The sequence below is a fragment of the Buttiauxella sp. genome (assembly GCF_035271705.1).
GTDB lineage: Bacteria > Pseudomonadota > Gammaproteobacteria > Enterobacterales > Enterobacteriaceae > Buttiauxella.
This window is the reverse complement of record NZ_DATERI010000043.1, coordinates 1-50,947: the sequence shown is the minus strand read 5'-3', so window position 1 is coordinate 50,947 and position 50,947 is coordinate 1. Positions and strand designations below refer to the sequence as shown.

Genomic DNA, 50,947 nt, shown 5'->3' with positions numbered 1-50,947 from the left:
ATGAAGATGCGCTGTTATTTCTTAATGAAGGGATGATCGTTGCGCTCGTGCCTTGGGAAGAAGGGCGTACGCATTTGCGTAGCGAAAGCGATTATGTCGATTATCGTGGCAAATTAATTATTCCAGGTTTCGTCGATACCCATCTGCATTATCCGCAAACAGAAATGATTGGCGCGTATGGCGAGCAACTCCTCGAATGGCTACAGACTTATACATTCCCTGTTGAGAGCCAGTTTCAGGATAGTTCACACGCGGCGAAAATGTCGGCGTTCTTCCTCAGCCAGTTATTAAGCAACGGTACAACCACGGCACTGGTGTTTGGCACTGTGCATCCGCAGTCGGTTGAAGCACTTTTCAGCGCGGCAGAACATCTCGCCATGCGGATAATCGCCGGAAAAGTGATGATGGACCGTAATGCGCCGGACTACTTAACAGAAACGCCAGAGCAAAGTTACCTGCAAACCCGTGAACTGATTCAACGCTGGCATAAAAAAGGGCGTCTTAACTATGCGCTGACGCCGCGATTTGCCCCAACGTCTTCGCCTGAATTGCTCAAAGTGGTACAGACCCTGCACGAGGAGTTTCCGGATACCTGGCTGCATACCCATTTAAGTGAAAACAGTGCGGAAGTGGAATGGGTGAAAGACCTGTGGCCGGAATCAGAAAGCTATCTTTCTGTCTACCACCAGTACCAGCTAACCGGTAAACGCAGCGTATTTGCCCACGCCATTCATTTACAGGAATGCGAGTGGGATTGCCTGCACCGTACTGAATCGGCCATCGCTTTTTGCCCGACCTCCAACCTGTTTCTGGGAAGCGGCCTGTTTAACCTCAAACAGTGCCATGACCGGGGGATCCGCATGGGAATAGGCACTGACGTTGGCGCAGGCACCACCTTTAACATGCTACAAACCCTGGCCGAAGCTTACAAAGTCGGCCAGTTGCAAGGCTACCGACTGTCGGCCTGCGAAGCGTTTTATCACGCCACGCTGGGTGGGGCACATGCGCTGGATTTAGATGACAAAATCGGCAACTTCTTGCCAGGTAAAGAGGCGGATTTTGTGGTTCTGGACTTAGCCGTCACACCATTGCAGAAACTGCGGTACGCCAACAGTCGGGGTATTTATGAAAAATTGTTCGTGCTGATGACGCTCGGCGATGATCGCAACATCTGGCACACCTGGGTTAACGGCAAATGCGTGTGGGCTCGCGGCACGCTGGAGGCTGCGGCATGATTCAATTTTTGCTCAATCAAACATTAAAGACCCTGGATGATGTTGACCCAAATACTACCGTGTTGAACTGGTTGCGCGGCAGCGAACAGCGTAGCGGCAGCAAAGAAGGGTGCGCATCGGGTGATTGCGGTGCATGCACGGTGGTGCTCGGGCAAGTTGATGGCGAGAAAATGCGATATGACACCGCCAATAGCTGCATCACGCTTATCAGCCAGTTGGATGGCAAACAATTGCTGACAGTTGAAGACTTATCAGAAGGCGGCAAATTGCACCCGGTTCAGCAGGCGATGGCCGATTGCCATGCCTCACAATGTGGTTTCTGTACCCCAGGTTTTGTGATGTCAGGTTTTGCATTGCAAAAAAATAACGGCGACCCACAGCATCCAGATATCGAAAAGCATCTTGCAGGAAACCTTTGCCGTTGTACCGGCTATCGCCCGATTATTCAGGCGATGCAGCAAAGTTGCGGCGCGTATACCGATCAGTTTACACGAGCAGAGCCGCAAACCGTTGCACGCTTAAAGTCGCTGCAACACGCGCAGACCGCCGAGTTGAGTCAAGCTAACCGCTGCTTGTTACCCAAAACCGTTCAGCAACTGGCGTTGCTTTATCAGCAAAATCCGCAGGCTCGTTTGCTGGCGGGTGGCACCGATTTGGCGCTGACCATTACGCAGCAATTCCAGACGCTACCGCTGATTATCTCGCTTAATCAGGTGGATGAACTCAAAACGATTTCCGTCACCGATAACCTCATCCGCATTGGCGCGATGGCAACATTACAGGCGTGTCAGGACGTATTGCAGTCATTGATCCCTGCATTTGCGCAGGTGCTGGACCGTTTTGCATCAACACAAATTCGCAATCACGCCACACTGGCGGGTAACCTGGCGAATGCTTCGCCCATTGGTGATGGTGCGCCGATGCTACTAGCACTCGGAGCCAGTCTTGAACTGCGTAGCACGGACACCGTCCGCATTCTGCCACTTGATGAATTCTTCCTTAGTTATCGCAAAACCGCTTTGCAGGCGGGGGAGTTTATCAGTGCGGTTCTCATTGAACGGGAAGCGGTTTCCCCGACATTCAGCGCATGGAAAGTCTCCAAACGGTTAGATGATGATATTTCTACGGTGTTTGGTGCGTTTAATCTCCACGTTGATGAGGGGGTTGTGACGCGAGCTCGGCTGGCATTTGGTGGCATGGCGGCGGTTCCGGCGCGAGCGAAAGGCGCTGAAAATGCCCTGATCGGTTTGCCGCTCAACCCGCAAACGCTGGCTCAGGCATGCACGGCATTGGCCGATGATTTTCAACCGCTCAGCGATTTCCGGGGTACGGGAGCCTATCGACTGAAACTCGCACAAAACCTGCTGCGACGCCTGGTGCTACAACACACTGAGCCGACTCATGCGCTGGAGGTACAACACTATGTCAACTAATCCAGTGCGCCTGCAAGAACAGGCATTAATCGAGCAGTTTTCTCGCAAAATGCGCGGTGGCGCAGGCGAAAGTCGCAAGCATGAAAGTGCGGATAAACATGTCAGCGGCAAAGCGGAATATATCGACGACAAACTGACACTACCAGGAATGCTGTACTTGTGCCCGGTTCTCAGCCAGTACGCGCATGCACGGATCCTCAATATCGACATTTCTGCGTGTTACACCGTTGCTGGTGTGGTGCGTATTTTTGGCTGGCAGGATGTGCCGGGGGAGCTGGATATTGGCCCGTTAGAACCAGGCGACCCACTGTTTGCCCGCGACAAAGTTGAATATCACGGCCAGGTGGTCCTGACGGTGGCGGCCGACTCCCCAGAAGCGGCACGCGCTGGCGCGCAAAAGGCCATTATCGAATATGAAGTCCTCGAACCGGTGCTGGATGTAGAAGAGGCTTTACGGCGTGAACTCTATGTCCAGGAACCGCATGTTCATCAACGCGGCGATGCCGATGCTTCGCTTGCCACCGCACCGCACCGTATCCAGGGGCAATTTCATATTGGCGGCCAGGAACACTTTTATCTTGAAGGGCAGATTGCAGTCGTACAGCCTGGTGAAGATGGTTGTGTCACGGTCTGGTCGTCTACTCAACATCCGACTGAAGTGCAGAAGCTAGTGGCCTCGGTACTTGGCATCACGATGAACAAAGTGACGGTGGATATGCGCCGTATGGGGGGCGGGTTTGGTGGCAAAGAAACCCAGGCGGCGGGGATTGCCTGCCACGCAGCCTTGGTGGCGGCATTAACCGGGCGCCCAGCCAAAATGCGTCTATCACGGCGCGACGACATGCGTATTACCGGTAAGCGGCATCCATTTTTTGTGCGTTATGAGGTGGGGTTCACCGATGAAGGCATGCTAAATGGGGTGAAAATCGATCTGGCAGCAAACTGCGGGTATTCGCTGGATCTCTCCGGATCTATCTGCGATCGCGCGATGTTTCACGCTGATAATGCTTATTACCTCGGTGATGCGCGAATTACTGGCTATCGCTGCCGCACCAATCTGGCGTCCAATACTGCCTACCGCGGATTTGGCGGGCCGCAGGGCATGGTCGCCATTGAACAGATTATGGACCACATTGCCCGCGAGTTGAGCCTTGACCCGTTGGATGTTCGCAAGCGCAACTACTATGGCGACACCGAGCGCAATGTCACGCACTACCATCAAACCGTTGAACACAACATCATGCCGGAAATCACCCGCCAGCTTGAGACGAGTGCCGATTACCCTCAGCGCCGCGCGCAGATCAGAGCGTTTAACCGCACAAGCCCGGTGCTAAAACGTGGCCTGGCGCTCACGCCGGTAAAATTTGGCATCTCCTTTACCTCCAGTTTCCTCAACCAGGCTGGGGCGTTAATACTGATTTACACTGATGGCACTGTGCAGCTAAATCATGGCGGCACAGAAATGGGCCAGGGATTAAATACTAAAGTGGCACAGGTGGTCGCTGAGGTGTTGCAAATACCCGTTGAGCAGATTCAGGTCACGGCAACGAATACCGGCAAAGTGCCGAATACATCGCCGACGGCGGCTTCATCGGGTGCGGATCTTAACGGTAAAGCGGCGGAAATCGCTGCACTCACTATTAAAGAACGGCTGGTAGAAATGCTCTGCCGTTTGCACAGTTGCGAAGCGGAACAAGTGGTGTTTCGTAACGGCGTGGTGAAAGTCCCAGGGCGGCATTTTACTTTTAATGAGATAGCAAACCTCGCCTGGCTAAACCAGGTGCCGCTGTCTGCCACCGGGTTCTACAAAGTGCCGGGCATTCATTACGATCGCGCTGCCGGACGCGGGCAGCCGTTCTATTACTTCTCATACGGCGCGGCTTGTTCGGAAGTCATCATTGACACGCTGACCGGAGAGTATCGCCTGTTGCGTACGGATATTCTGCATGACGTTGGCAATTCGCTGAACCCTGCACTCGACATTGGGCAAATTGAAGGTGGATTTGTGCAAGGCGCAGGTTGGTTAACCTGTGAAGAGTTGGTTTGGGATGACAAAGGACGGTTGTTGACTGACAGTCCCATGAGTTACAAAATCCCGGCAATCAGCGATGTGCCAGCCGACCTGCGGGTGAGCCTGCTCGAAAATCATGCCAATCCTCAGCACACGGTTTACCGTTCCAAAGCTGTTGGTGAACCGCCATTTATGCTGGGAATTTCCGTGTGGTGCGCCTTACAAGACGCCGTAGCAAGCGTAAATGAATACCGTAAACACCCGATGCTGGATGCCCCCGCCACCCCGGAACGCGTATTCTGGGGTTGTCAGGAGGTGCTATGAACGACGATGAGTGGATAAGTATTCTGATGCAGTTGCGCGAGCGTCGCGAACCTTGTGTGTTGCTGACTCTGCTGGCGGATAAAGGCTCGGTGCCGAGAAACTGTGGCACTAAAATGATTGTTGGGCGCGAGCATACTTATCTGACTATTGGCGGTGGGCACCTGGAATATCAATCTGTCGCCATGGCACGTGCAATGCTAGAAAACCAAAGCACGGTGCCGCATACCGAGCATTTTAATCTGGGCGCAAGGCTTGGGCAGTGTTGCGGTGGGATGACGACGGTGTTATTTGAACCGCTGATTCAAGCACAACCTCAAATTATCGTTTTTGGCGCAGGCCACGTCGGGCAAGCGCTGGTGGCGCTGTTATCAACGTTACCCTGTCACATTACCTGGGTTGATGAACGCCCAGATTCGTTTGCCTGCGTACCCCAAGGGGTGCATATCGTGCAGACTGATGATCCACTGGATGCCGTACACGCAGCACCTGCGAACAGCTATTTTATTGTGATGACCCACAGCCATCCTCGGGATCTGGAATTGACCGAAGCGATACTTAAACGTGGCGACTACCGCTATCTTGGCCTGATTGGATCGCACACCAAGCGCCAGCGCTTCGAGTATCGGCTGGCGGGAAAAGGGGTGACGGCTGACCAACTGAGTACCTTGCGCTGCCCGGTGGGGCTGGCGCAAGTCAAAGGTAAACTCCCTACAGAAATTGCTGTGGCCATTGCCGCAGAGTTAATTGCTGTGTATCAGGCGGCGAGTTGAGCTTGGCGGATGACGCTTACGCTTAACCGCCCTACAATCATTTAACTTTCCTCGTAGGGTGGAAATGCGTGAGCCTCTTCCATCTTACTGCTGGCCTTACTTCAGGAGTTCAGGATGCTGTCAGTTAATCCGTTTTTTTCCCTCAGTTTATTGCCTTATCAAGCCCCTCATTTTGATGACATCAAAGACAGCCATTATCGTCCGGCTTTTGACGAGGCCAAACGCATTAAGCGTGAAGAGGTAGCGGCGATTGCTCATGACCCCGCTGAACCCAACTTTGAGAATACTTACCTGGCGCTGGAAAAAACCGGACAAATGTTGGGGCGCGTAACCCAAGTTTTCTTCGCCATGACCGCGGCAAATACCAATGATTACCTGCAACAACTGGATGAAGAGTTTGCCGCCGAATTAGCCGAACTCGCAGATGAAATGCGCCTGAACAGCGTGTTGTTTTCACGTTTAAATAGCGTGTACCAGCGTCGCCTTTCCCTCGGTCTTGATGACGAATCCCTGCGTTTGATTGAGGTCGTCTGGCAGAGTTTTACCCTTGCGGGTGCCACTCTTAGTGACGATAAAAAAGCGCGCCTGAAAGTGCTGAATAAAGAAGCCGCGCAGTTGAACAGCCAGTTCAATAACCACCTGCACGCAGCCAATAAAGCCGCGGGGCTGGTGGTTGACAACGTGGAGCAACTTGACGGGTTAACCCCTGCGGAAATTGCCGCTGCGGCGCAACATGCCACTTCAAAAGGTCTGGATGGGAAATACGTCATTCCGCTGCTGAATTTTACCCAACAACCGGCGCTGCAATCGTTACGTAACCGCCAAACGCGTGAACGGTTGTTTAAAGCAGGTTGGGAGCGGACTCAACACAACGACAGCCACGATACGCGCGCCATTGTGGCTCGCCTCGCGACGTTGCGTGCGGAACAAGCGCAACTGCTGGGGTTTGAGAACTACGCCGCCTGGAAAATTGCCGACCAAATGGCCCAAACCCCACAGGCTGCATTGCAGTTTATGCGTGATATCGTGCCCGCGGCGACCGCACGTGCACAGCGTGAATTAACCGATATTCAACAGGTTATTGACCAGCAGCAGGGCGATTTCAAAGCACAGGCCTGGGACTGGGCATTCTATGCCGAACAAGTCAGGCACGCGCAATACGACCTCGATGAGGCGCAAATTAAACCCTATTTTGAACTCAATAACGTGTTAACCAATGGCGTCTTTTGGGCGGCGAGTCAGCTTTTCGGCCTGAGCTTTGTTGAACGTTTTGATATTCCCGTTTATCACGACGATGTGCGGGTGTGGGAAATTTTCGATAAAGACGGGCGCGGTATGGCGCTGTTCTATGGCGATTTTTTTGCCCGCGACAGCAAAGGTGGCGGCGCATGGATGGGCAACTTTGTGGATCAATCCACGTTGCTTGAAACCGCACCGGTGATTTACAACGTCTGCAACTACAGCAAACCGGCAAACGGTGAAGCAGCACTGATCTCCTGGGATGACGTCGTAACGCTGTTCCATGAGTTTGGCCATACGCTACACGGGCTGTTTGCGACCCAACGTTATGCGATGCTTTCCGGCACCAACACGCCACGCGATTTTGTCGAATTCCCTTCGCAAATCAACGAGCATTGGGCGCGTGAACCGCAAGTATTTGCTCATTATGCGCGCCATTATCAAACCGGCGAACCCATGCCAGAGGCGCTAAAAGAGAAGTTATTCCGCGCCGCGCAATTCAATAAAGGCTACGACATGACGGAGTTGCTTTCAGCCGCATTGTTGGATATGACCTGGCACAGTCTGCCAGCTGAAAGCGTGGTGGATGATGTGGAACAGTTTGAAGCCGATGCGCTCGAGCGTGAGCAGATTAACCTGGCAGCCGTGCCGCCTCGTTACCGCAGCAGCTACTTCGCCCATATTTTTGGCGGCGGTTATGCCGCGGGGTATTACGCCTATATCTGGACGCAAATGCTGGCGGATGATGGCTACCAATGGTTTGTGGAGCAGGGCGGGTTAACCGCTAAAAACGGCCAGCGTTTCCGCGAGGCAATATTGTCGCGTGGGAATAGCCAGGATCTCAAAGCGTTATATGACGAGTGGCGCGGACATGCACCGTATAGCGAGCCGATGCTGGTGAACCGGGGATTAGCAGACTAAACAGAGACTAATATTTGGCGGGTAAATGATGCAATGCGATGAGAATGCCATCGTCGAGTTGGATATACCCGCCTTGTTTTAACTGTGCGAGCATTTTCATTATGGTGCTACGTGAGAGTCGTGTTCTTTCAAGCACGTATTTTGCAGCCGAAGTCGATTCCCGCACGCTGGCAGGTTCATTCATCAACGCCATCAACTGAAAACGCAGCACTTCATAGGTTGAAGGGGCAGTCATAATGATATTGGTGAGTAACAGGTTGGCCGTCACTTTAGCAATGTGGTTCACCAGTAATTGCCAGGAATTCGTCTCACCAATCAATTGTTGTGCATAGGTTGTAGTGAGGATGGCAATTTCAGATTCTTTCAGGGTTTCTAGATACAGCCCGGTGGTTTCAGGTAACAAATTGGTTATGCCTGCGATATTGGGCACTGGCATTGAAGACACGACAAAACCATCGATATCTCGACCCACTTTGATTGAGCCAGACAGAATGATGTAGCACATGTTCTCCCCGCCAACGGAATAGTAAAGCCGACGATGTGCTGGGATTTTTTCAAAACTGACATGCGGGCTCAGCAAATCGATAAGATCAAACGTCGCCTGGGACTGGATAAGGGTTGGCAAACCTTGCGCTGATGAATCTTTCATATCGACACTATTCACAATGAAAATAATTAATTTAAATCTAGCATAGAAATTCATGCAAGAAACATCATCTTTGTAACAATTACTTGTTAATTAACAATCGTCTATGCGAAGCGCATTCTTTCGTTCAGGTTTTCAATATTTCAAAGGAATGTTATTGATGCCGATCAGACATCCTCGTTCCGTCGTGATATAGCCACCTGTTTTCAACTGAGCAAGTATTTTCATAATGCTGCTGCGTGATAAGAACGTCCGGCTTTGTATGTAGTTTGCAATGCTGACGCTGCTTCTAATTTCTTGTGTCTCGCTCATTAATTCGTAGAGCTGATAACGAATAAGATCATATGAAGATAATGATGAGATCTTAGTACAGTGGTCGTAAACACGGGTGACAGTGTATATCAATAATGCGGACAAACTTTGCCAAAGATTCTCTTGTGCAATAATCTCATTTGCCACTTGCAAAGGCATCCAGCTTACTTCGGATTCATCATGAGTCTTGATGTAAATATAGTCAGGATCAGTGAGTTGAGTGCTCATACCAAACACATAAGGCGCGGATTCCGTATTTAAAACCATTCCATCAATACTACGATAAAGCGATACGCTACCTTTATGTAATAGATAACACTTCCTTTCATTACTATCCATGTAGTTAATAATTTGGCGTGGTTTTGTTTCAAATTTGTTAGATTCGATATTTAGGCTTGTGATTAACTGCTCAATTTCCGCAATAGGTTTTTTATTTAAGATGGTTAAATCATCTGTAAAAAATGGATTTTGTTGTTCAAATACAGACATTTATATTCTCTTGATAAAGACCAGGAACATTCCTGTGTGGGGCTATATACGGCTGCATTATGGTTAAGAAGATTTATTAAGTGAATAAATGTTACGGTGTAAAATTACACCGAAAAATGCCTTGAGTTTAATGCGGGGTTTGTTGAAAATTGATTCAAGCAGTGAATTGGTATGAAGTTCAAAAATCCATTTATTAATATAGATTCAGTTTGAGTGACTTATCACAATAAACGGATTGGTAGTTAATAAGGTAAATCAGTTTTGTACTCCATATCACCGTTCGCTGTACATACAACATGATGATGCATGGAAAACCTGACGATATATTTTCGTTATTTCTCAATAATGAATAGGGCTTGTTTTGCCTGAATATAAAGTCATATAAATATATAAAGGAAAATGTGATGAAAAAGAATTTACTCGCTGTTGTTATTGCTGCTATCTCCGCTGTATCTGCTTCTAATGCTATGGCAACTGCAGGCACCGTGAATTTCACAGGTGTCATTCTGGATACAGCTTGTACTGTTGATGTGGCTTCTCAGAACCAGACTGTTCCATTGGGCGAATACAATAAGTCTGAATTCACCGCAATGGGTGTTGTGACAGCGGCTAAGAAATTCTCTATCGTGCTGAAAGACTGCCCTGAAGCAATCAAAATTGCTCACGTGCGTTTTGACGGTGCACCAGTCATTGCTGATTCTACTCTGTTGGCTATCGACAGCACTGTTCCGGGTGCCGCAACGGGTGTTGCAATCAATCTGATGACTGCAGACAAAGTTCAACTGCCACTGCATGGCGAAAACAGCTATCGCTACTCCCTGACTGACACTGCTGACAACGTTCTGGATTTCTACGCTCAGTATAAATCAACAGCTGCAACAGTGACTGCTGGCCCGGCAAACTCTGTAGCCAGCTTCTCTGTTATTTATAACTAATATCCAGACAGACATGACAAGGGGGCCGGATTTCCCGGCCCTTTTTTACAGAGGTATCAAATGAATTTTGTAAGTAAAACTTTAATTGCCCTGGTTATAGCCGGTACGGCTATTTCTGCTGCCAATGCAGGAGTTGTAATTGGAGGAACCCGGGTGATTTATGACGGCGGAAAAAAGGAAGCTTCACTGAGCGTCAATAACCCGGATTCCGTGCCATATCTGATTCAGTCATGGATTGACACCCAATCAGGTGGCGCTGAGAAAGCTCCCTTTATTATCACGCCGCCTCTGTTTCGTTTAGACAATGGGCAACAAAATATATTGCGTATCGTGCGAGCCGGGAATTTGCCCGATGATAAAGAATCAATGTACTGGTTAAATATTAAATCTATTCCTTCTGCTCCTAAAAAGGAAAATACGCTCCAGGTGGCGGTAAAAACCCGCATTAAGTTAATTTATCGCCCGGAAGCATTAAAGAAAAATATACCGGAAAAAGTTGCGGGTCAACTGACCTGGCAGAAAGTTGGAAACCAGCTGCAGGTAACTAATCCAACCAGTTACTATATGAATTTCAACCAGATTACGGTTAGTGGTAAAACAGTCCCGGACGTGAGTTTTGTGGCGCCGGGCGGTACTGCACGCTTTAATTTACCTGCGGGTGTTTCATCTGGCCCACTGAGTTTTAAATTAATCAGTGATTATGGCAGCACCGGTGAAGCTCATAATGCGTCAATTTAATAAACCGAATTAATGCTTCCCGGGCGTACAGGGTAGTACGGGCCAGAATGATATAGCCTGATATATACAGGCAGGAAGTTAATGATGAAAGCAAACAATCGTCTTCAATTACGATCGACCCATCTTGCCTGGTGTGTCGCACTGGCGTGTTCAGGTATGAGTGAAACCGCACAGTCGCGTGATTATTTTAACCCGGCATTACTCGAGGTTAATAACCCCTCTTCACAAGGAGCCGATCTTGCGGCCTTTGAAGATGGCGAACAGGCTGCCGGTATTTATCGTGTGGATATTGTTATTAACAACCAACTGGTCGATACCCGGGATATTACTTTCAGGATGGTTAAAGAAGGTAACGGAGAGGCAAAACTTCAGCCTTGTTTGTCTGCCGGTGTTTTACAAAGCTACGGCGTAAAAACAGCACTGTTCCCGCAGCTTAATGCTGACGCAGAATGCGCCAATCTTGCGGCTATTCCGCAGGCGCTAGCTGAGTTTTTATTTTCATCTCAGAAGTTGTTGCTGAGTATTCCTCAGGCGGCACTTTCCGCGCAGGCGCGCGGCTATGTGGCGCCAGAACTGTGGGATGAAGGTATTAACGCGCTGTTACTGAACTATAGCGTAAGCGGTAATAACACTTTTGTGCGTAATGGCCAGAATACGAATAGCCAGTATGCCAACCTGCGCCCGGGCATCAACTACGGCGCATGGCGCTTGCGTAACTACACCACATGGAATCGTGATAGCGACGGCAAAGACAGATGGGATACGGTTTACACCTACGCCCAGCGTGATGTCGTTGCCCTGAAAAGCCAGATGACGCTCGGCGATAGCTCCACACCTGCTGATGTGTTCGACAGTATTCCGTTCCGCGGCGGTCAGCTTGCCTCTGATGACGATATGTTACCCGACAGCCTGAAAGGCTACGCACCTGTGGTACGCGGAATTGCGCGTACTAATGCGCAGGTGATTATTCGCCAGGGCGGTTATGTCATTTATCAAAGCTACGTCGCACCAGGCGCCTTTGAAATTACCGACATGTACCCGACTGGTGGCTCCGGTGATCTATTTGTCACCATAAAAGAAGCCGACGGCAGCGAACAATACCTGGTTGTGCCTTTCGCATCCGTGCCTGTACTGCAGCGTGAAGGGCGACTGAAATACAGCCTGACCGGCGGTGAATATCGCTCATACAGCAGCAGCGTTGAAAAGACACCGCTGGCGCAGGGCACGGCAATTTATGGTCTGCCACACGGCTTTACTATTTATGGTGGTTTGCAGGAATCGAGTAAATACCAGTCATTAGCTCTGGGTATGGGTAAAAACCTCGGCGATATTGGTGCGATTTCTACGGATGTGACACAAGGGTGGTCAACGCCCAAAGGCGGCTTAAAAACTGACGGGCAGTCATGGCGCGTTCGTTACAGCAAGAACTTTACTGACAGCGGCACCAACTTTGCCATTGCGGGTTATCGTTATTCCACCTCCGGCTTCTACAGCATGCAGGAAATACTCGATACCTACAGCGATTCAAGCTTTAGAGACGATCGCCGTCGCAATCGTGCGGAAATGACCCTGAGTCAGGCGCTGGGTAAATCCATGGGGGCTGTGTCGCTGTCGGCTATCCGTGAGGATTACTGGAATATTAACAAGACCATGGAGTCGTATGGCGCGAGCTATAACAATGCCTGGAATAGCGTCAGTTACAGCCTGAATTACACATGGAGTAAAAACTCGACGGCAAATGGCAGCAATAGCGGGAAAACTTACACCAACGATCAACTGGTCTCCCTGAATATCAGCGTGCCGTTGTCAAACTTCCTGCCAAACAGCTGGGCGAACTACAACATGAACACCAGCAAGCAGGGCAATACCACCCATAATATCGGTGTCAGTGGTATCGCGTTACCAGGCAACGCTCTGAGCTGGAACGTGCAGCAGGGCTACGGAACGAACGGTGTCGGTTATACCGGAAATATGAATGCTGATTACCGGGGAACTTACGGCGAAGCGCTGGCAGGGTATAGCTATGATCAGCATTCGCAGCGTTTGAACTATGGCCTGTCCGGTGGAGTACTTGCTCACAGTGACGGCGTTACGCTGGCGCAGCCTTTTGGCGAAACCATTGCGTTGGTGAAAGCACCGGGTGCTGCCAGTGTTGGGGTGTTGAACCAGAATGGGGTGAAAACGGATTATCGCGGCTACACCGTGGTGAGCAATATGACGCCATTCCGTAAAAATGACATCAGTTTCGATACTTCCAGTATGCCGGATAACGTTGAGCTGGAATTAACCACAAAAACCGTGGTACCGACGCGTGGTGCGGTGGTGCGTGCGGTTTATCAGGCGAACGTTGGGCAAAGAGCACTTATTAATCTGAGACGTAGCAATGGTGAACCTGTTCCATTCGGCGCCATTGTGTCGATGAATAATAAAGACACCGATAACCACGGCTTTATTGTGGGTGATGGCGGGCAGGTTTATTTAACCGGTCAGAGTAATAAACTCGATTTCACAGTGAAATGGGGTGAGGACGCAACACAAATTTGCCAGGTTAATACAACATTACCTGAAGCGAAAATGGATGCATCTGTTATGCAGCTTGATGCAGTGTGTCGTTGAGGATTTATAAATGAAATACTTATTTGTTTTTATCGCATTGCTAATTTCAGGCTATGTAAGTGCTGCTTGCGTAACGGCGACAAATGATATATCCACCATTTCTCCGGGCAATATGATTGTTCAGCGCGATGCACCCGTAGGAACCATTATAGGGTCATTCAGAACGGTACAAGTACAGGCGATAATAGCTCTTTGTTATCCATCTGGAACCCGGCATGCATATTTTGATTATATGGGGGCGGTGGCTATTTCTCCGGGCCTGTATCAAACAAATATCCCGGGAGTGGGTATTTACCAAGAGAATGCAGATACTCACGTGAGAACTTTCACAAGCACATCGACTACAATTACGATGGGAACCCCAGGCTTCAATGGTGTTATAAACATCTGGCCTGGAGCGGATAGTAATATAGTTTTTGTTAAAACAGGAAATATTACCTCGGGTTTTTTACAGCCAGGAATGATATCGCATCAAGTCGTTGCTGATGATGGTGGAACAATGCGGGAAATTGATTTGACTGGAGGAAGCGTGACGCAAGTGGCCTGCTCAATAAAAACGCCTAATTTAGTCTTCCCGTTGGGGGATGTACCGGTTTCAACTTTTGGAAATACCATCGGTTTTATACCTGACGTGAGTACCACCCAAAACCTGGGGTTAGACTGTGATGCGGGTGCGAATATTAATGTCTCGCTAAATGGGACACAAAATCCGGATAGTTCAGATGCCAGCGTATTAGCACTGAATAACCAGGGTGGGAGTGATGTCGCCAGTGGTGTTGGGATTCAGCTTCTGTATAACGATGCCCCTTTAGCGCTGAACAACACAATTGTGCTGAAAAACTCACCGGGTGGTGTCGAAACATTCCCTCTGAAGGCGCGTTTTATTCAGACTCAAACAACGGTCACGGCTGGCGATGCCAGTACTAATGCCACGCTACAATTAACCTATCAATAAGGGCGGTAATTATCATGAATAAGACCATTACTGCTTTGATACTCTCGGGAGCAGCACTGTGCTATGCCGGTATGGCCAGCGCTGCCGACATGGTTAATATCAGTGTGACCGGGCGTGTGGTGGCAACACCGTGTGTCGTCGATACCGATACTGTTTCGAAACAGGTTGATTTAGGGCAGGCGTTTGCAAATAACCTTAATCAGCCCGGCGGGAATCCAGTCTGGAAGGACTTCCAGCTTTTATTAACCCAATGCCCGGCTGCAACGCATTCCGCAACGGCAACGTTTAGCGGTGATGTTGACAGTACCGACCCGACAGCATTTAAGAATCTCGGCACGGGGGTTAATAGCGCCTTGCAGATGACAAATACTGACCATTCGGTTATTTACGGTAATGCCAGCCAAATGACAGTTAACGTTGATAATTCAACGCGCCAGGCAATATTCCCGCTTTCTGCGAGAATATTCAGTCCTGCTGAAAATGCGACAGGTGGAACGTTTAATGCTGCGGTAAGCGTTGTATTTACTTACCAGTAAGATCATATTTTAGGTTAAGTAGCATTCTGAGAAATGAAAAGATGTTAAATATTGCCATTGATGATTCTGATTCACTGTATCGTAACGGAATGGAAATCTTTCTTGAAGAATTATTTCTTGAAGAACAAAATGAACCTGTACAGTTTAACGCACTGACCAGGTCAAATGCGACCCAGGTTGATATCATTGTAAAAAGCTTTGTGGCAGGTGCTGAATATATCTGTCAACCCATGTTAAAATATCGCAATAAGCCTGGGGTTATTATCGGTATCTATGATGGGGACAAATCTCCCCATCATAATGAATTACCGCTGTGTATTAAAAATATCGTGTTTATCAACCGATCAGAGCCATTAAGCAAGGCGCGTGAACAGGTTGTTCAGGCGTGGGAAGATAGTGTTAAAAACGCCAAAACGTTAAATGGAAAGAAATGTTTGAAATGCAAATATCGCACGTTAACACCGCAGCAACTGACGATTGCTAAACATCTGCTACGGGGTCATGACCTTATAGGCATAGCAAAATTACTAGAAATCAATGTCAAAACTGTCAGCGCCCATAAACGGTTAATGATGAATAAATTTAACCTCACTTCTGATTGTGAGTTACTGCAGTTTCTTAATAATCTGAAAATGCATAATCCACCCATACATTTGTTTATGGATAAATATTTATAACAAAGAAATGTGCCATCAGGCGCATTTCTTTGTTACGGAGTGATTTAGTTCGGAATCGGGCGCGGTTTACCTGCGGTATCCACAGCCACATAAATGAAAATGGCCTCTGTCGCTTTGTAACGCTGCCCAATAGGCTCAGAAGAGACCTTTTTCACCCAAACTTCCACGTTAATCGTGATGGAACTGGTGCCTTGTTTTATGCATTTTGCATAGCAACACACCACATCCCCCACGGCGACTGGCTTAAGGAATGTCATCCCGTCGACACGCACAGTGACTACTCGTCCTTTTGCGATTTCTTTAGCCTGAATGGCGCCACCCATGTCCATTTGTGACATCAACCAGCCACCAAAAATATCACCGTTGGCGTTAGTATCAGCAGGCATTGCCATCGTGCGTAATACTAATTCCCCTGAAGGAGTGTCTTGCTGGATCATTTGTCTTCCTGAAAAGGTCAGTTTTGCGGTTTATAGCAATAGTTTAATAGCATCAGGCATTTCAGTCACGAAGTAGCATTATTCACTTAAAGGCTTTGATTTAAGAATGGCAAAATTGCACTTTAATCGATACTACACAGTGGACAACATGAAGAAATTTGCACTTATTGCCATCAGTCTTCTCACGCTATCCAGCCAGCCTAGTTTTGCGGGAAGTAAAACGTTGGTGGAGTACGGCGTTGTTCAAAATAGCCAAATTATCGCAACCCAGAATCATTCCCGACCGTTACGTACCATTGCAGCGGGTGCCGCAGGTGCAGCTATTGGCAACCAATTTGGCGGCGGTTCGGGGAAAACCATCATGACTGCCACGGGAGCGGTTGCTGGGGCAGAAGTATCACGCCGCCGTCAGAGCCAACAGCAGGGCGCTCAACAGGTGAATTTGCAGATCAAGACCAACGGTGGGCAACTCATCCAGGTGGTACAGGATTATAATGGCAGCATCACATTTAGACCTGGGGATAAGGTTCGCATACTGACGTCGGGTTCGAATACGACGGTGGATAAATCCGCTTAATTGTCATTGCTTGAAATAAAAAAGCACACATTTGATGTATCAATCAATGTGTGCTTTTTTTAACCGTGAAGCTTGAGAATTACTTCTCTTCTTGAGGCATATGCTTGTAGATGTACACACCGCTGAGCAGGGTAAACACCAGTGTGGCAGCCGTCAGGCCGAACACTTTAAAGTTGACCCAAACGCTTTGTGGCAGCCAAAACGCGACGTAAATATTCAGCGCACCGCAGGCAATAAAGAACAGCGCCCAGGCGATATTCAGACGAGACCACACGGTTTCAGGCAGAGAGATTTCCTTACCTAGCATCCGTTGAATCAATGGCTTGCCCATCACAAACTGGCTAATCAGCAACGCAACAGCAAACAGCCCGTAGATCACCGTCACTTTCCATTTAATAAATTCATCATTATGGAAGAACAACGTCAGGCCGCCGAATACAGCAACCATCAAGAAAGTAATCAACGCCATCTTTTCCAGCTTGCGGAATTTGTACCAGCTGTACACCAGTGCAAAACCGGTTGCGACGATCAATGCGCCGGAAGCCACGTAGATGTCGTACATCTTGTAGAATGCGAAGAAAACAATGAGGGGCAGGAAATCGAGAAACTGCTTCATAATCTGTTCCGTAAAAAATGACTCCTGAGCACTGGAAACCAGGCTCAGGACCAGGTGAAAGTTATTGGCGAACCAGCATATACAAACGGAATAAATAGATGAGCAATACGGCAGAAATAAGATTGCTTATCGTATTCGCTACCACCGCGCCAACAGAGGGGGATAGCGCTGCAAACGAAGATGCGAGCATCAGCAGTGCGGTCTTTGCCAGCAACCAGCTAATAACAGCGGGTGCCACAAGGCGCATATTTGACCAGGCAAGACGCATACTGCTGCGCAGTGACTGGAAGACTCCCGCTTTATCCTGAACAACCATGATCGGTGCGAATGACAGCAAAATTGCTAACAACACGCCCGGCACCACAATCAACATGATGCCAATCTGCACCAGGAAAGTCGTCAGGAACATCAGAATAAAGATTTTAGGCAACACGGGAGCCGACGTACCAATGGCACGAAGCGCACTCACACGTTGCCCGGCACTGACCATCTGAATAAGCACGAGCACGCTACCTGCAAGGATAGCATTGCCGATCAGACCAGCAAATGTCGAAGCCGCAGAGGCCTTGAGTAACATTTGCTGTTGCTCAGGAGTCATGTTCTGCACAAGGTCAAACAGCCCAACACTATTCGATAAATTGTCTCCTTCACTAAGGATAGACAATTGCTCGTCACTGGGTGAAAAAGCGTGCCCGATCACAACCGAAATAAAAGCACAAAGCAACGCGATCAGTAAAACAGTAACAAACTGATTGCGTAGAAAATTCCCCGTGTCACGGTACACAGAACCTGCCGTGATAGACATGCACTCTCCTTGATGTTGCGCGGTTAAAAATCAGCGGCCAATTGTACCCTGGATGAAGGACGGTGGCACCGACAAGATGTAAGCCTTGAGTAAGTTACTGTCAGCGAGAAAAATTGATCTGGAGTGGGGATGTCGTTTTACCCATAAGTTGACATAGTAGACCCATAGGCTGACATAAAATTGCAGCATAGGCCGCCACAACCTGAATGTGTACTAAAGCAACAACATGTTGGGGGTTTTATGTACCGTCGACATCTAAAACACTCCCGGGTTAAAAATCTCTTCAAATTTGCCAGCGCCAGATTTTCCCTGCGATTCACTGAGTTAATCATATTTCACCGCAAAAACTATAATTCCTCTGAATGCAGGCTCTATGCGAGGAGCTGCTTTCAACTATCTGATTTATTTAATTATATCCAACATATGTAATTCATTTTTTTAATATGGAAATTGTTGTAAACCTCACAGTATAAATAAAACTCATATCTCTAAAATTTTTTCAGCCCACGAGCCTGACGGTGTTGCTTTACCTTAAACAGACCCTACACGACAAACCGCTCAATTCATTCAAGTGGCGGTAATCGCAGCACTATCATAAAAAAGGCGAGCAACGTTATGAGTATTCCAAATAATGTAGACGTTAAAGCGTGGATAGATTCAAGACCCATTACCGGCTATCAATGGTTAGTGGTGGCAGCAGGGTTGCTGATCATTATGTTTGACGGCTATGACACGGCCATCATGGGTTTTATCGTGCCGGAATTACTGGCGAAGTGGGGACTGAGCCGTGCAGAGATAGGCCCTGTGCTCGGCTGCGCAATGTTTGGTGTGGCACTTGGGGCGCTCATCACCGGGCCTTTGGCTGACCGGTATGGACGTAAACGTCTTTTACTGCTTTCCGTTGCAGTTTTCGCGCTTTTTAGCCTGCTCTCGGCGTTTTCATCTTCTCCTGAAGAATTGGCGTTGATGCGCTTTATCACAGGACTGGGGCTTGGTGCGGCAATGCCTAACTGCGTGACGTTGATAGCTGAATATATTCCGTCACGTCGACAGGGGGTGATGATCACATTGATGTATAGCGGATTCAGTATCGGCTCAGGCATCGCAGGCTTCATCGCGGCGTGGATGATACCGGCGTGGGGCTGGAAATCAGTGCTGATTTTTGGTGGTATTGCCCCGTTAGTGCTGTTGCCATTACTGCTGTGGTTTTTACCCGAATCACCGATGTTTATGGTGGCTCGTCATTTCCCATCAGAAAAAATTGCCGCGACTTTGCAGCGTATGGGCGGAGTGTTCAGCTCAGGAACACAGTTTGTCCTGATGAACCCAGTCGCAGAAAAATCATCGCGAGTAAAACAACTGTTCACGCCGAGCTATGCGTGGGGCACGGTTGTGCTGTGGCTGACCTATTTCATGGGCCTGTTCGTGATTTACATGCTCAATGGTTGGTTACCTACGGTACTGCGTGATGGTGGAATTAACCTGCAACATGCCGCGATAATTACTGGCGTCTTCCAGCTTGGTGGCATTGGCGGCGGTATCATTGTGGGCTCGTTGATGGACCGTTTGTCACGTAAAAAAGTGATCGGCACATTTTATCTGCTCGGTAGCCTCAGTTTGTTAACGCTCGGTATGTTCAATTTCTCCCCGTTATTACTTGGCTTATTCGTCTTTATCAGTGGTGTCTGCATTAACGGTGCACAGACTGGCATGCAAGCTTTTGCGCCAGCGTTCTATCCAACGGGCATTCGTGCCACGGGCGTAAGCTGGATGCATGGCATGGGTCGTACTGGCGCGATTCTCAGCACCACAACGGGTGGCTTACTCATCGGTTTATTTTCCGGCCCAGGCGCAATCTTTTACATCCTTGCGCTACCGGCACTGTTGGCGATGTTGATAGTGATTAACCATCGTGATGGACGTGCGCAAACCGCGAGTGAAAGTCACTTCGTTGCCGTGAGTCGTGAAATGAAATAAGCGCAGAAGCGAGGAAATATTGACACAGATAGAAGGGGAGGTAGAAGCGGTACGTGAACTCACTCCCTTCATCTGCGAGTATCAACTGGCAATGCCAGAAAGAGCGCCGTTACCGGGGATATGCCGAAGTCAGCTCTGGCCTGCACACAGCAGTGCCAAAAATAATCTAATAAAAACAGCCTAATTTAACGATACGTGGAGAAGACAACATGGCAAAAATTATTGGCGGACTGGCCGTTTCACATACGCCAACCATCGGTTTTGCAGTCGACAACAACAAACAAAAAGAGCAGGCGTGGGAACCGATTTTTTCAAGTTTCGAGCCGATGCAACGCTGGCTTGCCGAGAAAAAACCGGATGTTCTGCTGTATGTGTTTAACGACCATGTGACTTCATTTTTCTTTGATCATTACTCAACCTTTGCATTGGGTATTGATGATGAATACCAGGTTGCTGATGAAGGTGGCGGCTCGCGTGACCTGCCACCGGTTAAAGGTCATGCAGCGTTGTCGAGGCACATCGGTACCAGTCTGATGAGCGATGAGTTTGATATGAGTTTCTTCATGGATAAGCCGCTCGACCACGGTCTTTTTTCACCGTTGTCTGCCTTGTTGCCGTCCCAGGGAGGCTGGCCTACACAAGTGGTGCCGCTGCAGATCGGCGTGTTGCAATTTCCTATCCCCAGCGCTCGTCGGTGTTACAAGCTGGGTCAAGCTTTGCGTCGGGCAATTGAAAGCTTCCCGGAAGATCTCTCTGTAGCGATCGTGGCGACAGGCGGGTTGTCGCACCAGGTTCATGGTGAACGTTGCGGATTTAATAATCCCGATTGGGATGCGCAGTTTGTTGATGCGCTGGCTAACGATCCCGAAAGCCTGGCGCAACTGACGGTGGCGGAATATGCCCAACTGGGTGGCATGGAAGGGGCGGAAGTGATTATGTGGCTGGTGATGCGTGGCGCGTTATCGGCAAACGTGACCATCACGCACCAGTCATATTATCTGCCTTCAATGACCGGGATCGCGACGCTGATTCTGGAGAACCATGCCCGCACTTTACCGGTCGATACTGCTGCCCGCCACCGTACTCATATCGCTCAGGAACTGGCGGGAGTCGAGCAACTGGAAGGGACTTATCCCTTTACACACGAACGCAGTCTTAACGCACTTCGCCTGAATCGCTTTTTACACAAACTGGTTCAGCCGGAATGGCGCGTCCGTTTTCGCCAGCAGCCGGAACAACTCTACCAGCAAGAAGGCCTTACGGACCAGGAACAGCAGATGTTGCGAGACCGCGACTGGCGTAAACTGATTCAGTACGGCGCGAGCTTCTTCCTGCTGGAAAAATTCGGTGCTGTAACGGGTGTTTCAAACCTGCATATTTATGCCGCGATGCGCGGCATGACACTGGATGAATTTCAGAAAACGCGTAATCAGCAGGTGCTCTACTCCGTTGCGGGCAAAGAATAATCTTCAATTTTCGGTGGCACAGGTTGGTAGTTGCCGACGACTTCGCGGATGGCCTGCAATAACGCCTGTGCTGCAGGAGAGTGTAAAGCACCCTGACGCCATGTCAGCCCAATGGCACGGTGAGTATTGGGTAACTCAACCGGCAACTTGACCAGCACCCCAGCCGCCAGCTCATATTCAAGCTGGTGGCTGGAGATTGCCGTTAACATATCCGAATTCAACAATAAGCTGCGCGTAATCGCCAGATCGCCGGTTTCCACCCGTGGCTGTGGTTCGGCAATCCCCAATTGACCAAAAGTGTGGCTTAACAATTTGCGGGCCGGCGTTGCCGCTCGAGGCAAAATCCATTGCGCGGCAGCAAGTTGCTCGACGCTAACCGCGCCTTGCGATAACGGATGGTTGCGGCGTGCAAGAATTACCATTTCTTCGGTAAACAGCGCTTCATTGGTGATATCTGCCGTACCGTCGCGTAGTGCGCCAAAAATGAAATCGACGTTACCCGCACGTAATTCCGAAATGAGTGAGGTAAATGCACTTTCATTGGTTATCACGTTCACACCCGGAAAACGTACCAGTAGGTTGAGAATGGCTTCGGGCAGCAACCGCGTGCGGCCTAATGGGAGTGCCCCAATATGTACACTGCCGCGTAAAATCCCCTGGTGGGCGGCAATATCCGCAGGGATATGGCGCAATTCATTCAGTGTGCGACTGATATTACTGGCAATTTCCTGACCTGCTCGGGTTGGCATCATCCCCTTTGGCGTACGCTGAAACAGCGCTAATCCTGCCCCTTTTTCCAGCATTTTCAATGCAGCACTGACGGCCGGCTGGCTGACCTGAAACATGTCCGCAACCGTCTGGGTGTGATGAACCTGAAATAGCGCCATAAAAACTTCCAGACGACGGGTGTTGTATAGCCAGATGGGTTCGGCAAGTTCTCGTCCGGCGATTTCTTTCCCCTTAACGCTGGCGATAATTTTAGGAATACTTTTCAGCTCATCAATAGCCTGTCGCGCGCGCGGAAAAATACATTTTCCAAATTCCGTTAATAACATTCCACTGGCATGCCGTTCGAAGAGCTTTATTGACAAACTGTGTTCTAAGTCACGAATTGAACGGGTGATGGCAGACTGGGTGCGAAATAAATTATCTGCCGCACGAGAAACCGTTCCGTGAGCCGCAACCTGACAGAAGGCCCTGATTTGCATGATATTAATCATTTCATATGAAGGTGTTTTTTTCATGCTTTCGCCATTAATCAAGATCTGATGAATAACCAACATAAATAAAAATCATATCTCAGGCAATTAAACTGATTACCCACCCTGAATACCGCGTGACAGTATTTATGCATACACACAACAAGGAGCCCAACATGACAAATAATACGGCAGCAAAAACGGGGTTAGTGGTCAGCGCACATTCAGCAGACTTTGTCTGGCGAGCAGGTGGTGCCATCGCATTACACACGTCGCGCGGTTACAACATGCATGTTGTGTGCCTCTCTTTTGGTGAGCGTGGTGAATCCGCAAAGCTGTGGCGTAAAGGCGAAATGACGGAAGAAAACGTCAAAGTTGTGCGCAAAGAGGAAGCCATGGCGGCAGCAGAAGTGTTGGGGGCCAGCATTGAATTTTTCGATATGGGCGATTACCCACTCCGCGCCGATAAGGAGTCTCTGTTCCGCCTGGCGGATGTCTACCGCCGCGTTCAGCCACACTTTGTCCTGAGCCATTCACTGCATGATCCTTATAACTACGACCATCCGCTGGCGACGCATTTGGCGCAGGAAGCACGCATCATTGCTCAGGCGGAAGGCTATCGTCCTGGTGAGCCGATTATCGGTGCTCCGCCAGTTTACTGCTTTGAACCTCACCAACCCGAGCAGTGCAACTGGAAGCCAGATGTCCTGCTGGACATCACCGCTGTGTGGGAGAAAAAGTATCAGGCCATTCAGTGCATGGCGGGGCAGGAGCATCTTTGGGAATACTACACCCGTGTTGCGTTACAACGCGGCGTTCAGGCAAAACGTAATATCGGCATTACTGCGGCTAAAACTCTCACTCATGCGGAAGGCTTCCAGAGCATATTCCCGCGCGTGACGGAGGATTTATCATGAGCCTGATGAATAAAAGTGGTCTTGTGGTGCGGAATATCCCTCGTAGTGATGTCGCTCAGTTTGAGCTATGGCGCCGGTTGGGGGTCGCGACAGTGCATGAAGCGCAAGGACGCAAAGGACTACTGGACAGCGCCATCCGCCCTGTTCAACAGGGTAAAGCCATCGCGGGGAATGCGGTCACTGTGCTGGTAACACCGGGTGATAACTGGATGTTCCATGTGGCGGTCGAGCAATGCCGTCCTGGTGACGTGCTGGTGGTTGCTCCTACTTCACCTTGCCGTGATGGTTTTTTTGGTGACTTGCTGGCGACGTCGCTTAAAGCACGCGGTGTGGTAGGGCTGATTGGCGATATCGGGATTCGGGACAGTCATGTATTACGTGAGATGGATTTCCGCGTTTGGTCCCGTGCTGTCTGTGCCCAGGGAACGGTGAAAGAAACGCTTGGGTCGGTGAATGTCCCCATTCTGTGCGCAGGACAGGTGATTTATCCGGGGGATGTCGTCGTCGCCGATGATGACGGAGTGGTGGTGGTACCGTTTGATGATGCAATGTCTGTACTTGAAAATGCACTCAAACGTGAATCCCTGGAGGAGGGGAAGCGCCAGCGACTGGCCGACGGTGAGTTAGGACTGGATATTTATAATATGCGCCAGCGGCTGGCAGAAAAGGGTCTTCGCTATATCGACACTGTTGATGAGTTGAACTGAAATGAAACAGCGCAAAATCCCTTGTCTGTACATGCGCGGAGGTACGTCGAAAGCCGCCTGTTTTCTGGCTGCTGATTTACCCGCCGATCCCGCTTTGCGCGATAGCGTGTTACTGGCTGTTATGGGGTCGCCGGACCCCCGGCAAATTGATGGCCTTGGCGGTGCTGATCCACTGACCAGTAAAGTCGCAATCATTCAGCCCTCCCAACGGGATGGCGTGGACGTTGATTATCTGTTTGCGCAAGTGAACGTCAATACAGCTGTCGTTGATTATGGTCAGAATTGCGGCAACATCCTGGCGGCGGTAGGGCCGTTCGCTATCGAGCGAGGGCTTATCAAACCGCAGAAAGAAAGGACGCAAATCAGTATCTATATGGAAAATACCGGGCAAATCGCGCGTGCCATTGTCCCAACGACACCAGAGGGTGTGGAGTATCAGGGGGACTTACGCATTGATGGCGTTCCAGGTCGTGCGGCAGAAATTGTCCTGAATTTCCAGGATATCGCCGGTTCAAGCTGTGGTGCGCTACTGCCAACGGGAAATGCACAGGACGATGTCGACGGTATCCCTGTTACCTGTATCGATAATGGTATGCCAGTTATTCTCATTCGGGCCGAAGATCTGCAACGTAGTGGTTATGAAAGCCGCGAAATGCTGGATAACGATGGAGAGTTGAAACAAAAGCTGGAATCCATCCGCCTGCAAATGGGGCCGAAAATGCAGCTTGGCGATGTTACGCACCGGACAGTCCCAAAAATGACATTGCTGGCGGAACCGCGCAATGGAGGGGCTATCTCCAGCCGTACGTTTATTCCACATCGTTGCCATGCATCAGTCGGTGTACTGGGGGCGGTGAGTATTGCGACTGCCTGTCTTATTCCCAACACCGTCGCTGAAGGGTTGGCGCGAATCAGCGATACCCCATCACAGCGAGTCAGTGTTGAACACCCCACTGGAGAATTCAGCGTATTGTTGCAGCTTGAAGGGCGACATATTGCGGGTTGCGGGCTGCTGCGCACTGCCCGCCTGATTTTTGAAGGGCAAGTGGCTATCTCAGGCGCGATCTGGCCTCAGGACATGTAATAAGGAAAACAGTATGGCGAACATCACAGTTATTGGTTTCGGCGAAGCAGGAACGATTTTCGCCAGCGAACTGGTGAAGTACCACCAGGTGACAGTTTGGGACAGTAAACTGATTGGCGATGCAGGCGAAGCGATGCGCAATAAAGCCCGCATCTGTGGTGTACACGCGGCGGGTTCCCTGGCCGACGCACTGGAAAATGCTGAGTGGATTTTTTCCCTGGTGACGGCGGGAAACTCGCTCAATCTGGTGCTTGAATGCCAGCCATTACTGCGCAAGGGGCAGTCTTTTCTGGATTGTAATTCTGTAGCACCAGGCACAAAGCGGCAGGCTGCCGAATGTTGCCTTGGGCGTGCAAACTATGTCGATGTGGCCGTGATGGCACCTGTTCCACCGAAACGCGCCGCGACACCACTGCTGATTGGCGGTGAAACTGCGCGACAAACCGTACAGTTTTTACAACAATCAGGGCTCAATGCAAGCTTTGGCAGCAATCAAGTGGGTGATGTATCAGCGATTAAAATGTGCCGCAGTGTGATGATAAAAGGGCTGGAGGCATTAACCACTGAATGCCTTCTTGCAGCTCGACATTACGGAGTCGAAGACGAGGTATTAGCCTCGCTGCACGCCAGTTTTCCTTCGCTGGGCTGGGACGGAGATTTCCCACATTACATGATAAGCCGGGTGGCAGAACATGGTGTTCGCCGTGCAGAGGAAATGCGAGAAGTGGTGAAAATGATAGAAGACGCGGGCCTTCCAGCCAGTATGAGCATTGGCACAATAGCCACGCAGCAGAGGTTACCAGAAAGAATGACACAACGAGGGGTCGTATGGGAAACCCTTCAACCTTTTGACTGGAAACAAACTGCAGATGATTTGTTCCTGCGTCGTTAGTCAGGGAAGGCGGTCCGGTGAGAATAATTTAGATGCGGACGCTTTACGAGTTCTGCACATGACAACGATAATGGCCTTTGAAATGTCTATTGAAGCGGTGACGATTCAACGTTCGGGAACGGATTCCCTTTAGAGATGATTTCCATCAATTCTGGTATGTAAGGTGTAACGGTCATTTTCACCATCGCAGGGAAGAAGATCTGCGGTGCCGGGAAAATATCTATCACGTGACAGTGTGTTAACTGACCAGGGTCTACCTCTGAAGCCGGAAGCAAGGTCGCAGCTTCAAAACCTGCTTCCAGCCAATCAAGGATGGCTCCGGGTTGAGTGATATGCATAATAATATTCGGCATCACTCCCGCATTACGAAAAAGTTCCAGCAGGATTTCGTAGGTACCGGTGTCTCTTGCACGATGGAGTAAAATCAGTGGGAAATTTGCCAGTTCCAGAAAAGGAAGAGCGCCTTCTGGCGGCGTTGACAGCAGTTTTTTGCTAATAACCGCGACAAGTTTTACGGGTTCAAATGCCACGATGTCATATCCTTCACTGCTATATGGTTTCTGAATCAGCGCCACATCCAACTGCCCCTCATTGAGTTTCTCTTCAAGATGGCTCGAATCCAGCACAGAAATATTCAGCTCAAACGTCGGGTGCGCTCGGTGTAAAGCAAGCAACAGTGGCTGGAACCACCGTTGAAAAAGGTGGCTTAATCCAATACGCAGAACTTTTCCATTTCGGTTATTTATCTGCCGTGTTTCAAGAGCGGCACTTTCTACCTGACGAAGGATCTCGCAGGCTCGCCGGTAAAGGTGATAGCCAGCCTGGGTGGGTATGATTCGACTACCGTTACGTTCAAAAAGTATGACATCCAGTTCATTTTCCAACTCCCGGATACGCTTGCTAAGGGGAGGTTGAGCCATATTCAACATTCTGGCGGCCTGACTGATAGAACCATGCTCTATGACTTTACAAAAATAACGCAGCCTCTTCAGATCCATTCTTTCATCCTACCCTCATCTTTTTGATCTGGACTCTAACACTAAAACGGTATTTCCCCTTTCATTTTGAATGGGTATATCGTTTAGCCCGTTAAATCAATTAACCGGAAAACAATTAGGATGACAAAAAAATCTTCTGTGTATGACCTGCGCTCAGCACTGGAACTGCTGAAAACGTTACCTGGAGAGTATGTTGAAACCGACACTGAGGTGGATCCCCATGCGGAGCTGTCAGGGGTGTATCGCTATGTTGGGGCCGGTGGCACCTGCCTGCGTCCGACAAAGAAAAACGGGCCGGCAATGGTGTTCAAAAAAATTAAAGGATTCAGGGATATCAGCGTTGCTATCGGCCTGAATGGCTCGCGTAAACGCGTAGGGGAGTTTCTTAATTGCGATCCAAAAAAGTTAGGTTTCCTGTTAAAGGATTCCGTCAAGCACGCTATTGCCCCTGTTGAGATTGATGCGGTAAATGCAGTTTGTCAGGAGGTTGTCCACCTGGCATCCGACCCGGATTTTGACATTCGAAAACTGCTTCCAGCACCGACCAATACTGAAGAGGATGCAGGTCCTTACATCACCATGGGCCTTTGTTACGCCTCTGATCCAGAAACTCATGAATCAGACATTACCATTCACCGCCTCTGTGTTCAGAGCAAAGATGAGCTGACAATGTGGCTAACTCCTGGTCGACATATCGATGCTTTCCGGATGAAAGCTGAGAATGCTGGCAAACCGCTGCCAATCTCTATCAGCATTGGCGTTGATCCTGCCATTGAAGTGGCAGCCTGTTTTGAGCCTCCGACCACCCCACTTGGCTTTAATGAGTTAAGTATCGCTGGTGCACTGCGTGGACATCCGGTCGAAATGGTTCAATGCAAGACCATCAATGAAAAAGCCATAGCACACGCAGAAATCGTCATTGAAGGCGAACTGTTACCAGATGTCCGTATGCAAGAGGACATTAATACCCAGACGGGTAAAGCAATGCCGGAGTTTCCAGGCTATACCGGGGAAGCGAAAGCAGCCATTCCGGTCATCAAAGTTAAAGCGGTGACTCACCGTCATAATCCCATATGGCGCACTACGCTGGGCCCTGGCGAAGAACATGTAAACATGGCGGGGATCCCGACTGAAGCCAGCATCCTGGATCTGGTCGAGCGTGCAATGCCGGGCAAATTGCTTAATGTCTTCGCCCACTCAGCAGGTGGCGGGAAACTGCTGGCTGTCATGCAGTTTAAAAAAGCCGCAGCAACGGATGAAGGTCGCCAACGTCAGGCGGCATTGCTGGCATTCTCTGCGTTCCCTGAGCTGAAACATGTCATCCTGGTAGATGAAGATGTCGATATTTTTGACAGCGATGATGTGCTGTGGGCAATGCAGACCCGATACCAGGGGGATGTTGATACCGTGTTTATACCGGGTGTGCGTTGTCACCCACTGGATCCGTCACAGGTTCCGGAATACAGCCCAACTATTTTGCAGGAGGGAATGTCTTGCAAGACTATTTTTGACTGTACCGTACCTTTCCATCTGAAGGCACATTTTGAACGGTCGAAATTTATGACCGTTGATGTGAAACGTTTCCTGCCAGACTTCGAATAATTAAGGTCGCTATGAGCCAGCAACGTATTATCGTTGGAATCAGTGGTGCCTCCGGGTTTCAGTACGGCGTTAAGGCACTACAATTATTGCGTCCTCTGGATCTTGAAGTCCATCTGGTCATTTCCCGTGGAGCAGAACGCACTTGCGAACTGGAGACTAACTATCACCTGGAGGATGTCATGTCGATGGCTGATGTCACCCACGATATCAGCAATCTGGGCGCCTCTGTTTCCAGCGGTTCATTTACGACGCTGGGCATGCTGGTCGCCCCCTGCTCAATGCGTTCAATGGCTTCCATTGCCCACTGTCTGACCGATAACCTGCTGACTCGTGCCGCCGATGTCGTGCTCAAAGAGCGAAGGCGTCTTGTCCTTTTGGCACGTGAAACGCCGTTAAATTTGGGCCATTTACGTAACATGACCCAGGTGACCGAAATGGGGGGAATAATTTTCCCACCGGTACCGGCGCTTTATCAACGGCCACAAAGTGTTGACCACATCATTCATCACAGTGTGGTCAGAGCCCTCGATCTGTTTGGTCTTAATCTTGAACTCCCTCGGTGGGGCGAGACTGCCTCCCACTCATCCGATGCAAATATTATGTGATTACGTCCTTAGGTAAAGGGTGCCGCCATTATTGTGGTCGGAACGCTTAGAATCACCGGAGATAAATATTTACCAGAACGAAGTTGCTTTATCCGAGACATCGCAGCTTCTGCTACCGTCAGGAATGTCGTGGTCTGAGCCTGACAACGACTAAACTTTCGATTTATTCAACAAGGCCCGAAAACGATTGCTTTTAAAGCTGAGAAGTATAGAATGCGGCGAATTTTTTTGGACAGAAATAGTCAACCAGGGAGAATTATCGTGTCGCAAGATAACAATTTTAGTCAGGAACCGGTTCCGTTGTCAGCGCGGAAAGGGGGGCTGGCGTTGACATTCGTCATGCTGGGGTTAACCTTCTTTTCTGCCAGCATGTGGACTGGAGGTGCTCTCGGTACCGGTCTGAATTATCATGATTTCTTCCTCGCAGTGCTTCTCGGTAATCTTCTTCTCGGTGTTTATACTTCTCTTCTCGGCTACATCGGTGCCAAAACAGGCCTCACTACTCATCTACTTGCTCGATTCTCTTTTGGCGTCAAAGGCTCATGGTTGCCTTCGCTGCTGCTGGGCGGTACGCAGGTAGGATGGTTTGGCGTGGGTGTGGCGATGTTTGCCATTCCGGTGGGCAAAGCGACGGGCTGGGACATCAACCTGCTGATTGCGGTCTCCGGCCTGCTGATGACAGTCACCGTGTGCTTTGGTATTTCGGCACTGACAGTGCTGTCGGTCATTGCGGTACCGGCGATTGCCTGTCTGGGCGGTTATTCCGTATGGCTGGCGGTGCATGGTATGGGTGGCATGGATGCGATACGGGCCGTGGTTCCGGCTCAGCCGCTGGACTTTAACATCGCGTTGGCGATGGTGGTGGGGTCCTTTATTAGTGCGGGTACACTAACCGCAGACTTCGTGCGCTTTGGGCGTAATGCCAGGCTGGCAGTCATCGTGTCGATGGTGGCGTTTTTCCTCGGCAATTCATTGATGTTTATCTTTGGTGCGGCGGGTGCGGCCGCGTTGGGTATGGCGGATATTTCCGATGTAATGATTGCCCAGGGATTGTTGCTGCCAGCGATTGTGGTGCTGGGTCTTAACATCTGGACCACCAACGACAATGCGCTGTATGCGTCTGGCTTGGGCTTCGCCAACATTACCGGCATGTCGAGCAAAACGTTGTCGATTATCAACGGTATTATCGGCACGATTTGTGCGCTGTGGCTGTATAACAATTTTGTGGGTTGGTTGACCTTCTTGTCTGCGGCAATCCCACCGGTAGGTGGCGTGATTATTGCTGACTATCTGATGAATCGTCGTCGTTATGAGCATTTTGCGACTACGCGAATGATGAACGTTAATTGGGTTGCGATTCTGGCCGTGGCACTGGGTATTGCTGCGGGTCACGGGTTGCCGGGCATTGTGCCGGTGAACGCCGTGCTGGGTGGGGCGTTGAGTTACCTTATCTTGAATCCGGTTGTGAATCGCAAAACGGCAATGGCTCCTATCCATGCGGAGGTTAACAGTGTCAAATAACACACTACAAACGATCATAAACGCCCGTTTGCCGGGCAAAGAAGGGCTCTGGCAGATTCGTCTTCAGGACGGAAAAATCAGTGCCATTGACGCTCAAACTGAATGTTTATCAGCCACAGAAGGGAGCTTAGACGCCGAACAAGGTTTGGTGCTGCCGCCGTTTGTGGAGCCACATATTCATCTGGATACCACCCAAACCGCGGGTCAGCCGAGTTGGAACCAGTCAGGCACGCTGTTTGAAGGCATCGAGCGTTGGGCTGAGCGCAAAGCTCTACTGACTCATGAAGATGTAAAACAGCGCGCGTGGCAAACGCTGAAATGGCAAATCGCCAACGGTATTCAGCACGTGCGTACTCACGTTGACGTTTCTGATGCCACGCTGACGGCGCTCAAAGCGATGCTGGAAGTGAAGAAAGAAGTGGCACCGTGGGTTGATATGCAAATCGTGGCCTTCCCGCAAGAAGGCATCATGTCTTATCCCAATGGTGAAGAGCTGCTGGAAGAAGCGCTGCGTTTGGGTGCTGACGTAGTGGGTGCCATTCCTCACTTTGAGTTTACGCGTGAATATGGTGTGGAATCACTGCACAAAACTTTCGCGCTGGCGCAAAAATATGACTGCCTGATTGATGTGCACTGTGATGAGATTGACGATGAGCAATCGCGTTTTGTCGAAACAGTTGCCGCGTTGGCGCATCGCGAGCAGATAGGCCATCGAGTGACGGCAAGTCATACTACGGCTATGCACTCGTATAATGGCGCATACACCTCACGTCTGTTCCGCTTGCTGAAGATGTCTGGCATCAACTTTGTGGCTAATCCGCTGGTGAATATTCATCTGCAAGGTCGTTTTGATACCTATCCTAAACGCCGTGGAGTCACGCGGGTCAAAGAGATGCTGGAGTCGGGTATTAACGTCTGTTTCGGTCACGATGATGTGTTCGATCCGTGGTATCCGTTGGGTACTGCCAACATGCTGCAAGTGCTGCATATGGGACTGCATGTATGCCAACTGATGGGTTACGGTCAGATTAATGATGGTGTGAATCTGATTACGCATCACAGTGCACGCACGCTGAATTTGTCGGATTACGGTGTGGAAGTGGGCAACAGTGCCAATCTGATAGTGCTGCCGGCTGACAATGGTTTTGATGCGGTGCGCCGTCAGGTACCCGTGCGCTATTCCGTACGCAATGGTTCGGTGATTGCCTGCACACAGCCAGCAAAAACCACCCTACATTTGGATAAGTCAGAACTGGTTGATTTTAGACGTTAATTATGACTGTTTGGCAATGAATGAAAGGCCGACTATTGATTGTTTAAGGATGTGTTGAACAAGCCTGTGGTTGGTGTAATAGAAAGGCCGGAATTGCTCCGGCCTTTTTGTTTTCTTATGCCGTGTGCGTCGCGGCTTTTAGTGCCTGAACAAAGGCTCTCAGCTCGCTTAACATCACATCCGGCTTATCCAGGTTCTTCTCAATAATCTTCACGATGGCCGAGCCAGAAATTGCGCCCGCAGCGCCCGCAGCAATGGCATCCTTAACTTGCGAAGGTTCGGAAATCCCAAAGCCTTGCAATGAAGGTGCGGCACCCAATTCAGTCAACTTTTCTACCAGGTGATGCAGTGGCAACTGAGCGCGTGTTTCAGCACCCGTCACACCCGCACGGGACAACAGATAGGTATAACCACGGCCATGGGTGGCAATTTCACGCAGCAGTGCGTCATCCGCATTCGGTGGGCAAATGAAGATTGGCGCAACGTTGTGGCGCATAGCGGCCTGGCGGAAAGGTGCTGACTCTTCAATAGGGACATCCGCAATGAGCACGGAGTCGACACCCACTTTGGCGCACAATGCATAGAACTCATCAATACCACGGTTAAACACCAGGTTGGCGTACATCAGCAGGCCAATCGGAATGGTAGGGTGTTTCTGGCGAATCGCCGCCAGCATTTCAAAGCATTGTGTTGGCGTCACACCTGCGGCAAACGCACGCAGTGCAGCGTTCTGAATGGTTGGGCCATCTGCCAGCGGGTCGGAGAAAGGGATCCCCAATTCCAGCGCGTCAGCACCTGCTTCAATCAGCGTATCGATAATCTTTAACGACTGTTCTGGTGACGGGTCGCCAAGGGTCACGAAAGGAACAAAAGCACCTTCCTTGCGAGCTTGCAGCTGTTCAAATGCGTGTTGATAACGTTCCATTACATTTCCCCTCGTGCTTTAAGGATGTCGTGAACAGTGAAGATGTCTTTGTCACCACGGCCAGAGAGATTCACCACTAACAGTTGTTCTTTTTCTGGATTATCTTTCATCATCTTCAGGGCGTGAGCCAGTGCGTGTGAAGATTCCAGCGCGGGAATAATCCCTTCTTTGAGGCACAACGTTTTGAAGGCTTCCAGGGCTTCGTCATCCGTAATGGAGACATAATCCGCACGGCCAATACTGTTCAAGTGCGCATGCTGCGGCCCAACAGAAGGGAAGTCCAGACCGGCAGAGACGGAATAAGATTCTTCGATTTGGCCTTCGTCAGTTTGCATCATTGGGGATTTCATACCGAAGTAAATCCCGACGCGACCATGTTTTAATGGCGCACCGTGCTCGCCCGTTTCGATACCGTGACCGGCAGGTTCAACGCCAATCAGACCGACGTTCGTTTCATCGATGAAATCGGCAAACATGCCGATAGCATTCGAGCCCCCGCCCACGCAGGCGATAACCGCATCCGGCAGGCGGCCTTCTTTTTCAAGGATCTGGGCTTTAGTTTCTTCGCCAATCATGCGCTGGAACTCACGCACGATAGTTGGGAACGGGTGGGGGCCAGCGGCGGTTCCGAGCATGTAGTGCGCGGTATCGTAGCTGCCAGACCAGTCGCGAAGCGCTTCGTTGCACGCATCTTTCAACGTGGCGGAACCGCTGTGTACGGGGATCACTTCCGCACCCATCAGACGCATACGGAACACGTTTGGCGATTGGCGCTCAACGTCTTTTGCCCCCATATAGACACGGCATTTCAGGCCGAGCAGGGCGCTGGCTAATGCCGACGCTACACCATGTTGACCCGCGCCGGTTTCGGCGATGATTTCGGTTTTACCCATTTTCTTCGCCAACAACGCCTGGCCGAGCACTTGGTTAGTTTTGTGCGCGCCGCCGTGCAGCAAATCTTCACGTTTTAAATAGAGCGTCGTTTTCGTGCCAGCGGTCAGGTTTCTGCACTTGGTCAGTGCTGTTGGGCGGCCCGCGTAATTTTTCAGTAGGTCGGTAAACTCAGCCTGAAATTCTGCATCGCTTTGTGCTGCCACAAACGCTTCTTCCAACTGGCGCAGTGCCGGCATTAGGATTTGCGGTACGTACATACCGCCAAACTCACCAAAATAGGGATTAAGTAATGTCATGATATTTTCCTTAGTAAGCCCGCAGCGTCTGGAAGACGGCAGCCAGCTTGTTAGCATCTTTAATACCCGGTGCGCTTTCGACACCTGAGTTGAAATCTAAACCAGCGCAACCCATTTTAGCCGCATCCACGCAGTTATCTGCGCCTAAACCACCGGCCAGAATCACATTTTCCAGATTCTGACCCGCCAGCAGTGACCAGTCGAAACGCTGGCCGCTACCGCCCTGGCCGTTATCAAACAGGTATTTGTCAACGTGGTTTAAATCACGCACAGGTAAACTCTCTTTCACGCTCAATGCTTTCCAGATGTGTACATTTGCCGAAAGGGCTGCGCGTAGTTTGTCGATGTACACCTGGTTTTCAGTACCGTGCAGTTGTACTGCGGCGAGTTTAAATTGCTCGGCTTTTTGCACCACGTCACTCACTGGCATGTCGCGGAACACACCCACATATTTCAACGGTGCGGCGGCAATGACAGCAGCAGCTGTTTCATCACTGACAAAACGCGGTGATGAAGGTACAAAAATCAGGCCGCCATAAATGGCACCGGCTTCAAATGCTGCACGAGCATCTTGTGAACGAGTCAGACCGCAGACTTTGTTACTGCCTAACGTGACGCGACGGACAGCTGCATTCAGATCGTCTTCGCTCATTAAGGCTGAACCAATCAGGAAGCCGTTGGCAAAGTGGCTGAGTTCGCGGATTTGGCCATAATTGCTGATACCGGATTCGCTAATTACCGTCACACCGTGACCCAGACGAGGCGCTAATTGGCGAGTACGATTCAGGTCGATGGATAAATCGCGCAGGTCGCGGTTGTTGATGCCGACGACTTTTGCTTTCAGCTCAATCGCACGTTCCAGCTCTTCTTCATTACTGACTTCTGTCAGCACACCCATGTTAAGGCTGTGGGCGACAGCAGCCAGTTGGCGATACTGTTCATCCTCAAGCACGGACAGCATCAGCAGACAGGCATCGGCCTGATAAAAACGCGCTAGCAGAATCTGATACGAGTCGATAATAAAGTCTTTGCATAACACCGGTTGCGTGACGATGTCGCTGACAATCGGCAGAAAATCAAAGCTTCCCTGAAAATACTTCTCGTCGGTTAAAACGGAAATCGCGGAAGCGTAGTGTTTGTACACGCTTGCAATGCGGGCCGGGTCAAAATCATCACGAATCACGCCTTTTGACGGAGAGGCTTTTTTGCACTCCAGAATGAAGGCGGTTCGGGCCCCTTGCAGTGCGTGATAAAAGTTGCGTGTTGCCGGCACAATGTTGTTCTGGAAACTTGCCAGGGGTTGCTGTTGTTTGCGTGCTTCAACCCATATCGCCTTATCATCGACGATCTTCTTTAATACGGTTTCCTGCATGACTTATCCTCTTCCTGCCAGTGCTGTTACCCGGTCATATGCTGCGCCGCTGCGCAACACTTCCAGCACTCGTTGTGCATTCACTTTAAGATCTTCTTGCCCATGCAGACGCATTAACATGGCGACGTTTGCCGCGACTGCAGACTCATGAGCGGTCTCTCCTTTACCTTGTAACAGGCGGGTGAGAATGTCACGGTTTTCTTCCGGCGTACCGCCTGCAAGTTGATCCTGATGATAGGCAGGGAGGCCAAAGTCTGTGGCTTCCAGTTGATAGCTTTTGATTTCGCCGTCATGCAGTTCAGCAACCTGTGTCGTGGCATGCAAAGAAACTTCATCCATCCCACCGCTGTGGACCACAGCCGCACGCTTATAACCCAGCACTCGCAATGTTTCGGCAATTGGCAACACCAATTCTGCACTGTAGACACCAATGAGCGCCATCTGTGGATGGGCCGGGTTAATCAACGGCCCAAGTACGTTGAACAGGGTGCGCGTTTTTAACTGCTGGCGTACAGGCATCGCGTGGCGAAAACCAGCGTGGTATTTCGGTGCGAACAGGAAGCAAACACCCAAATCGTCGAGTGCTTGACGTGACGCATCCGCACTCATTTCCAGGTTAATACCAAATGCTGCCAGTAAGTCGGAAGAGCCTGATTTACTGGAAACGCTGCGGTTACCGTGTTTGGCGACTTTCAGTCCAACCGCGGCGGCAACAAAGGCGCTGGCAGTGGAGATATTAATGCTGTTGCTGCCGTCACCCCCTGTCCCGACAATGTCGGCAAACGGGTAATCTGGGCTTGGGAACGGTGCTGCGGCTTCAAGCAACGCAGTGGCCGCACCGGCGATTTCGTTTGGATGCTCACCGCGCACTTTCATACTGACCAGGGCTGCTGCCAGTTGTTCTGGTTTCAGCTCGCCCCGCACGATTGCGGCAAATAGCTGGTGGCTCTCTTCGCGGCTCAGGGTTTGCGCCTGGTAAAGTTTGTCGAGAATTGGTTGCAGCGTGTTGGCCTGTTTTAATTTCAGCAACGCCCAGTCGAGGGTTTGCTCAAGCAGACGAGCGCCGTGAGTGGTGAGGATGGATTCCGGGTGGAACTGGAAACCACACACACGGTCAGCATCGTGACGCACGGCCATTACCATGCCGTCAAAATGAGCGTTGATGGTCAAACCTGCCGGAATATTGCTGCCGACCAGCGAGTGGTAGCGCGCAACAGGCAGTGGGTTAGGTAAACCCGCAAACATCGCCTCGCCGTCATGGGAGATTATCGACGCTTTACCATGCAGGATTTCACCCGCCTGGCCGACATAACCGCCGTACGCTTCAACAATCGCCTGGTGGCCAAGACAAATACCAATAATCGGCAATTTGCCACGCAGTCGCGTTAACAGTTCTGGCATGCAACCCGCTTCACTTGGCGCACCTGGGCCTGGAGAAAGCATCAGCACTGGGTTGTCCATGGTGGCCAGACGTTCAATTAAAGTCTGCGCAGGAACGTGATTACGATAAATAACGACATTGTGACCATTGGCACGCAACTGATCAGCCAGGTTGTAGGTGAACGAGTCGATGTTATCGAGCAGCAGAATGTCAGCCATCAGAAAATCTCCTGTGCGTGATGCGCGGTGGCAATGGCGCGCAGTACAGCGCGAGCTTTGTTGCGGGTTTCATCAGCTTCAGACTGCGGCACAGAATCCAGTACCACGCCTGCACCGGCCTGAACGGTGGCAATGCCATTTTCAACGTAGGCGGAGCGGATGACGATGCAGGTGTCCAAATCACCATGTGCGGTGAAGTAACCTACTGCACCCCCGTAACTGCCACGACGAACACCTTCTGCTTTGGCAATCAGTTGCATCGCGCGGACTTTTGGTGCGCCGCTCAGGGTGCCCATGTTCATGCAAGCGCGGTAGGCGTGCAGCACGTCAAGATCATGGCGCAGTTCGCCAACCACGCGAGAAACCAGATGCATCACAAACGAGTAACGGTCGACTTTAGTCAGGTCGGCAACATAACGGCTGCCTGGGGTACAAATACGCGCCAGGTCGTTACGTGCCAGGTCTACTAACATCAGATGTTCGGACATCTCTTTATGGTCAGTGCGCATTTCCAGTTCAATGCGGCTATCAAGATCACGGTCAAGCGAACCGTCGGCACGGCGACCGCGTGGGCGAGTACCGGCAATCGGGTAGATTTCAATCTGGCGTGATGTGGCATCATATTTGAGTGAGCTTTCCGGCGACGCACCAAACAGAGTGAAATCGTTATCCTGCATGAAAAACATGTACGGACTTGGATTACTCTTTTTCAGCGTCTGATACGCGGCGAGCGGAGAAGGGCAAGGCAATGAAAAACGACGCGATGGCACAACCTGGAAAATCTCACCGATGCGAATCGCTTTTTGCATTTTACGCACCACGTCGCCAAATTCTTCGTCGCTCTGGTTACACTCGCAGGTCATGCGCTCAACTTTTTGCACTGGCAAGGCAGCAGGCTCTTGCTCCATTTGTTTAATCAGTTGTGCAGTACGCTGAATTAAACGCTGTTTTTCTGCGATCGATGGCGTAAACAAACTTGCCTGAATGCGCGTGTGTTTTTTCTGATGATCAATCACCAGCAGCGTTTCAGCCAGGTAGAAACAGTAGTCAGGGCAACGGTTGTCTTGCACCAGATCCGGCAAATCTTCAAATCCTGCTACCAGGTCATAGGCAAACAGGCCGCCGAAGAACATCGCTTCGCGTTCGTTTACCGGCACGGTGACCAGTTCCTGCATCAAGCGAAAAGCATCGAACACCGACAGTGAGCACAGACGCGCATCTTCATCGAGCAGCGAGCTAACCACCGGGAAGCGCAGAACGCGGCCTTGGGGAGAGTGTTCGTTTTCAACGCCTGCAGGCAGTGCAGCATCAAGCAGGGGAAGCAGTGATGCACCGTTCTCAGAAAGGGCATGAATAGTGACGGTGTCACCTAAGGCGGTAATACGCAGCGCGCTGTCGACTAACAGCAGGCTTTTCAAATCATTTTTGCTGTCGATATCTGCTGATTCCAGCAATAACGTGGCCGGGCGGGCACCACATAGCTGGTGGAAAACGGCAGACGGGTTATCCCGATAGGGCGCGTCATTAATCAGGAGTTCGAGCGCTGGTTTTTGTGTTTGCATGTTCTGCTCTCATATTTTGTTCAAAAAAAAGCCCGCTTCGTTGGCGGGCTTGGTATCTGGGCTGGATGACAGCCATAGCGATTACACTGCCCGTTTTCAGGAAGTACGCCACCAGCTGTGCATGCGGATTATCGCCTTCATTTTCAGATACCTTTATCGTGTGAACTTGCGTACTAGTTAACTAGTTCGATGAATCAAAGTCAATAGCGATTTTTAGTTATCAGTGAATATCGTTATCATGAGCGGCGTTTTTCTTTTATTAGCACATCCGGAGCCATTTTGAGCGAACCAACACTTGCGGTGATTTACGACTTACATAGCCATACCACTGCGTCAGATGGCCTGCTAACACCCGAGGCGCTGGTGCAACGTGCTGTGGATATGCGTGTTGGTACCCTAGCAATTACTGACCATGACACAGTAGCCGGAATTGCTGCGGCAAGGGAAGAGATATCGCGCCTCCAGTTACCATTACGCTTAATCAGCGGAGTGGAGATTTCCACCCTCTGGGAAAACCATGAAATCCATATCGTTGGCCTGGGTGTTGATGAACATCATCCGGCACTCGCGGCATTTCTGGCCCAGCAGAGTGAGCGCCGTGTACAACGTGCTGCATTAATTGCTGAGCGGCTTGAGAAAGCCCTTATACCCGGTGCGCTGGAAGGGGCGATGCGCCTGGCCAACGGCGGGGAAGTGACTCGCGGGCATTTCGCACGTTTCCTGGTGGAGTGCGGTAAAGCCAATACCATGGCTGACGTGTTTAAGAAATATCTCGCAAAAGGGAAAACCGGTTACGTTCCGCCACAGTGGTGTACAATAGAACAAGCTATTGATGTGATTCATCATTCTGGCGGGCAGGCGGTTCTGGCGCATCCAGGCCGTTATGACCTTACAGCTAAATGGCTGAAAAGATTGCTGGCGCAGTTTGCCGAAAGTGGTGGCGATGCCATGGAAGTTTCACAGTGTCAGCAAGCTCCAAATGAGCGTACCCAACTTGCAAGCTATGCCCAGCAGTTTAATTTGCTGGCATCGCAGGGCTCAGATTTCCATATGCCGTGTGCGTGGATAGAGCTTGGGCGCAAGCTTTGGCTACCGGCAGGTGTAGAACCTGTCTGGCGCAATTGGAATAATATACTCTAATTCATTCGAGTTGCAGCCAACACCCCTGCAACTTGACGTATGACGAGTAGACGGCCACGTCGCAAAAGAGAGGGTAGTATGAGTCAATTTTTCTACATTCATCCAGATAACCCCCAGCAGCGCCTGATTAACCAAGCGGTTGAAATTGTGCGTAAGGGTGGTGTGATTGTTTACCCAACCGATTCGGGTTATGCGTTGGGTTGTAAAATCGAAGACAAGTCGGCGATGGAGCGTATCTGTCGTATTCGTCAATTGCCCGATGGGCACAATTTTACCTTGATGTGTCGAGATTTATCGGAGCTTTCGACCTACGCATTTGTGGATAACGTGGCGTTTCGCTTAATCAAAAATAACACGCCAGGTAATTACACATTTATTCTGAAAGGCACCAAAGAAGTTCCGCGTCGTTTGTTGCAGGAAAAACGTAAAACCATCGGTTTGCGCGTACCCTCCAACCCAATCGCGCTGGCCCTTCTGGAAGTGCTGGACGAGCCGATGTTGTCGACGTCCCTGATGTTGCCTGGCAGCGAGTTTACGGAGTCAGATCCGGAAGAAATTAAAGACCGTCTCGAGAAGGTTGTCGATTTGGTTATCCACGGCGGTTATCTTGGCCAGCAACCCACAACCGTTGTTGATTTAACAGATGATGCACCAGTAGTTATCCGTGAGGGTGTGGGTGACGCTAAACCTTTCTTATAAGAGCGTCTACCGCTATACTGTCCGGTCTAAAATGGGGCTGATGAGCTCCATTATCCCAATTCGACGCCTGTGAAGGCGACACCCGAGGAAGCTCAATGAGCGATAAGAGCGAAAAGTTACAAAAAGTCCTGGCTCGCGCCGGCCACGGTTCACGCCGTGAAATCGAAACCATTATCTCTGCAGGCCGCGTTAGTGTGGATGGCAAAATTGCCACGCTGGGCGACCGTGTTGAAGTGACTCAGGCCCTGAAAATCCGTATCGATGGTCACCTGATTTCTATTAAAGAATCCGCAGAACAAATTTGCCGCGTACTGGCTTATTACAAACCAGAAGGTGAATTGTGTACACGTAATGACCCTGAAGGGCGTCCAACCGTATTTGACCGTTTACCAAAACTGCGCGGTGCGCGCTGGATTGCGGTCGGTCGTCTGGATGTGAACACCTGTGGCCTGTTGCTTTTCACCACTGATGGTGAACTGGCAAACCGCCTGATGCACCCAAGTCATGAAGTTGAACGTGAATACGCCGTACGCGTATTCGGTCAGGTTGATGAAGATAAAGTGAAGCAACTGGGGCTTGGCGTTCAACTTGAAGATGGCCCTGCCGCGTTTAAAACCATTAAGTTCACCGGTGGTGAAGGCATTAACCAATGGTACAACGTGACTCTGACTGAAGGCCGCAACCGTGAAGTGCGCCGTCTTTGGGAAGCTGTCGGTGTGCAGGTTAGCCGCTTGATTCGCGTGCGTTACGGTGACATTCAGTTGCCAAAAGGCCTGCCACGTGGCGGTTACACTGAACTGGACCTGGCTCCGACCAACTACCTGCGTAAATTGGTAGAGTTGCCAGAAGAGACAGAAAGTAAGGTAGCGGTTGAGAAAGACCGTCGTCGCATGAAAGCGAACCAGATTCGCCGTGCGGTGAAACGCCATACTCAAGTCACTGGCGGCGGCGGTCGCCGCGGTGGACGCAGTAGCTAAAAAATCAAACCCCTCGCCTCGGCTGAGGGGTTTTTTTTAATAATCGATACCGATTTGCGCTTTGACACCCGCATCAAATGCGTGCTTTACCGGTCGTAACTCACTCACCGTATCAGCCACTTCAAGAATATCCCGATGACATCCACGCCCAGTCACAATGACTGTTTGGCTCACAGGGCGTTGTGTTAGCGCTGCCAGCACCTCTTCAAGCGATAAATAATCGTAGGCCACCATGTAGGTGATTTCGTCGAGGATAACCATATCCAGCGAACTATCTGCGAGCATACGTTTTGCGTGTTGCCACACTTCCATACAGGCAGCAGTATCGGTTTCACGATTTTGCGTGTCCCAGGTAAAACCGGTCGCCATCACCTGAAACTCGACACCCATGGGTTCGAGTAAATTACGTTCCCCATTCGGCCACTGGCCTTTGATAAACTGGATGACACCCACTTTTTTATCGTGTCCTACCGCGCGCGAAGCCGTGCCAAACGCGGCAGTGGTTTTACCTTTCCCGTTTCCGGTAAAGACAATTAAAATGCCGCGTTCTTCTTGTGCTGCTGCCACACGGGCGTCTACTTTTTCTTTTTGACGCTGCTGGCGTTGTTGATAACGATCTTCACTCATTCGGAAATTCCTGGTTTACGGTTGGGTTGCGCGTCAAAGCTCATACCTGTTTTACGGCGACTATCATCACCCATTAGCCATAAATAAAGCGGCATCAAATCCCGTGGTGTTTTGAGCTTTTCGGGATCTTCAGAGGGAAATGCACTGGCGCGCATTGCGGTACGTGTCCCACCGGGATTAATGCAATTTACACGCAAATTATGCTGCTTATATTCCTCTGCTAGCACTTGCATCATGCCCTCAGTGGCGAATTTTGATACTGCGTAAGCTCCCCAACCTGCACGCCCCTGACGGCCGACACTGGAACTGGTAAACACCAGTGATCCTGAATCTGACTTTAGTAATAAAGGAAGCAAAGCTTGGGTCAGGAAGAAGGTGACATTGACATTGACCTGCATGACGTTCTGCCATGTTTGCGGATCTTGCTCGTCCATTGGCCGAACATCACCGAGGATCCCTGCATTGTGTAATACGCCATCCAGACGAGGTATAAGCCCCGAAAGCTTCTGCGCAAGATGCTGACAATCTTCAGGTGAAGCGGTGGCAAAATCCAGCACGAACCAATGCGGCTGGCAACCGTCGTGGGTGTTAATCTCCTGAGCGGTAGTGCGTAATTTTTCTTCATTACGCCCCAATAACACAAGACTTGCCCCGTAACCGGCGTAGGTTAAGGCGGCTTCTCGTCCGATGCCATCACTGGCACCGGTCACTAAAATGATGCGATTTTGCAGTAAGTCAGTTTTCGGTTGATAGTGCACGTCCAACTCCTCGCGCGATGCAAAGCTCGCGTCTTAATTCTCAGAAATGCCAGGGGGTTATTTGGCCTTTAGGCTTTATGCCTGAAAGGGCCGGTTATTTCAATCAGGCAACAGGAGACAATACCTTTGATTAACATTTTGCAAAAGTTTCATTTAACTAAAGCCGTTCAGGAATGCGCCTCGCAGCATTTATAGTGGGTTGCAGACGTGGAGTCAGTGCTCGGTTACACTGGGTGATAGATATTTAATGCTCTGAATGGAAGGCGGAAAGCGTGGATCTAATTGCAAATTATGGGCTTTTTTTGGCGAAAATCGTCACTGTCGTTGCGGCTATTGGCATTCTTGTCACGATTATCGTGAATGTGGCCGGGCGCAAAAGACATCAGCGTGGGGAATTACGACTCACCAATTTAAGTGAACAATACCAGGAAATGCAGGAAGAAATGCAGGTGGCAAGACTCGACAGCCACCAACAAAAAATCTGGCATAAAGCTGAAAAGAAAAAACACAAACTCGAAGCAAAACAGGCTAAAGCACGGGCTAAACGGGGTGAAAAGGTTGTTTCTGATAAACCCACGCTTTATGTGCTGGATTTTAAAGGAAGTATGGACGCTCACGAAGTGACTTCACTGCGTGAAGAGATAACCGCAGTGTTAGCCGTGGTGAAACCTGAGGATGAGGTTCTGCTGCGCCTGGAAAGCCCTGGTGGCGTAGTACATGGTTATGGGCTTGCGGCTTCACAATTACAGCGCCTGCGCGACAACAAAGTCCGTCTGACGGTCGCAGTGGATAAAGTCGCCGCCAGCGGGGGCTACATGATGGCCTGCGTGGCAGATAAAATCATCGCCGCACCGTTTTCTATTATTGGTTCGATTGGTGTCGTGGCGCAGGTGCCAAACTTCCATCGCTTGCTCAAACGTAATGATATAGATGTTGAGCTTCATACAGCAGGGCAATACAAGCGCACACTGACGCTGTTTGGTGAAAACACCGAACAGGGGCGTGAGAAATTCCGTGAAGATCTGAATGAAACACACTTACTGTTTAAGCAGTTTGTGCATGACATGAGACCCTCTCTGGACATTGATTCCGTAGCGACTGGTGAACACTGGTACGGTACGCAAGCGCTGGAGAAAGGCCTGATTGATGCGGTGAGCACCAGCGACGATTTACTGATTAATCTGATGAAAAATCATGAAGTGATTAATGTTCACTACACGCGTCGCAAAAAAATGGTCGATCGATTTACTGGAAGTGCGGCAAATAGCGTTGATAACTTGTTGCTGCGCTGGTGGCAACGCGGTGAAAAACCGTTACTGTAAATAAATTAATCGCAAAAATGAAAACGAGGCCAACTGGCCTCGTTTCTTTCATTAATCTTGCAGGTGATATTTATCTGCAAACACATGCGCAAGATGCTTAAACATATTAAAAATTGCGGTGCTTTTCCCGGTGGGTAAGCCTTGCTCATCAAGGAAGTATTCACCTTTGAACACCATCACCCCATTTTTTTGCTCTACGTCAGTTGCTTCCATACCGTGCATGAAGTCTTCATGTGCGCGAATGACTTTATTGGCTTCAACGAGTAGCGATTGTTTATCGATAGGTTGAGTTGTCGGTTCCATAATTTCCTCCTTTAAAAACTGGCAGTAGTGTACTTCCGCTATACTGCAAAGGGCAATATTCCTGAGTAAACATAGGGTGAATTAATCAGTTTACTATTCTGGCGGGAATCGATGTTGCATGCTAATAAAGTTGCTTAACTCATTTTATCAGGTACAGTGTGACGCTTTCGCAAATCTGGCAACGGAATTGCTTGACATTCAACCAAACTTCCGTCGTGCTATACCACCGATGTGAAAGACTCGCTATCTCAATCACCTGCGTATGTTGGCGCAATCTATCTGGTGATGAAAAAAGAGTTGATATCCATTGACGCTGTCGCAATATAGAAAAGCGAGTCGCCAGTGGAAGGTGTAGCTAACGTGCGACGTTTTCTGGAAGAATTACATTAGGTAAAGGTGAATATGGGTAAAGCTCTCGTCATCGTTGAGTCCCCGGCAAAAGCCAAAACGATCAACAAATATCTCGGCAATGACTACGTGGTTAAATCCAGCGTCGGTCATATCCGTGATTTGCCGACCAGTGGATCAACCACCAAGAAGAGCGCTGACTCCGCCTCCACCAAAGGGACCAAAAAGGTCAAAAAGGATGAACGCGGCGCGCTCGTAAATCGTATGGGTGTCGATCCCTGGCACAACTGGGAAGCACAATACGAAGTGCTGCCTGGTAAAGAAAAAGTGGTTTCAGAACTGAAAGCACTGGCTGAAAAAGCAGACCATATCTATCTCGCAACCGACCTTGACCGCGAAGGGGAAGCCATTGCATGGCACCTGCGGGAAGTTATCGGTGGTGATGACACACGCTATAGCCGTGTGGTGTTTAACGAAATTACTAAAAATGCCATTCAACAGGCATTTGAAAAGCCCGGCGAACTGAATATTGACCGTGTTAACGCACAGCAAGCGCGTCGTTTTATGGACCGCGTCGTGGGTTACATGGTGTCACCACTGCTGTGGAAGAAGATTGCCCGTGGGTTATCTGCCGGTCGCGTACAGTCTGTTGCAGTACGTCTGGTCGTTGACCGCGAACGCGAAATTAAAGCGTTCGTGCCAGAAGAATATTGGGAAGTTGATGCGAATCTGACAACGCCGAAAGGTGACAGTCTGCCAGTTCAGGTCAGCCACCATAAAGACAAACCGTTCCGTCCGGTTAATCGCGAGCAGACCATGTCTGCGGTTAGCGAGCTGGAAAAAGCCAGTTATTCCGTGCTTGAGCGTGAAGATAAGCCAACCAGCAGTAAGCCTGGTGCGCCGTTTATCACCTCCACGTTGCAGCAGGCCGCAAGTACCCGTCTTGGTTTTGGTGTGAAGAAAACCATGATGATGGCTCAGCGTTTGTATGAAGCGGGCCATATTACTTACATGCGTACCGACTCAACCAACTTGAGCCAGGACGCAGTGAGCATGGTGCGTGGCTATATCGAAGAGAGTTTCGGTAAGAAATATCTTCCAGCTGCCGCAAACCAGTATTCGAGCAAAGAAAACTCACAAGAAGCGCACGAAGCGATTCGTCCTTCGGATGTGAGTATCACGGCCGAGTCGCTCAAAGATATGGAAGCTGACGCGCAAAAACTTTACCAGTTAATCTGGCGTCAGTTTGTGGCGTGTCAAATGACACCTGCGCAATACGATTCCACCACCTTAACGGTGCAAGCGGGTGATTTCCGTCTTAAAACGCGTGGCCGTACGCTGCGTTTTGATGGCTGGACTAAAGTCATGCCTGCGCTGCGCAAGGGCGACGAAGACCGTACATTGCCTGCTGTTGAGCAAGGTGATGAACTGGCGCTTGTTGATGTCGTTCCAGGGCAACACTTTACTAAACCACCGGCTCGTTTTAGCGAGGCCTCGTTGGTTAAAGAGTTGGAAAAACGTGGCATTGGCCGTCCGTCTACTTACGCATCAATTATTTCCACCATTCAGGATCGTGGTTATGTGCGGGTAGAAAGCCGCCGTTTCTATGCTGAAAAAATGGGTGAAATTGTTACCGATCGCCTGGAAGAAAACTTCCGCGAATTGATGAACTACGATTTCACCGCACAGATGGAAAGCAGCCTTGACCAGGTAGCCAATAATCAGGCCGAGTGGAAAGGGGTGTTGGATAACTTCTTCAGTGATTTCAGTGAACAGCTTGGTAAAGCTGAACTGGATCCAGAAGAAGGCGGTATGCGTCCAAACCAAATGGTTCTGACCAGCATCGATTGCCCAACGTGTAACCGTCAAATGGGTATCCGTACCGCCAGTACCGGCGTGTTCCTCGGTTGCTCCGGTTACGCATTGCCAGTCAAAGAGCGCTGCAAAACCACCATTAACCTGGTGCCAGAAAACGAAGTCCTCAACATACTTGAAGGGGATGACGCGGAAACCAACGCGCTGCGTGCGAAACGTCGTTGTACTAAATGCGGCACCGCGATGGACAGCTACCTGATTGATCCAAAACGTAAACTTCATGTTTGTGGTAATAACCCAACCTGTGATGGCTACGAGATCGAAGAGGGTGAGTTCCGCATCAAAGGTTATGACGGTCCAATCGTTGAATGTGAGAAATGTGGTTCTGAAATGCACCTGAAAATGGGGCGTTTTGGTAAGTACATGGCGTGTACCAACGACGATTGTAAAAACACCCGTAAGATCCTGCGAAATGGCGATGTGGCACCACCGAAGGAAGATCCGGTTCCATTACCAGAACTGCCTTGTGAGAAGTCAGACGCTTACTTTGTATTGCGTGATGGCGCGGCAGGTGTATTCCTTGCGGCAAACACCTTCCCTAAATCTCGCGAAACACGCGCACCACTGGTTGAAGAACTGTACCGCTTCCGTGACCGTCTGCCAGAAAAACTGCGTTATCTGGCTGATGCACCGCAGCAAGATGCTGAAGGTAATAAAGCCGTTGTGCGCTTTAGCCGTAAGACTAAGCAGCAGTATGTTTCTTCCGAGAAAGAAGGCAAAGCGACCGGTTGGTCTGCATTCTTTGTGGATGGTAAGTGGGTTGAAGGGAAGAAGTAACGCTCTTTAACATTGAAAGCCGGGGCTAATGCTCCGGCTTTTTTATATCTGCTTATATAACCTGATTATTATTTTTTCTTTCAAACTATACATAGATGATATAACTGATATAGTGGCTGGATTGAACTTCACCTTGTATGCATCCCCGCGGTTGTTATCGTCGGGGCTGTTTTTACTGCGGATGGAACGCCATGAAACTACAGCAACTTCGTTATATCGTCGAGGTGGTGAATCACAACCTCAACGTCTCGTCGACGGCAGAAGGGCTTTATACTTCTCAACCGGGGATCAGTAAACAGGTTCGGATGTTGGAAGATGAACTGGGTATTCAGATTTTTGCGCGTAGCGGCAAACACCTGACTCAGGTGACGCCAGCCGGGCAAGAGATTATCCGGATTGCCCGCGAAGTATTGTCTAAAGTTGATGCGATTAAGTCTGTCGCCGGTGAGCACACCTGGCCTGATAAAGGCTCTTTGTACGTTGCCACGACACATACTCAAGCGCGTTACGCGTTACCAAATGTGATTAAAGGGTTTATTGAACGCTATCCGCGTGTATCGCTGCATATGCATCAGGGTTCACCAACGCAAATTGCGGAAGCCGTGTCTAAAGGCAATGCTGATTTTGCGATAGCGACCGAAGCGTTACATCTTTACGATGATTTGGTGATGTTGCCGTGCTATCACTGGAACCGTTCGATTGTCGTTACGCCAGACCATCCGCTCGCGTCGAAAGAGTCCGTCTCCATTGAAGAGTTGGCGCAATATCCGTTAGTCACTTATACCTTTGGCTTTACCGGGCGTTCTGAGTTAGACACTGCATTTAATCATGCTGGATTAACGCCACGTATCGTGTTTACGGCAACCGATGCCGATGTCATCAAAACTTATGTGCGTCTTGGGTTAGGCGTGGGTGTCATCGCCAGCATGGCGGTTGATCCTGTCTCTGACCCAGACTTGGTTCGTATCGAAGCGCAGGGCGTATTTAGCCACAGCACGACCAAAATTGGTTTCCGTCGCAGTACCTTCTTGCGTAGCTACATGTATGATTTTATTCAGCGTTTCGCACCACATCTGACTCGTGATGTGGTCGATACCGCCGTCGCATTGCGCTCTAACGAAGATATTGAAGCGATGTTCAAAGATATTAAGTTACCCGCGAAATAATATCTCCAGGTATCTTTTCCATCGGGAAAGATACCTTTTTTATTTGCACCTAAGAATATGTATCAACCCATCTTGATAATTTATATCCCGCCTGAATTTAATTAACCATGGGTAGTCAGTGGTTAATCTGTCTTAAGTAACAACAAAAGTAGATAATAAATAACAACCCTGCAATTTTACTGTTCCAATTATTTATTTTAGGTCAAAAGATTAACTATTTTCCTGCAATAGGGGCGCAATTTCTCTGGCTTTTGTACTAGAGTTTCTTTAGGATTAATCCCAGTCATTGATTAATTATACCTATTGTTTGAGTTTTTATGATAAGTGGTGCCGATTGTATGAGGTTAGCAATGCCTTCAGGAAGTGAAGAACCGCAAAGGGAGCCAAGGCTTAAACGTAAAGCCTGGATGTCGGTGTTTCTCGTATCAGGCCTGTTTTGGCTAGTGGTTGCGCTAGCAGCCTGGCATTATTGGGGGTAAATATGACAACCCTGTCACAGATACAAGCGCAGAAAACTGTGCGTCAGCAGGATGAAAAGCCACCGCAAGAGGCGAAATCTGATGACGTTCAGATTCCAGAATCGTGGCAGCTGACTAAACAACAAAAAGAGTTCATCGATCTGTTCTCAACAGACGATCATAAAAAATAATAATTATCGTTTTCGTTTGCCTATATTTAACTTGCTGTTAATCACACTTTTCTATTAATTGTGACTAATCGCTCACTCTTTAAGTAATCACTACAGACAACAATATTCGACCTGGCTGATTTTTTATTCAGTCCCGGTTTTTACATAAAAGTGGTTATCCAAAAAGTGAGAGTAGCCTATGAATATTCACTGTAGCGTCAAGTATTGGTCGTGGTTAAGTGCATTTACTGTTTCGTTTGTTTTTTGGACGCAAATGGTCTGGATGCTGACAAACTAAAAATCCCCAACACCCTGGCCTGTTACCGGGGTGTAAACTCATTCTTACTTCCGCTTTACACCTTCTGATTTATCCATTCATGTTGTTATCAAATCGTTACGACATCTTTGTGTTATCTTTAATACTGTCCCTGATCTTCATCCGGGATACCGCTATCCTAAGAAATTTAAGGAGGAGCTATGTCGTTAACCCTACGCGAGGCCAGTAAGGACACTCTGCAGGCGCTGAATAAAACCTATCACTATTACAGTTTGCCGCTGGCTGCAAAGGAACTTGGGGATATCACCCGTTTACCCAAGTCGTTAAAAGTTCTGCTCGAAAACCTGCTGCGCTGGCAGGATGAAAACTCCGTTACTCAAGACGATATTCACGCCTTGGCCGGCTGGCTAAAAAACGCCCATGCTGATCGTGAAATAGCTTATCGCCCCGCACGTGTATTGATGCAAGACTTCACTGGAGTTCCCGCTGTCGTGGATTTAGCTGCGATGCGTGAGGCGGTAAAACGCCTCGGCGGCGATGTCGCCAAAGTGAACCCGCTTTCCCCCGTTGATCTTGTCATCGACCACTCAGTGACCGTCGATCATTTTGGTGATAACGATGCTTTCGAGGAAAATGTACGCCTCGAAATGGAGCGCAACCACGAGCGTTATGTCTTTTTACGCTGGGGCCAACAGGCATTCAGCCATTTTAGCGTGGTGCCTCCAGGTACTGGGATCTGCCACCAGGTTAACCTGGAATATCTGGGTAAAGCGGTATGGAGTGAAATGCAGGGCGATGAGCGGGTTGCCTACCCTGACACGCTAGTCGGTACTGATTCCCACACCACGATGATTAACGGTCTTGGCGTATTAGGCTGGGGTGTTGGCGG

General features: G+C 49.8%; 47 protein-coding genes and 1 other annotated feature. Of the genes, 32 read left to right on the top strand and 15 right to left on the bottom strand.

Features of this window, described 5'->3' with window-relative positions:
* The 5 genes from guaD to dcp all read left to right on the top strand — a co-directional run.
* The coding region (guaD, locus tag VJY99_RS03340; RefSeq protein WP_324116316.1) for a guanine deaminase at window positions 1-1,235 on the top strand (1,235 nt) is incomplete at its 5' end.
* Entirely contained in the window at window positions 1,232-2,668 is a 1,437-nt protein-coding gene (xdhA, locus tag VJY99_RS03335) for a xanthine dehydrogenase small subunit (protein WP_324116314.1), read from the top strand. The genes guaD and xdhA, both read left to right, overlap by 4 nt.
* Window positions 2,658-5,003, top strand: a complete 2,346-nt coding sequence (gene xdhB, locus VJY99_RS03330) for a xanthine dehydrogenase molybdopterin binding subunit (RefSeq protein WP_324116312.1) — start codon at window positions 2,658-2,660, stop codon at window positions 5,001-5,003. The genes xdhA and xdhB overlap by 11 nt, the downstream gene beginning before the upstream one ends.
* Window positions 5,000-5,773: a xanthine dehydrogenase accessory protein XdhC gene (gene xdhC, locus VJY99_RS03325; RefSeq protein WP_324116310.1), complete on the top strand. Its 774-nt coding sequence runs from the start codon at window positions 5,000-5,002 to the stop codon at window positions 5,771-5,773. Before xdhB ends, xdhC begins: the two co-directional genes overlap by 4 nt.
* Before the next feature lie 114 nt (window positions 5,774-5,887).
* Entirely contained in the window at window positions 5,888-7,933 is a 2,046-nt protein-coding gene (gene dcp / locus VJY99_RS03320; protein ID WP_324116308.1) for a peptidyl-dipeptidase Dcp, read from the top strand.
* A 7-nt stretch (window positions 7,934-7,940) separates the two neighbouring features.
* Here the strand turns inward: dcp and VJY99_RS03315 are convergent, their stop codons facing one another.
* Entirely contained in the window at window positions 7,941-8,582 is a 642-nt protein-coding gene (locus VJY99_RS03315) for a helix-turn-helix domain-containing protein (protein WP_324116306.1), read from the bottom strand.
* A gap of 132 nt (window positions 8,583-8,714) precedes the next feature.
* On the bottom strand, window positions 8,715-9,380 hold the full coding sequence (locus VJY99_RS03310) for a helix-turn-helix domain-containing protein (RefSeq protein WP_324116305.1): 666 nt from the start codon (window positions 9,378-9,380) through the stop codon (window positions 8,715-8,717).
* Window positions 9,381-9,784: 404 nt separating this feature from the next.
* Between VJY99_RS03310 and VJY99_RS03305 the strand changes: the two genes are divergently transcribed.
* The 6 genes from VJY99_RS03305 to VJY99_RS03280 all read left to right on the top strand — a co-directional run bounded on the left by VJY99_RS03305 (window position 9,785) and on the right by VJY99_RS03280 (window position 15,837).
* A complete protein-coding gene (locus VJY99_RS03305; protein ID WP_324116303.1) occupies window positions 9,785-10,315 on the top strand; it encodes a fimbrial protein in 531 nt (176 codons plus the stop codon).
* A 60-nt stretch (window positions 10,316-10,375) separates the two neighbouring features.
* Window positions 10,376-11,053 carry a fimbrial biogenesis chaperone gene (locus tag VJY99_RS03300; RefSeq protein ID WP_324116300.1) on the top strand — a complete coding sequence of 226 codons (678 nt, stop codon included), beginning with the start codon at window positions 10,376-10,378 and terminating at the stop codon, window positions 11,051-11,053.
* An 81-nt stretch (window positions 11,054-11,134) separates the two neighbouring features.
* The gene (locus VJY99_RS03295; protein WP_324116298.1) at window positions 11,135-13,669 is read left to right on the top strand and encodes a fimbria/pilus outer membrane usher protein; all 2,535 of its coding nucleotides are present in this window, start codon (window positions 11,135-11,137) and stop codon (window positions 13,667-13,669) included.
* Window positions 13,670-13,679: 10 nt separating this feature from the next.
* Window positions 13,680-14,624, top strand: coding sequence for a fimbrial protein (locus tag VJY99_RS03290; RefSeq protein ID WP_324116296.1), 945 nt, complete (start codon window positions 13,680-13,682; stop codon window positions 14,622-14,624).
* A 14-nt stretch (window positions 14,625-14,638) separates the two neighbouring features.
* The gene (locus VJY99_RS03285) at window positions 14,639-15,160 is read left to right on the top strand and encodes a fimbrial protein (RefSeq protein ID WP_324116294.1); all 522 of its coding nucleotides are present in this window, start codon (window positions 14,639-14,641) and stop codon (window positions 15,158-15,160) included.
* A gap of 41 nt (window positions 15,161-15,201) precedes the next feature.
* On the top strand, window positions 15,202-15,837 hold the full coding sequence (locus VJY99_RS03280; protein ID WP_324116292.1) for a helix-turn-helix transcriptional regulator: 636 nt from the start codon (window positions 15,202-15,204) through the stop codon (window positions 15,835-15,837).
* 44 nt (window positions 15,838-15,881) lie between these two features.
* On the opposite strand, the gene yciA is transcribed toward VJY99_RS03280, so the two are convergent.
* The gene (yciA, locus tag VJY99_RS03275; protein WP_324116290.1) at window positions 15,882-16,274 is read right to left on the bottom strand and encodes an acyl-CoA thioester hydrolase YciA; all 393 of its coding nucleotides are present in this window, start codon (window positions 16,272-16,274) and stop codon (window positions 15,882-15,884) included.
* A 148-nt stretch (window positions 16,275-16,422) separates the two neighbouring features.
* Between yciA and VJY99_RS03270 the strand changes: the two genes are divergently transcribed.
* On the top strand, window positions 16,423-16,851 hold the full coding sequence (locus VJY99_RS03270) for a hypothetical protein (protein ID WP_324116288.1): 429 nt from the start codon (window positions 16,423-16,425) through the stop codon (window positions 16,849-16,851).
* A gap of 79 nt (window positions 16,852-16,930) precedes the next feature.
* Here the strand turns inward: VJY99_RS03270 and VJY99_RS03265 are convergent, their stop codons facing one another.
* Both VJY99_RS03265 and VJY99_RS03260 read right to left on the bottom strand, forming a co-directional pair.
* A complete protein-coding gene (locus VJY99_RS03265) occupies window positions 16,931-17,467 on the bottom strand; it encodes a septation protein A (protein WP_324116286.1) in 537 nt (178 codons plus the stop codon).
* 61 nt (window positions 17,468-17,528) lie between these two features.
* Window positions 17,529-18,272, bottom strand: coding sequence for a YciC family protein (locus VJY99_RS03260; RefSeq protein WP_324116284.1), 744 nt, complete (start codon window positions 18,270-18,272; stop codon window positions 17,529-17,531).
* A gap of 615 nt (window positions 18,273-18,887) precedes the next feature.
* On the opposite strand from VJY99_RS03260, the gene VJY99_RS03255 reads away from it, so the two are divergent.
* Both VJY99_RS03255 and VJY99_RS03250 read left to right on the top strand, forming a co-directional pair.
* The gene (locus VJY99_RS03255) at window positions 18,888-20,249 is read left to right on the top strand and encodes an aromatic acid/H+ symport family MFS transporter (RefSeq protein ID WP_324116282.1); all 1,362 of its coding nucleotides are present in this window, start codon (window positions 18,888-18,890) and stop codon (window positions 20,247-20,249) included.
* Between the two features lie 209 nt (window positions 20,250-20,458).
* Window positions 20,459-21,715 carry a gallate dioxygenase gene (locus tag VJY99_RS03250; protein ID WP_324116280.1) on the top strand — a complete coding sequence of 419 codons (1,257 nt, stop codon included), beginning with the start codon at window positions 20,459-20,461 and terminating at the stop codon, window positions 21,713-21,715.
* Here the strand turns inward: VJY99_RS03250 and VJY99_RS03245 are convergent.
* Window positions 21,691-22,923 carry a LysR substrate-binding domain-containing protein gene (locus VJY99_RS03245; RefSeq protein ID WP_324116278.1) on the bottom strand — a complete coding sequence of 411 codons (1,233 nt, stop codon included), beginning with the start codon at window positions 22,921-22,923 and terminating at the stop codon, window positions 21,691-21,693. The genes VJY99_RS03250 and VJY99_RS03245 overlap by 25 nt on opposite strands.
* Before the next feature lie 167 nt (window positions 22,924-23,090).
* On the opposite strand from VJY99_RS03245, the gene galB reads away from it, so the two are divergent.
* From galB to VJY99_RS03225, 4 genes are read left to right on the top strand one after another with little or no spacing between them, the layout of a single operon-like run.
* Window positions 23,091-23,831 (top strand): 4-oxalmesaconate hydratase, encoded by a 741-nt coding sequence (gene galB, locus VJY99_RS03240; protein WP_324116276.1) that lies wholly within the window; start codon window positions 23,091-23,093, stop codon window positions 23,829-23,831.
* Complete coding sequence (locus tag VJY99_RS03235) at window positions 23,828-24,538, top strand: 4-carboxy-4-hydroxy-2-oxoadipate aldolase/oxaloacetate decarboxylase (RefSeq protein ID WP_324116274.1); 711 nt, start codon at window positions 23,828-23,830, stop codon at window positions 24,536-24,538. The genes galB and VJY99_RS03235 overlap by 4 nt, the downstream gene beginning before the upstream one ends.
* A 1-nt stretch (window position 24,539) precedes the next feature.
* Entirely contained in the window at window positions 24,540-25,622 is a 1,083-nt protein-coding gene (locus VJY99_RS03230; protein ID WP_324116272.1) for a 4-oxalomesaconate tautomerase, read from the top strand.
* 13 nt (window positions 25,623-25,635) lie between these two features.
* Complete coding sequence (locus tag VJY99_RS03225) at window positions 25,636-26,514, top strand: NAD(P)-dependent oxidoreductase (RefSeq protein WP_324116271.1); 879 nt, start codon at window positions 25,636-25,638, stop codon at window positions 26,512-26,514.
* Window positions 26,515-26,600: 86 nt separating this feature from the next.
* On the opposite strand, the gene VJY99_RS03220 is transcribed toward VJY99_RS03225, so the two are convergent.
* Complete coding sequence (locus VJY99_RS03220; RefSeq protein ID WP_324116269.1) at window positions 26,601-27,512, bottom strand: LysR family transcriptional regulator; 912 nt, start codon at window positions 27,510-27,512, stop codon at window positions 26,601-26,603.
* Between the two features lie 120 nt (window positions 27,513-27,632).
* Between VJY99_RS03220 and VJY99_RS03215 the strand changes: the two genes are divergently transcribed.
* The 4 genes from VJY99_RS03215 to codA all read left to right on the top strand — a co-directional run bounded on the left by VJY99_RS03215 (window position 27,633) and on the right by codA (window position 32,513).
* Complete coding sequence (locus VJY99_RS03215) at window positions 27,633-29,114, top strand: UbiD family decarboxylase (protein ID WP_324116267.1); 1,482 nt, start codon at window positions 27,633-27,635, stop codon at window positions 29,112-29,114.
* 11 nt (window positions 29,115-29,125) lie between these two features.
* Complete coding sequence (locus VJY99_RS03210) at window positions 29,126-29,719, top strand: UbiX family flavin prenyltransferase (protein ID WP_324116266.1); 594 nt, start codon at window positions 29,126-29,128, stop codon at window positions 29,717-29,719.
* A 261-nt stretch (window positions 29,720-29,980) separates the two neighbouring features.
* The gene (codB, locus tag VJY99_RS03205) at window positions 29,981-31,240 is read left to right on the top strand and encodes a cytosine permease (protein ID WP_324116264.1); all 1,260 of its coding nucleotides are present in this window, start codon (window positions 29,981-29,983) and stop codon (window positions 31,238-31,240) included.
* Window positions 31,230-32,513 (top strand): cytosine/isoguanine deaminase, encoded by a 1,284-nt coding sequence (gene codA / locus VJY99_RS03200; RefSeq protein ID WP_324116262.1) that lies wholly within the window; start codon window positions 31,230-31,232, stop codon window positions 32,511-32,513. The genes codB and codA overlap by 11 nt, the downstream gene beginning before the upstream one ends.
* A 115-nt stretch (window positions 32,514-32,628) precedes the next feature.
* On the opposite strand, the gene trpA is transcribed toward codA, so the two are convergent.
* Genes trpA through VJY99_RS03175 form a run of 5 tightly spaced genes read right to left on the bottom strand, consistent with a single transcriptional unit; the run spans window position 32,629 to window position 39,161 of the window.
* Entirely contained in the window at window positions 32,629-33,438 is an 810-nt protein-coding gene (gene trpA, locus VJY99_RS03195) for a tryptophan synthase subunit alpha (protein ID WP_324116259.1), read from the bottom strand.
* Window positions 33,438-34,631, bottom strand: a complete 1,194-nt coding sequence (gene trpB, locus VJY99_RS03190; protein ID WP_324116320.1) for a tryptophan synthase subunit beta — start codon at window positions 34,629-34,631, stop codon at window positions 33,438-33,440. Before trpB ends, trpA begins: the two co-directional genes overlap by 1 nt.
* A 7-nt stretch (window positions 34,632-34,638) precedes the next feature.
* The gene (trpCF, locus tag VJY99_RS03185; RefSeq protein ID WP_324116257.1) at window positions 34,639-36,000 is read right to left on the bottom strand and encodes a bifunctional indole-3-glycerol-phosphate synthase TrpC/phosphoribosylanthranilate isomerase TrpF; all 1,362 of its coding nucleotides are present in this window, start codon (window positions 35,998-36,000) and stop codon (window positions 34,639-34,641) included.
* Between the two features lie 3 nt (window positions 36,001-36,003).
* A complete protein-coding gene (gene trpD / locus VJY99_RS03180; protein WP_324116255.1) occupies window positions 36,004-37,599 on the bottom strand; it encodes a bifunctional anthranilate synthase glutamate amidotransferase component TrpG/anthranilate phosphoribosyltransferase TrpD in 1,596 nt (531 codons plus the stop codon).
* On the bottom strand, window positions 37,599-39,161 hold the full coding sequence (locus VJY99_RS03175; RefSeq protein ID WP_324116253.1) for an anthranilate synthase component 1: 1,563 nt from the start codon (window positions 39,159-39,161) through the stop codon (window positions 37,599-37,601). The genes trpD and VJY99_RS03175 overlap by 1 nt, the downstream gene beginning before the upstream one ends.
* A 22-nt stretch (window positions 39,162-39,183) precedes the next feature.
* Window positions 39,184-39,281: a sequence feature (Trp leader region), on the bottom strand.
* A 138-nt stretch (window positions 39,282-39,419) separates the two neighbouring features.
* On the opposite strand from VJY99_RS03175, the gene rnm reads away from it, so the two are divergent.
* From rnm to rluB, 3 genes are all read left to right on the top strand, one after another.
* Window positions 39,420-40,301 (top strand): RNase RNM, encoded by an 882-nt coding sequence (gene rnm / locus VJY99_RS03170; RefSeq protein ID WP_414641567.1) that lies wholly within the window; start codon window positions 39,420-39,422, stop codon window positions 40,299-40,301.
* A 78-nt stretch (window positions 40,302-40,379) separates the two neighbouring features.
* Entirely contained in the window at window positions 40,380-41,000 is a 621-nt protein-coding gene (locus VJY99_RS03165) for an L-threonylcarbamoyladenylate synthase (RefSeq protein WP_324116248.1), read from the top strand.
* 95 nt (window positions 41,001-41,095) lie between these two features.
* On the top strand, window positions 41,096-41,977 hold the full coding sequence (gene rluB / locus VJY99_RS03160; protein ID WP_324116246.1) for a 23S rRNA pseudouridine(2605) synthase RluB: 882 nt from the start codon (window positions 41,096-41,098) through the stop codon (window positions 41,975-41,977).
* Between the two features lie 36 nt (window positions 41,978-42,013).
* Here the strand turns inward: rluB and cobO are convergent, their stop codons facing one another.
* Together cobO and VJY99_RS03150 are read right to left on the bottom strand one after the other, a co-directional pair.
* Complete coding sequence (cobO, locus tag VJY99_RS03155) at window positions 42,014-42,604, bottom strand: cob(I)yrinic acid a,c-diamide adenosyltransferase (RefSeq protein ID WP_324116244.1); 591 nt, start codon at window positions 42,602-42,604, stop codon at window positions 42,014-42,016.
* Window positions 42,601-43,362 carry a YciK family oxidoreductase gene (locus VJY99_RS03150; protein ID WP_324116242.1) on the bottom strand — a complete coding sequence of 254 codons (762 nt, stop codon included), beginning with the start codon at window positions 43,360-43,362 and terminating at the stop codon, window positions 42,601-42,603. The genes cobO and VJY99_RS03150 overlap by 4 nt, the downstream gene beginning before the upstream one ends.
* A gap of 272 nt (window positions 43,363-43,634) precedes the next feature.
* Between VJY99_RS03150 and sohB the strand changes: the two genes are divergently transcribed.
* A complete protein-coding gene (gene sohB / locus VJY99_RS03145; protein ID WP_324116240.1) occupies window positions 43,635-44,684 on the top strand; it encodes a protease SohB in 1,050 nt (349 codons plus the stop codon).
* Window positions 44,685-44,735: 51 nt separating this feature from the next.
* Here sohB and VJY99_RS03140 read toward each other — a convergent pair whose 3' ends face one another.
* Window positions 44,736-44,987: a YciN family protein gene (locus tag VJY99_RS03140; protein ID WP_324116238.1), complete on the bottom strand. Its 252-nt coding sequence runs from the start codon at window positions 44,985-44,987 to the stop codon at window positions 44,736-44,738.
* 402 nt (window positions 44,988-45,389) lie between these two features.
* Between VJY99_RS03140 and topA the strand changes: the two genes are divergently transcribed.
* The 6 genes from topA to VJY99_RS03110 all read left to right on the top strand — a co-directional run.
* Complete coding sequence (gene topA, locus VJY99_RS03135; protein WP_324116236.1) at window positions 45,390-47,987, top strand: type I DNA topoisomerase; 2,598 nt, start codon at window positions 45,390-45,392, stop codon at window positions 47,985-47,987.
* Between the two features lie 191 nt (window positions 47,988-48,178).
* Complete coding sequence (gene cysB, locus VJY99_RS03130; RefSeq protein ID WP_324116234.1) at window positions 48,179-49,153, top strand: HTH-type transcriptional regulator CysB; 975 nt, start codon at window positions 48,179-48,181, stop codon at window positions 49,151-49,153.
* Window positions 49,154-49,470: 317 nt separating this feature from the next.
* On the top strand, window positions 49,471-49,632 hold the full coding sequence (locus VJY99_RS03125) for a YmiA family putative membrane protein (RefSeq protein ID WP_414641566.1): 162 nt from the start codon (window positions 49,471-49,473) through the stop codon (window positions 49,630-49,632).
* A gap of 2 nt (window positions 49,633-49,634) precedes the next feature.
* Window positions 49,635-49,802 (top strand): hypothetical protein, encoded by a 168-nt coding sequence (locus VJY99_RS03120; RefSeq protein ID WP_324116232.1) that lies wholly within the window; start codon window positions 49,635-49,637, stop codon window positions 49,800-49,802.
* A 178-nt stretch (window positions 49,803-49,980) separates the two neighbouring features.
* Window positions 49,981-50,079 carry a small membrane protein YmiC gene (gene ymiC / locus VJY99_RS03115; protein ID WP_324116230.1) on the top strand — a complete coding sequence of 33 codons (99 nt, stop codon included), beginning with the start codon at window positions 49,981-49,983 and terminating at the stop codon, window positions 50,077-50,079.
* Window positions 50,080-50,258: 179 nt separating this feature from the next.
* On the top strand, window positions 50,259-50,947 hold a 689-nt coding region (locus tag VJY99_RS03110; protein WP_324116228.1), incomplete at its 3' end, for an aconitase family protein.

Coding starts and splice junctions, on each gene's coding strand:
- xdhA (WP_324116314.1), top strand. CDS start 1,232: ATGATTCAATTTTTGCTCAATCAAACATTAAAGACCCTGGATGATGTT.
- xdhB (WP_324116312.1), top strand. CDS start 2,658: ATGTCAACTAATCCAGTGCGCCTGCAAGAACAGGCATTAATCGAGCAG.
- xdhC (WP_324116310.1), top strand. CDS start 5,000: ATGAACGACGATGAGTGGATAAGTATTCTGATGCAGTTGCGCGAGCGT.
- dcp (WP_324116308.1), top strand. CDS start 5,888: ATGCTGTCAGTTAATCCGTTTTTTTCCCTCAGTTTATTGCCTTATCAA.
- VJY99_RS03315 (WP_324116306.1), bottom strand. CDS start 8,582: ATGAAAGATTCATCAGCGCAAGGTTTGCCAACCCTTATCCAGTCCCAG.
- VJY99_RS03310 (WP_324116305.1), bottom strand. CDS start 9,380: ATGTCTGTATTTGAACAACAAAATCCATTTTTTACAGATGATTTAACC.
- VJY99_RS03305 (WP_324116303.1), top strand. CDS start 9,785: ATGAAAAAGAATTTACTCGCTGTTGTTATTGCTGCTATCTCCGCTGTA.
- VJY99_RS03300 (WP_324116300.1), top strand. CDS start 10,376: ATGAATTTTGTAAGTAAAACTTTAATTGCCCTGGTTATAGCCGGTACG.
- VJY99_RS03295 (WP_324116298.1), top strand. CDS start 11,135: ATGATGAAAGCAAACAATCGTCTTCAATTACGATCGACCCATCTTGCC.
- VJY99_RS03290 (WP_324116296.1), top strand. CDS start 13,680: ATGAAATACTTATTTGTTTTTATCGCATTGCTAATTTCAGGCTATGTA.
- VJY99_RS03285 (WP_324116294.1), top strand. CDS start 14,639: ATGAATAAGACCATTACTGCTTTGATACTCTCGGGAGCAGCACTGTGC.
- VJY99_RS03280 (WP_324116292.1), top strand. CDS start 15,202: ATGTTAAATATTGCCATTGATGATTCTGATTCACTGTATCGTAACGGA.
- yciA (WP_324116290.1), bottom strand. CDS start 16,274: ATGATCCAGCAAGACACTCCTTCAGGGGAATTAGTATTACGCACGATG.
- VJY99_RS03270 (WP_324116288.1), top strand. CDS start 16,423: ATGAAGAAATTTGCACTTATTGCCATCAGTCTTCTCACGCTATCCAGC.
- VJY99_RS03265 (WP_324116286.1), bottom strand. CDS start 17,467: ATGAAGCAGTTTCTCGATTTCCTGCCCCTCATTGTTTTCTTCGCATTC.
- VJY99_RS03260 (WP_324116284.1), bottom strand. CDS start 18,272: ATGTCTATCACGGCAGGTTCTGTGTACCGTGACACGGGGAATTTTCTA.
- VJY99_RS03255 (WP_324116282.1), top strand. CDS start 18,888: ATGAGTATTCCAAATAATGTAGACGTTAAAGCGTGGATAGATTCAAGA.
- VJY99_RS03250 (WP_324116280.1), top strand. CDS start 20,459: ATGGCAAAAATTATTGGCGGACTGGCCGTTTCACATACGCCAACCATC.
- VJY99_RS03245 (WP_324116278.1), bottom strand. CDS start 22,923: ATGCAAATCAGGGCCTTCTGTCAGGTTGCGGCTCACGGAACGGTTTCT.
- galB (WP_324116276.1), top strand. CDS start 23,091: ATGACAAATAATACGGCAGCAAAAACGGGGTTAGTGGTCAGCGCACAT.
- VJY99_RS03235 (WP_324116274.1), top strand. CDS start 23,828: ATGAGCCTGATGAATAAAAGTGGTCTTGTGGTGCGGAATATCCCTCGT.
- VJY99_RS03230 (WP_324116272.1), top strand. CDS start 24,540: ATGAAACAGCGCAAAATCCCTTGTCTGTACATGCGCGGAGGTACGTCG.
- VJY99_RS03225 (WP_324116271.1), top strand. CDS start 25,636: ATGGCGAACATCACAGTTATTGGTTTCGGCGAAGCAGGAACGATTTTC.
- VJY99_RS03220 (WP_324116269.1), bottom strand. CDS start 27,512: ATGGATCTGAAGAGGCTGCGTTATTTTTGTAAAGTCATAGAGCATGGT.
- VJY99_RS03215 (WP_324116267.1), top strand. CDS start 27,633: ATGACAAAAAAATCTTCTGTGTATGACCTGCGCTCAGCACTGGAACTG.
- VJY99_RS03210 (WP_324116266.1), top strand. CDS start 29,126: ATGAGCCAGCAACGTATTATCGTTGGAATCAGTGGTGCCTCCGGGTTT.
- trpA (WP_324116259.1), bottom strand. CDS start 33,438: ATGGAACGTTATCAACACGCATTTGAACAGCTGCAAGCTCGCAAGGAA.
- trpCF (WP_324116257.1), bottom strand. CDS start 36,000: ATGCAGGAAACCGTATTAAAGAAGATCGTCGATGATAAGGCGATATGG.
- trpD (WP_324116255.1), bottom strand. CDS start 37,599: ATGGCTGACATTCTGCTGCTCGATAACATCGACTCGTTCACCTACAAC.
- VJY99_RS03175 (WP_324116253.1), bottom strand. CDS start 39,161: ATGCAAACACAAAAACCAGCGCTCGAACTCCTGATTAATGACGCGCCC.
- VJY99_RS03165 (WP_324116248.1), top strand. CDS start 40,380: ATGAGTCAATTTTTCTACATTCATCCAGATAACCCCCAGCAGCGCCTG.
- rluB (WP_324116246.1), top strand. CDS start 41,096: ATGAGCGATAAGAGCGAAAAGTTACAAAAAGTCCTGGCTCGCGCCGGC.
- cobO (WP_324116244.1), bottom strand. CDS start 42,604: ATGAGTGAAGATCGTTATCAACAACGCCAGCAGCGTCAAAAAGAAAAA.
- VJY99_RS03140 (WP_324116238.1), bottom strand. CDS start 44,987: ATGGAACCGACAACTCAACCTATCGATAAACAATCGCTACTCGTTGAA.
- topA (WP_324116236.1), top strand. CDS start 45,390: ATGGGTAAAGCTCTCGTCATCGTTGAGTCCCCGGCAAAAGCCAAAACG.
- cysB (WP_324116234.1), top strand. CDS start 48,179: ATGAAACTACAGCAACTTCGTTATATCGTCGAGGTGGTGAATCACAAC.
- VJY99_RS03125 (WP_414641566.1), top strand. CDS start 49,471: ATGATAAGTGGTGCCGATTGTATGAGGTTAGCAATGCCTTCAGGAAGT.
- VJY99_RS03120 (WP_324116232.1), top strand. CDS start 49,635: ATGACAACCCTGTCACAGATACAAGCGCAGAAAACTGTGCGTCAGCAG.
- ymiC (WP_324116230.1), top strand. CDS start 49,981: ATGAATATTCACTGTAGCGTCAAGTATTGGTCGTGGTTAAGTGCATTT.